Source organism: Sphaerisporangium rufum (assembly GCF_016863395.1).
In the GTDB taxonomy this organism is placed as follows: Bacteria; Actinomycetota; Actinomycetes; order Streptosporangiales; family Streptosporangiaceae; genus Sphaerisporangium; species Sphaerisporangium rufum.
Window position 1 is genome coordinate 57,672 of sequence record NZ_BOOU01000017.1, and the last position, 57,671, is coordinate 115,342.

A 57,671-nucleotide genomic window follows, 5' to 3' on the forward strand; every position below is an offset into this window, starting at 1 on the left:
TCGATTTTGCGGGTCCGCGAATGTCTACTGACGGTCTGCGCACAATTACCTCCGTCGGTACGGGTGGGCTGTTCACCCGAGTGTGTGCGGCCGTCACCGTGCTGGCAATATTCGGTCACCGATGTTTCCGCAACCGGTCATTAAGTCGAACGTACCGGTGAATTGCGGCATTTCCCGCGAAGGGCCGGAAATGGGCTGGCGGCCACCCGCCGGCGGATTGCTGGTCGTCCCCGACGGCCGCGCGGATCGGCGACGGTGGGGAGAACGTTCGTGCCAGGTCACCGGTGCGAACGGCGGCCGGCCGTGGACGGCCGGGGTCGCCGGCGCGGCGGCGGCCGGTGCGGCGGGGTCGTCGAGCCGAGAATTCGGGTGGCCCGGCCGGGATTTATGGTCCTGCGTGAAGGAATTTCCGGGATGCGGTCCATCGTAATACGGTCCGGAATCGTTCGCGCGTGACCGTGATACGTAATCCTGAAATATGAATGACTCTCAAATTGTGCGGGCCGAATAGCGGGTTCTCCGGGTCTCCGGCGGTGACGCGCGCCGCCGGACGTGGCGGGTGGCCGGCTCACCCGCCACCTGGAGCACCTCATCCGGGAATGGCGTCTCCGGGGAAGCCATGGCACGGGTGAACCTCGCAGCGCATCATTCCGGCTCGCACGCAGGGGTCCGCGGCCATGATCTCCGCGGCCTCTCCGGCCGGCACGGTCATGACGGCGACGCCGGCCACGGTGTCGGAGACGACCGGGCACAGGATCGCGATCACCCCGTCGGCGCGCAGCGACACCATGCGTCGCTGGTGTTCTAGTTCGATCGCGCCGGCGCCGTCCATGGTCCGCTCCGGCCCCCAGTGCAGGAGGGCCAGGCTGTAGGGCTTCGCCGTCGCGGCCAGCGCCTGAATCTGCTCGTCGGTCACGGTGGTGCTCACGATGCTCCTTACTTGTCGATGCGCTCGGCCAGCGAGACGATGATTCCTTCGGGTCCGCGGACGTAGGCCATCCGCCACATGCCTTCGTATTCACCGATGCCGCCCACCAGGCCGTAACCGCCGGCCGCGGCCTGGTCGACCGCGGCCTGCAGGTCGCGCACCTCGAAGGCGACGTTGCGCAGGCCCAGCTCGTTGGCCGGCGCGGCCGGCGAACCCGGGAGGGGGGCCGGCCGGGTGAAGCTCGATAGCTCCAGCATGGTGTCTCCGCCGGGCGCGCGCAGCATGACGATCTCGGTGCCGGCGCCGGTCATGCCGATCACCGTGTCCAGGAACTCGCCCTCGATGGCCATCTTCTGATCGGCCTCCAGACCGAGGGCGACGAAGAACGCCATCACGGCATCGAGGTCGGCGACGGTGATGCCGACGTGGTCGAAGCGCTTTATGAATGTCATCGGATCCCTTTCGGAGTTTCTTGAGGAGACCCTGAGGAGCGTAGCAAGCGGGGTTCCGTAAGGGAACCCCGCTTGCTAGATTGTCGTCATGCAGCGAACGCGGTTCGGGGAGATGGCCTGTTCCATCGCGCGCACCTTGGACGTGATCGGCGAGCCCTGGTCGCCGCTGATCCTGCGCGACGTGTGGGCCGGGGTGCGCCGCTTCGACCACATCCAGGCCGACCTGGGGATCTCCCGCAAGGTGCTCACCGAGCGGCTCAACCACCTGGTCGACCAGGGGGTGATCGAGCGGCTGCCCTACGACGCCCGCCCCCGCTACGAGTACCACCTCACCGCCAAGGGCGCCGAACTCGTCGAGATGCTCATGGTGATGGCCCGGTGGGGTGACCGCTGGCTCGCCGGCGAGGCCGGGCCGCCCGTGCTGTACCGGCACCATGCCTGCGGCCAGATCGCCCACCTCGACCTGCGCTGCGGCCACTGCGGAGAGCCGATGCACGCCGGCTCCGTCGACCTCCTCCCCGGCCCGGGTTCGGCCTGACGGCCGAGGTCGCGGCGCCGGTCGGCACCTCGTGATCTTCGACCGGGGCCCGTACACGCCGTCGTGCCGGCCGCCTGGTGGGCGACCGGCACGACGCGGGTCATGGCGCGGGCGGGGTCACCACCTGGTCATGTCGGGGAGCTGGTCGATGGAAATGGTCTTCGGATCGGCCATCGCGGTCCGCCACAGTCCGGCGACGTCCTTGCCGCTGCCGTTCCAGTCCCGGGACGCCCAGACCACGAAGTAGGGCCAGGGCGCGTCGGAGGCCGGGTTGAGCGGGGAGAACGTCTCGGCGACGCCGACCGTCCGGTTGTTCCCCACCGCCTTGGTGGTGTTGTAGTCGCTCCAGCTCTGGAAGTAGTCGGAGGTGACCAGGTCGGCGTAGGCGTCGCCCGGGTACCAGGAGCCCAGCGAGGTGCCCTGACCGCTGGCCATGCCGTTGAACACCCACAGCAGGTTGTGCGCGCCGGCCAGCTGGGCCCGCTGGTAGATCAGCCGCCAGAGCTGCTTGTAGGCGTCGGCGCCCTTCTTGGTCCACCACATGTAGTTGTTGTTCGCCTCGTGCAGCGGCCGGAACAGCACCGGAATGCCGGCGTCGCCCATCTTCTTCAGCTCGCGGACCACCAGGTCGATGTCCTGGTACAGCTTGGACGAGGGGTTGGACAGATCGGGCACGAAGTCGCAGGGCGCCGAGTAGTTCCCGCCGCGCGGGCAGTACCAGTGCCACTGGAAGGCGACGATGCCGTGGTGGGAGTTGTACCAGTCGATGACCTGCTGGGTGCCGATGGCGCCCCGGGTGTACTCCATGAAATCGAAGGCGACGATGGCGGGGTAGCGCCCGGTCAGTGACTTCACCCGGTCGGCGTCCGGCAGGTCGGTCTGGCCGCTGACGTAGCTGTGCGTCTTGAGGTAGCACAGCAGGTTGCGGGCCTTGGAGTTCGCGCCCGGGTCGGCCGATGTCTGCCCGCAGGCCGGACCGGTCGGCGTGGGGGAGGGGCTGGGCGCGATGCCGTACACCTCGAACTCGTACAGCGAGTACCCCCAGCTCGTGCCGCGGGCGGTGGCCGACACCCGGACGTAGCGCCCGCGGCCGGAGACGGCCAGCTCGTCGGTGCCGCCGTCGCCGGCGCCGGTACTGTACACCTGCGTCCAGGTGGCGGCGTCGTCGGAGACCTGGACCTGGTACCCCTTGCCGAAGGCCGCCTCCCAGCGCAGGGTCACCTGGCTGATCGGCCGGCTCACCCCGAGGTCCACCTGGATCCACTGCGGGTCGCTGTACACGCTGCTCCAACGGGTGGCGAGGTCGCCGTCCACCGCCAGGGCCGGCTCCAGCCCAATGCCCTCGGTGGAGGAGGCGGTGACCGGGCGGCGCAGCGCGAGGTTGCCGGGCGGCACCGTGTCGGTCGGGGTGACGGTCGGCGTCGGGGTCGGCGTGCCCGGGTCGCCGGTGGGCGTGGGCGAGGGCGTGCCCGCTGGATCGCCGCAGGGGGTGCCGTTCAGGGTGAACGACGCGGGGACGGCCGCCGGGGCGGCGGAATTCACGTTGAAGCCGAACGCGGTGGATCCACCCGCCGGGATGCCGGCGTTGTAGGAGACGTTGGTCGCCGTGACGGCGGCGCCGGACTGGGTGTAGGCGCCGCTCCACATGTCGGCGATCTTCTGGTCGCCGGGGAAGGTCCAGGCCAGCGTCCAGCCGTTGACGGGGGCGGTCCCGTTGTTGCCGATGGTCACGTTGACGGTGGCACCGCCGGCCCACTGGCTGGTGATCTGGTAGCCGACCCGGCAGGGCGCGGCGGCGGCGCCGGCGCCGGGCAGCGAGATGAGGGTGGCCGACAGCACGGCCACGGCCGCCGCCAGGGCGGCCAGGCCCGCCCGGACGGTTCTTCCACGGTGTCGCATAGATCGCTCCTGAAGCGTCGGGGGGTCACTTCGGTGCTCCCGCGGGACGTGCGTCCCTCGCGAACGGGAGCCCGCGGCCGCGGCGATGCCGCGCCGGGCCGCATGAGGTGCCGGCGACCGGGACGGCGCGCCTGGGATGTGCCGCCCCGGCCGGATCGGTCCGGCTCATTGGATCATTGGAGAAGAAGCATGGGCCCGATGGTGGAACTGAATCGGTTCACTTGTCAATGGTCGATCGGTGGAGGCGAGGTCGGTCGATGAATGCTTTCATGAAACGCTGTTCTACCTTATGAAACAGCGGGCGCCCACGTCTACGATCACGTCCAGCGGAGATCGGGGGTTGCGGTATCCGGCGGGATGAGGTCTTATCGCTTTACCGGTTCGGTTAGTCGGACGGTGGAACGGTGGCCGGGCCGCCGGCGGGCCGCTGCGGGAGGAGTATCGGCATGCGCAGCACGAAACGGGCGCCGCCCGGGGAGTCCTCGATCGTCAGGGTGCCGCCGTGCTGCTCGGCGATGTCCCGGGCGATGGCCAGCCCCAGGCCGGTACCGAGCTTGTCGCGCTCGCGGCCGGCGGCCAGCCGGGTGAAGCGCTGGAACACCACCTCGCGCTGCTCCGGCGCGATGCCCGCGCCGTCGTCGACCACCTCCAGACGTGCCAGGTCGTCCTGGCGGCACACCAGCACGGTGACCGTCGACAGTGCGTGCCGCTCGGCGTTGTCCAGCAGGTTGGTCAGCAATCGGACCAGCTGCAACCGGTCGCCGCTGACCACCACGCCCGGCTGCAGGTCGAGCGCCACCCGTTTGCCGCGGAACCGCCGGCCGACCTCGGTGCGCACCAGCTCGGCCAGGTTGATGTAGTCGCGGGACACCTTCTCGCCCGACTCCAGCCGGGTGAGCACCAGCAGATCGGTCACGATGGCCTGCAACCGGTCCAGGCTCAGCACCAGCGCCTCGGCCGTCATGGGCCAGTCGGTGTCCGCCGGATGCAGCAGCGCGTCCTCCAGCTGGGCCCGCATCGCGGTGATCGGGCTGCGCAGGTCGTGCGAGGCGTCGGAGGCGAACCGGCCCTGCCGCTGCACCGCCTCCTGCACCCGGTCCAGCATCTGGTTCATGCTTTCGGCCAGGTCGCGCAGCTCGTCGCGGTGCGGGGACAGCGGCACCCGCAGGCTCGGATCGGACGCGGTGATCTCGGCGAGCCTGCGGCACAGGTCGCGCACCGGGGCGAGGGTCCAGCGCACGATGCCGTACGCGCCGAGCGCGGTCGCGCCGACGAGTATCAGCGAGCCACCGCCCAGCAGCGCGGCCATGCCCGGGCTGACGTACCAGGGCACCGCCCGGTCGGCGCCGTAGATGAGCCAATTCCCGCCAGGCCGGTAGAAACGCATCGCGACCAGCAGCAGGCAGGAATCGGGAAAGGCCGGCAGCCGGCAGACGGTGCGCTCGGCGGTGCCCGCATCGTCCGGCGGCACCAGGTCGCCGACCGGGGGCCGGCCGGCCAGCCGCGGTGACGCGGAGACCACCCGCCGCCGCTCGTCCAGCACCTGCAGGAGCGGCGGCTCGGGGGTGGCGAGCACCGCGGGCAGCCGGTCCCGGGCGATCAGCCGGGCCAGCCGGAGCTCGGCCGCGGTGACGCGCTCGCGGACCGCGACGGTGGCGAGTTCGCGTTCGTGCACCAGGATGAGCGCGCTCACGCCCGCGCACGCCAGGGCCGTCATGGTGCCGATGACCCATGCCAGCCGGGCCCGCGCGGACCAGTCGCGCCAGAGCCTCACCGCGCCCCCCACTCCATTTCCCGATCACCCTAGATCCGCGTCGTCCCTGGTCAGCCTGGGAGAGCGGCAAGGTGGGGGAAACTATCGGCCAAGGACAGGGCGGCCACCGGGCATGGAGATCAGCGACCTGTACAAGCCGTGGATCACTGGTTAGCGTGAGTTGGCCGCCAGGTGGCACGGTGGGCCGGTGCGGACTTCATGTAATGGTTCAGGCGATCAAGGAGAGCGCATGGACATCAGCGGGCTGACCGGTTTCTACCAGATCGCCGCTGCCGACCCCGGCCGCCGGGCGCTGGTGGACACCGACGGCTCGGTCACCACCTACGGGGAGCTGCTGGCCCGGGTGAACCAGGTCTCGCACGGCCTGCGCGCCCGCGGCCTGTCTCGCGGCGACGTGGTCGCCGGCGTGCTGCCCAACGGTATCGACGCGGTGATCATGCTGCTGGCCACCGGGCAGATCGGCCTGTATCACGTGCCGGTCAACTGGCATCTGACCGCCGCGGAGATCGCCTACATCCTCGGCGACTGCGATGCGCGCGTGGTCGTGCACCGCGAGCCCGGCGGCGCCCCGGCCGCGACCGTCCGCGAGGCGTGCGAGGCGGCCGGGATCGGGCCGGAAGCTCTGTACGACGGGTACGCCGGCCTGGCCGCCGGTCAGCCCGCCACCGCCCCGCCGGACCGCTCGGCCGGCGCGGTCATGTGGTACACCTCCGGCACCACCGGATTCCCCAAGGGCGTGCAGCGGCGGCTCGGCGACGCCCCGCCCGAGCAGGTCGCCGCGATGGGCGTCCGGTTCGCCGCCGCGGTCTGCGACCTGCGGTCCGGGGACGACGTCCACCTGGTCACCTCGCCGATCTACCACTCGGCGCCCTGCGCGCACGTCCAGCTCGCGCTCAACCTCGGGCACACCCTGGTCATCGCGCCACGGTTCGACCCGGAGGTCATCCTGGACCTGGTGGCCCGGCACCAGGTGACCAACGCGCTGATGGTGCCCACGATGTTCCACCGGATGCTCCGCCTTCCCGAGAGCGTCCGGCGGCGGTACGACGTGTCCTCGCTGCGGCAGGTCGTGCACACCGGCGCCGCCTGCCCGGTGGCGGTGAAGCAGGCGATCATGGACTGGTGGGGGCCGGTGCTGTACGAGTACTACGGGTCCACCGAGGCGACCATCGCCTTCGCCGCCAAGCCGCTGGAGTGGCTCGCCCGGCCGGGCACGGTCGGCCGCCCGGCGCCCACCTTCGAGGTTCGCATTCTCGACGATGACGGCGCCGAGCTGCCGCCCGGCGAGCCCGGCCTGGTGTACGTCCGGTCGCCGCTCACCGCGTTCGAGTACCGCAAGGACCCGGCCAGGACGGCGGCCGGCATGCGCGGCGACTGGTACGCGCCCGGCGACATCGGCTACCTGGACGCCGAGGGTTACCTGTTCCTGTGCGACCGGCGGACCGACCTGATCGTCTCCGGCGGGGTGAACATCTACCCGGCGGAGGTCGAGGCGGCGCTGCTGGAGCACCCGGCGGTGGCCGACGTCGCGGTGATCGGCGAGCCGGACGAGGAGTGGGGGCACCGGGTGGTCGCCCTGGTGCAGCCCGCCGCCGGCCTGACCGGCGGCCCGGCGCTGACCACCGAGCTGCTGGCGCACTGCGCGCCGCGTATCGCCCGGTTCAAGCACCCCAGGGTCATCGTCTACCGGGACGAGCTGCCCCGCACCCCGACCGGCAAGCTCTCCCGGCGCACCGTCCGCGAGGACTACCTCCGCGACCGCACCGGCCTCCCCGGCCCAACCTGACGCACCGCGTCCCGGCCCGGCCTGGCGCCCTGCCGCTCGGCCCGGCCTGGCGCACAGCCTCCCCGACCTCGCCTGACGCGCCGGCGACCACCCGCGGCCCCGGCCGTTCGGGTGCGCCGGGGGCCTCGCGACTTCCGCCGGGTGAAGATCCTGCCCGCTGGGCCTTCCCGCCGGGCAGGCGGGCGGATCGGTCGCGCGGCGATCGCAGCCCGACCAACGGCAGGCCTGCCCGCGGTCAGCTGGGGAGCCATTCGGTGGCCGTGGTGACCTCGCGCAGCACCTCGGGCAGCGGGGTGACGCCGAGACCTGGACCGGTGGGCACGGTGAGGTGGCCGTCGCGGAGCACGAACGGCTCGGTGATGTCGGTGGCGTAGTAGCGGCCGGACGCCGACAGGTCGCCGGGCAGCGTGAAGCCGGGCAGCGCGGCCAGCGCCAGGTTGCCCGCCCGGCCCAGGCCGGTCTCCAGCATGCCGCCGCACCAGACGGCCACGCCGTGCGCCGCGCACAGGTCGTGGATGCGCCGCGCCTCCAGGTAGCCGCCGACCCGCCCCGGCTTGACGTTGATCACCGAGCAGGCGCCGAGCGTGATGGCCGCGGCGGCGTGCCGGGCCGACTCGATCGACTCGTCCAGGCACACCGGGGTGCGCAGCCGCCTGGCCAGCGCGGCGTGCTGCACCAGGTCGTCCTCGGCCAGCGGCTGCTCGATCAGCAGCAGCCCGAAGTCATCCAGCCGGGCCAGGTGCGCGGCGTCGGCGAGGGTGTAGGCGGCGTTGGCGTCCACCTGGAGCAGCAACTCGTCGCCGAACCGCTCGCGCACCGCGCGCACCGGCGCCACGTCCCAGCCGGGCTCGATCTTCAGCTTGACCCGGGCGTACCCCTGGTCCAGGTGACCCGCCACCGCGTCCAGCAGCTCGGGCACCGACCGCATGATGCCGAGCGCGACCCCGGCGGGCACCCGGTCGCGGCTCGCGCCGAGGAACGCCGCCAGCGACCGCCCGGCGGCGCGAAGCTCGGCGTCCAGCAGCGCGGTCTCCAGCGCCGCCTTGGCCATCCGGTGGCCGCGCACCGGCGCCATCGCCCGGCCGGCCGACTGCGCGTCGACGCCGGGCCGGGCGGCCAGCGCCGGCAGCAGGAAGCGCCGGATCACATCCGCCGCGCCGTCCACGTACTCGGCGGTGTAATGCGGATCGGCCATCGCGACGCACTCGGCGAACCCCTCGCCCTCCGGCGTGACCACCCGCACCAGCAGCACGTCCCGCCGGGTCTGGACGCCCGTCGAGGTGCGGAACGGGCTGACCAGCGGCAGCGCCAGCCGGCGCAGCTCCACCCCGGTGATCTTCACCGCGCGTCTCCGGCCCGGCCCGGCGGGGTGCGGTGGCGGCTCATGGCGCCACCGGGGCGGGGCGGCCGAGCTCGTCGCGGAACAGGCGCAGCATGTTCCCGCCGAGGATCTGGTGGATCTGCTTGTCGTCCAGCCCGCGGCGCACCAGCTCTTCGGTGACCAGCGGCAGGCCGCGCGGCCCGTCCAGGCCGGGCACGGTGGCCAGCACGTCGATGCCGCTGAGGCCGCTCGGCTCGCAGCACGGCGGGGTGAGATCCAGGAAGACCTCCCGGATGAAGTCCGGACCGAGGCCGACGTGCTCCGTGCCGGCCACCTCCGCCACGTGCACGATGTGATCGGCCAGCCGCGCCACGGTCTGGTCCGCCGGATCCTCGGCCAGGAACCCGGCCAGGAAGTTCACGCAGATCACCCCGCCACCGGCGGCCACCGCGCGCAGCTGGTCGTCGGTGAGGTTGCGGTGATGGTCGCGCAGCGCGCGGGCCGAGGAGTGCGTGGCGATGACCGGCCGGGTGGCGATCTCCAGCACGTGCGCCACCCCGGTGGCGCCGAGATGGGAGATGTCGAAGAGCATGCCGAGGCGCTCCATCTCCCGCAGCACCTCGACCCCGTGGCTGGTCAGCCGGCTGCCGGTGGCGTCCTGCCCGCTGCCGTCGGCCAGCGGCGTGCGGCCCCAGTGGGCGATCGAGCCGACCCGCACCCCCAGCCGGAACAGGGTGGGCAGCAGCTCGACGCTGGCGTCCAGCCCCGGCATGCTCTCCAGCGCCAGCACCAGCGCGATGCGCCCCTCGGCGAGCGCCGCGTCGATCTGCCGCCCGTCAAGGCACAGCCGCACCTCGTCGGCGTTGCCCTCGGCCAGCACGTGCGCGCACTCGATCATGCGCAGCGTCTGGCGCAGCGCGCCCTCCGGGCGGAACTCGTCGTCGATGAACACCGGCAGCACCTGCAGGTCGACGCCGCCCTCGCGCAGCTGGGGCAGCCATCGCTCGCGGAAGAACGACGCCCACGCCGCCGGTGGCCGGGCCGCGACGGCCATCAGCAGGTCGTTGTGCGCGTCGGCGACGACCGCCTCCCGGTGCAGGTCAGTGAACACGTGCGCTCCTCTCGCCCGCGCCCCGCCCCCGGGACGCCCGATCGACTTCGACCGTACAAGGCGGCCGGGCGGCCCGCGCCACCCCGGTCCGGACTGTGGAAAACCTGTCCGCCCGCGGCCACGCCGATCGTGGAGACACCGCGCCGCACGCCGCCGCACCTCGAGCACCGCACCGCGGCCTCCACCGCGAGCCCCGCCACCGCAGCCGACCGTGGAAAGCGCCGCACCGGAAGCCCGGCATCGCGAGCACCGCACCGCAGGCCCCGCGCCGGACGCACCGACCGGACGGGGCCGGGACGGAACACCCATCCCGGGAGGCGTCGCCCCGGAAGGCACGACACACCCGGGCAGGGCGACGCGAACCAGGTGCCGGTGGCCAGGTCAGCCGTAGGTGTACGCCTCCGGGCGCGGCCGCCGGGTGATCCGCCGGTAGGTCGCCACCGGCCCCGGCCAGTTGTTGGTCACCCGCCCTGAGGCGTTCTTGTACCAGCTCCGGCAGCCCGCCTCCCACACCGTGCGCGCCATCGCCCGGTCCAGCGCGGCCCGCCAGGCGTCCAGCGACTCCGGTCGCACCTCCATCGGGCCGCGGGCCGACAGCAGCGGCAGGCAGCCCATGATGTACCGCACCTGGGACTCGATCATCAGGACGATCGAGCTGTGGCCGAGATTGGTGTTCGGGCCGTACAGCATGAACAGGTTCGGGAAGTTCGGCACCGCCATGCCGAGATAGGCCTCTGCGCCGTCCTTCCAGACCTCGGCCAGCGGCCGGCCGCCGCGCCCGGTGACCTCCACCGGCGCCAGGAACTCGGTGGTGCGGAACCCGGTTGCGTAGACGATGGTGTCCGCCGCCCGCACCGTGCCGTCCGCCGTCTCGATGCCCTCGGGCACCACCCGGGCGATCGGCGTGGTGACCAGGTCGACGTTCGGCCTGGTCAGCGCGGGATAGAAGTCGCTGTCGATGACGATCCGCTTGCAGCCGATCGGGTAGCCGGGGGTGAGCCTGGCCCGCAGCGCCGGGTCGGGCACCTGGCGGCGCAGGTGCTCGCGGGCCCGCCTGGTGACCAGCGGCCGGCTCCACCCGTCGACGATCACCGGATAGATCAGGCCTTCCATGAACCGGAAGATCCGCTGCCGGTCGGCCGCGAGCAGGCCGGGCAGCCACCGGAAGGCCGGCCGCAGCACCGGGCCGTACGGCCCGTCCGGTTTGGGGATCACCCAGCTCGGCGTGCGCTGGTAGACGTCCAGGTGCCCGGCGGCGGCGGCCACCCGGGGGATGAGCTGCGCGGCCGAGGAACCGTTGCCGATCACCGCGACCCGGCGGCCCGCCAGGTCGTGCCCGTGGTCCCAGCGCGCCGAGTGGAACGCGGTGCCCGCGAAGTCCGGCATGCCGGGGATCTCCGGCAGGTGCGGCCGGTTCAACTGGCCGACACCGGTCACCACCACGTCGAAGGACTCCTGCTGCCCGCCGGCCGTGGTGACCCGCCAGCAGCCGCGCTCCTCGTCGAACGCGGCCGCGGTGACCTCGGTGTTCAGCCGCAGATGCCGGCGCAGGCGGTACTTGTCGGCGCAGTGCTCCAGGTAGGCGAGGATCTCCGGCTGGCGCGGGAAGCGCCGCGTCCAGCCGCGCGCCTGCTCGAAGGAGTAGGAGTACAGGTGCGACGGCACGTCGCACGCCGCGCCGGGATAGGTGTTGTCCCGCCAGGTGCCGCCGACGCCGCCGGCCTTCTCGAAGATGGTGAACGAGGTGATCCCGGCCGCGCGCAGCCGGATGCCCATGCACAGGCCGCCGAAGCCCGCACCGATGATCGCGACCGATGGCGCCATACCCCAGCCCTCCGGGTGTCAGGACCTACTTACCCTAGATCGTGGCGATAGTCTGCGCACGTGTCCCCACCACCGTTGTCCGCGATCATCGCGGAACTTGAATCGATGTATGACCCGGCTTGGGCCGAGCCGTGGGACGCGGTCGGTCTGACCTGCGGTGATCCCCGGCAGCCGGTCCGCCGGATCCTCTTCGCGGTCGACCCGGTGACGGCGGTGGCCGGCGAGGCGGTGGCCTGGGGCGCCGACCTGCTGGTCACCCACCATCCTCTCTACCTGAAGGGCACCACCTCGGTCGCCGCCGACACCGCCAAAGGCGCCCTGGTACACCAGCTGATCAAGCACGACGTCGGGCTCTACACCGCGCACACCAACGCCGACGTGGCCGACCCCGGCGTCTCCGACGCGCTGGCCCGCGCCGTGGGGCTGGCCGGGCCGCTCCGCCCGCTGCGACCCGCCGCCGACGCACCCGGCCGCGGCCTCGGCCGGCTGGGCGAGCTGGCCGAGCCGATGCCGCTGGCCGACTTCGCCGCCCAGGCCGTCCGCGGCCTGCCGCGCACCGCGTGGGGCCTGCGGGTCGCCGGTGACGCCGACCGCCTGGTGCGCACCGTGGCGGTCAGCGGCGGCGCCGGCGACTCGCTGCTCGGCACCGCCGCCGCGGCCGGCGCCGACGTGTTCCTCACCGCCGACCTGCGCCACCACCCCGCGGGCGAGTTCCTGGAGTCCGGCGCGTTCGCCGGCGGTCCGGCGCTGATCGACGCGGCGCACTGGGCCACCGAATGGCCGTGGCTGGCCCCGGCCGCCGCGCTGCTCACGTCCCGGCTGGCCGCGCGGGGGATTAATGTTGAGACGCGTGTCTCGGAGACGGTCACGGACGCCTGGACGACAACAGCACAGTGCGAGGAAAAGTGAAAGCTGCCCCGGAAGCCCAGAAGCGCCTTCTCGAGCTCGCCGAGATCGACGCCGTTCTCGACCGGCTGGCGCACCGCCGCCGCACGCTGCCCGAGCTGGCGGAGATCGAGGAGGGCTCGGCCAGGCTCGCCCGCGTCTCCACCGAGCTGATCTCCGCGCAGACCGAGGCCGGTGACCTGGCCCGTGACCAGGCCAAGGCCGAGTCCGACGTCGACGCGGTGCGCACGCGCGCCGAGCGCGACCAGAAGCGGCTGGACTCCGGCCAGGTGTCCTCGCCCAAGGATCTGGCCAACCTCCAGTCCGAGATCGTGTCGCTGCACCGCCGCCAGGGTGACCTGGAGGACGTGGTGCTGGAGATCATGGAGCGCCGCGAGGCGGCGGACGCCGAGGTGAGCCGGCTGGCCGGCGAGCGCGCCGAGCTCGGCTCGGCCCTGGCCACCCTGGAGGAGAAGCGGGACGCCGCGTTCGGCACCATCGACGCCGAGGCGGCCGACGTCAAGGGGCGCCGCGGCGGGGTCGCCGGTGACATCCCGCCCGACCTGCTCGCCCTGTACGAGAAGCTGCGCGCCCAGCAGGGGGTCGGCGCCGCCATGCTGCAGGGCGGCCGGTGCCAGGGCTGTAAGGTCTCGCTGTCCATCGCCGACTTGAACGCCATCCGGGCCGCCGCCCCCGACGAGGTGGTGCGCTGCGAGGAGTGCCGCCGCATCCTGGTGCGCACCCCCGAGTCCGGTCTGTGAGCCTTCCGATGAGCCTGGTGGTCGAGGCCGACGGCGGGTCCCGGGGCAACCCCGGGCCCGCCGGGTACGGCGCCGTGGTCAAGGACGCCGACGGCCAGGTGCTGGCCGAGGCGGCCGACGCGCTCGGCGTGACGACCAACAACGTGGCCGAGTACCAGGGGCTCATCGCCGGGCTGCGGTCGGCGCTCGCCATCGGCGGCGACGGCGCCACCGTCGAGGTGCGGATGGACTCCAAGCTGGTCATCGAACAGATGGCCGGCCGCTGGAAGATCAAGAACGAGGGCCTGCGGCCGCTGGCCCGCCAGGCCGACGAGTTGGCCCGCCGGCTGCGGGTGCGCTGGACGTGGGTGCCGCGCGAGCGCAACCGCGACGCCGACCGGCTGGCGAACGCGGCGATGGACGCCGCCGCCCGCGGCGAGAAGTGGCAGCCCGCCGGCCTGCCCGAGCCCTCGCCGCCGCCGGCCGCCGCCGCGCCCGAGCCCGCGCTCGCCCGCGAGCCGTCGGCTTCGCCGCAGGACCGGTCCGGCGGCTGGATGGGCCCGGCCACCACGGCCACCACCCTGCTGCTGCTCCGGCACGGCGAGACCCCGCTGTCGGTGGAGCGCCGGTTCTCCGGCACCGGCGACCCGGAGCTGACGCCCAAGGGCGTCGCGCAGGCCGAGGCCGCCGCCGCCCGGCTGGCCCGCCCGCCGTACCGGATCGACGTGATCGTCAGCTCGCCGCTGCGCCGCGCGCTGGCCACCGCCGAGGCGGTCGCCGGCCGCGCCGGGCTGAAGGTCGCGGTGGACGAGGATCTGCGCGAGGTGGCGTTCGGCGAGTGGGAGGGGCACACCTTCACCGAGATCCAGCGCCGCTGGCCCGGCGAGCTGGCCGCCTGGCTGGCCGACCCCTCGGTGGCCCCGCCGGGCGGTGAGAGCTTCGAGCAGGCCGCGTCGCGGATCGAGCAGGCACGGGAGCGCCTGCTGCTCGACCACCGCGGCAAGACGGTGCTGGCCGTCTCGCACGTCACCCCGATCAAGCTGTTCCTGCGCTTCGCGCTGCTCGCCCCGGCCGCGTCGCTGTACCGGATGCACCTGGACATCGGGTCGCTGTGCGCGATCGACTACTTCCCGGACGGCCCGGAGCTGGTCCGGGCGTTCAACGACACCGCCCACCTCCGCTGAGGACTCCAGGTCGTCCTGGCTGACGGGGCGGCCGGACGGCGGCCGGTGATCGGCTAAACTGGCAGCTGAGCGGACGAGTCGGCCGGGCGACCGCGTCGGGGTTCTTCGTGAGCCTCGCCGAGGAAGGTCCGGGCTCCACAGGGCAGGGTGGTCGGTAACACCGACCCGGGGTGACCCGCGGGACAGTGCCACAGAGAACAGACCGCCATCCCGTAAGGGGTGGTAAGGGTGAAACGGTGGTGTAAGAGACCACCAGCGCCCACGGTGACGTGGGCGGCTCGGTAAACCCCACCCGGAGCAAGGTCAAGAAGGATCCCTCCCCGGAGGGGTCCGCGCGCGGCGTTCGAGGGCGGCCCGCCCGAGTCGCGCGGGTAGACCGCTGGAGACCGCCGGCAACGGCGGCCGTAGATGGATGGTCGCCCCTTCACGCCAGTGAAGGACAGAACCCGGCCTACAGGCCGACTCGTCCGCCTTTCCCGCGCCTGACCTGCTGCGGAACCCTTATTCAGGAAGATCGAATCCTTAAGGGGGGGCATCGGGGGCACATTACGCGGACCCGAGGGCCGAGCAGTCGTGATCATCCGTGGTTGGGGCTGGTGACACGTTCATCAGTGGCACCCGCGCTGACCGCAGACCGGGAACAGAGAGGGGCCTCGCTCGTCGGCAGCGCGGCCCCGTGAACAATTCGATGATTGTCGGATTCCCCGGCGGCGTGTCGTCAGGACGTCGCCGGCCCGGTCGCTAACTGCCTGGTCTGCTGTGCGGCCCATTGGGCGGCTGCCGCGGCGACCGGGATATTCGGGTCCACCAGCCACGCGGCCTCGATGCCGTAGCAGAAAGCGATGATCTCCATTGCTTTGAGCTGCGGGTCGATGTCCTCCCGCATCTCGCCGCGCTCCTGTGCGGACCGCAGGGTTGCCGTCACGCGGTCGATCGTTGTTCGATAGCCATCGACCAGCCGTTGGTGGAGTTCGGTGTCGGGGCTGACGTTTTCGCCGAGGACGACGGTGTTCATGCCGAGCAGACTGGCCACTTTGCTGTCGTGCTGGTTGGGCCAGCTGGCCATGTGCTTGGCGATGATGTCGACGATCTTGATGCCGGGGTCGGGCCCCTCGCCCCACAGCCACTGCTCGGAGAAGGCCAGGTGCCGATCCATGACGGCGTTGAGCAGCGCCTCCTTGCTGTTGAAGTGATAGAGCAGCCCGGTCTGTGACACGCCGGCCTCGGCCGCGATGTCGGCGAGGCTCGTGCCGCGCGCTCCGTTGCGTGCGATGAATCGTACGGCGACGTCGACGATGCGATCCCGTGTCTCGAGGCCCTTCGCTGAGGTTTTGGGCTTCTGGGCAGGGGACACGGTTGATCTCCTCACGATGGTCGGGGTGGGTCATAGGCAAGCATAGACAAACCGACTGAGCACTCGGTAACCTCTGCGAAACCGACTGAGTACTCAGTCTTAACTTTGACGAGAGGCGCGATCGAATGACTGCATCTTCCCGGCGGGGAATCCCGGCCGTCCGCGGGGGAGACGCTCCGCCGCGGCCGCACAAGCAGGTTCAGGCATTCCTGGACAACTCCGGATCATCGCCCGACCCGTGGGTCGCCGACATCGCGGCCGTGCGGGCGGACGCACGTGCGAAGGTGCTGGCCGTGACCGGTGAGACTGCGCAGGTTGCCTCCGTCGAGCCGGTCGACGCGGACGGCGTACCGGCCCGGCTCTACCGGCCCAAGGGCCGGGAACAGGAGGTGCTGGTCTGGGCACACGGTGGCGGCTGGATTCACGGAGACCTCGACACCGCCGAGGGCGTCGCAAAGGAACTCGCGAACCGGGCCGGGTGCGGGGTGCTGTCCATCGACTATCGGCTCGCGCCCGAGCATCCGTTTCCAGCCGGCCTTGACGACACCTGGACAGCCGTCGCATGGGCACGCCGCAACTTCGGCAGCGTGGCTGTCGGTGGTGACAGTTCGGGCGGCAACCTCGCCGCGGCTGTCGCGCTCAAAGCACGTGACGAAGGTGTTCGACTGGCCGCCCAGCTCCTCGTCTATCCGGTACTCGACAGCTTCGAGAACACCGACTACAAGGTCGCATTCCGGCGGCGGTACGAGACCTTCGCGGGCCAGCCGGGTTTTGGCCCCAATACCTACCGTCGGCTCCAGCACATCTGGGCGACGTACGTTCCCGACCCGGCACACCGCACGGCGTCGTATGCATCCCCCCTGCACGCTGAATCCGTGCGCGGTGTCGCGCCCGCGACGATCATCACGGCCGAGCACGACTTCCTCCGTGGCGAGGCCGAGGACTATGCCCGGCGTCTGCGGGCGGCCGGCGTGCCGGTCGAGCTGATCGAGTACGCGGGGCAGATCCATGGCTTCTTCGAGATGTTCGCCGTGATGACCGACGCGCACCACGCCGCCGGCAAGGCAGGCGATGCGGTACGCCGCGCATTCCAGTCAACCCGCACCATTGAGCCCTAAGGACTTCCCGTGCGATCGCTGATCCATTACCGCCGGAACCTCCGGGCGACCGGGGTCGCCGCGGTGGCTGCCCTGCTGCTGGCCGCCTGCGCACCCGGCGGCACCTCCGAAGCCGGCCCGGTACCGTCCAAGCCGGCCTCCACCAGTATCGGAAGCGAACCGGTCCCCCTGAAGCTGCTCGTCACCAGCGGCGTCGACGTCCCCTTCTACACCGCACTCGGCAAGCTGTTCCACGCCAAGCACGGCAACGTGACCGTCAAGGTCGAGAACCAGGACTACGCCACCTTGACCACGACCATCGCGCGCACTCTCGCCGGGGACAACGTGCCCGACCTCGTCCGCGTGCCGCAGCTCGGCAACCTGACCAAGGACCACCTGCTGCTCAGCCTCGACCCGTATGTGGAGGCCTATGGGTGGAACGCGTGGCCGCAGTCGCAGTTCGCCTCCACCCGTGTCGGCCCGGACGGCACACAGCGGGGGACCGGCTCGTTGTACGCCGCGGGTGCCGGGTTCGGCCTGACCGGGGTGTACTACAACAAGGCGCTCGCGCAGCGGATCGGGATGACGCGGCCACCGGCGACCGTCGCCGAGTTCGAGCAGCTGCTCGCCAAGGCGAAGGACGCCGGACTCCAGCCGATCATGACCAACGGCAAGGACGGCGGCAGCGTCTATCCGCTGCAGAATCTGATGATCTCCTACGCCGGTGACGCGCAAGCCGTCCAGGACTGGAACTACACCAAGCCCGGCGCGAGCATTGACAACGCGGCGACAGTCAAGGGCGCCACGACATTGCAACGTTGGGGACGGGCGGGATACCTGCCGGCCGACGCGAACGACATCGACCAGACCCGGGCGCCGGCCGAGTTCATCAAGGGCAACGGCGTGTTCTTCCCGAGCGGCAACTGGCAGGCCCCGAACCTCGACAAGACCGCACCCGGTCAGTTCGGCTTCTTCCTGTTCCCGCCCGACGTCGCCGGTGGGCCGTCGTACGCGATGACCGCCGCCGCCAACCTGGGGATTCCAGCGAAGTCACAGAACGCGGACGTGGCGGCGGCGTTCCTGGACTTCGTGCAGACGGACCAGCAGGCGCGGCAGGAGACGGTCACCCTTGGCGGGCTGGTACCGGCGGGACCGACCGACGCGCCGGCTCCGACCACGCCCGAGGGGTCGGCGGTCGCCGCCACCGTCAACGCGTTCCAGAAGTTGCTGAAGAGCAACGGGCTGGTCGGCTTCATGGCTGATGCGACGGCTTCGATCCACGTCAACAGCCTCGTCCCGCAAACGCAGCTGCTGCTGGCCGGCAAGACGACGCCCGAGGCGTTCGCGGCCAAGGTGCAGTCCGACTACGAACGCGATCTAGGGCGATGATCGCGGCGAGCCGACCCAGGGGTGAGGCGGCGCCGTCCGTCCCCGCCCTGGAGGCGATGCGGCAGGCTGCGACTGTGACCGACTCGTCGAGCGTTCCTGCGGCACGCCGGCGGCGGAGTTGGAGCGCGCTGCTCTGGGTTGTGCCGGCGTTCGGCATGTACGGCGTTTTCGTGCTGTTCCCGATGCTCCAGTCCGTGCAGTACTCGTTCTACGACTGGGACGGCATCGGCCCGGCGACGCCTGCCGGACTGGACAACTGGAAAGCGATCTTCACCCAGCCGGAGCTATTGCAAGCGGTGGTGCACGCGTTCGTCCTCGTCGTGTTCTACACGGTCCTGCCGGTCGGGCTCGGTCTGGTCGCCGCGTCGTTCATCCGCGAACTGAGGCCCGGCGCGTTCAGCACCACCGCCCGGGTCGTACTGTTCGTCCCGCAGGTGCTTCCGCTGGTCGCGGCCGGTATCGCGTGGACGTGGATGTACTCCTCGGACGGCCTGGTCAATCAGGTCCTGCGCGCGGTCGGCCTCGATCAGTACACGCGGGCCTGGCTCGGCGACCTCGCTTTCGCCCTGCCCGCGGTCGGTGTGATCGGGGTCTGGGTCATGCTCGGCTTCTGCACGGTGCTGCTGCTCGCGGGCATCGGCAAGATCGACCCGGCGCTGTACGAGGCGGCCCGGCTCGAGGGGGCCGGGCGGGTCGGCGAGTTCTTCGCCGTGACGCTGCCCGGGTTGCGGCGCGAACTCGTCGTGTGCACGACGTTCACGATCATCGCCGCGCTGGCGAGCTTCGACGTGGTCCAGGTCGCGACGCAAGGCGGTCCCGGCTACCAGACGATGGTGCCCGGCGTGCAGATCTACCGGTTGACGTTCCTGCAGCAGCACGTCGGCCAGGCCTCGGCGCTCGCGGTGTTCCTGGCCGTCGTCGTGCTGGTGGTCATCTGGCCGATCCAGCGTCTCGGGAGGGAGAAATGACCACATCGGGCCTCGCCCATCGAGTAACGCGCACCTGGATCCTTCTCGCGCTGATGCTGTTCGCCGTGGTACCGCTGCTGAGCATGTTCACCACGGCACTGGCACCGCCGGGCAGCACGCCGCAAGGCCTCAGTTGGCCCAGCGACCCGCACTGGCACAACTTCGTCGATGCGTGGAGCGCGGCGAACTTCGTCGCGCTGTTCCGCTCTAGCACCCTCATCGTGCTCGGCGTCGTACCGGCCACGGTCGCGATGGCCACCGCCGCGGGCTACGCCCTCGCCCAGCTGAACGTGCCCTTCGGTAAGGCTATCTACGGTCTTCTCCTCGTCGGACTCACCCTGCCGTTCGAGGCGCTGATCACACCGTTGTACTACGACCTGCGCAGCATGGGATTGCTCGGGACGCGTCTGGCGATCATCCTGCCGCTCATCGGACTGCTCACGCCATTCGGCGTCTTCTGGATGCGCGCACACTTCCTCGGCACCGAGCCCGCGCTCGCCGAAGCCGCGAAAGTCGACGGCGCCAACACCTGGCAGACGTTCCGCCGCATCCACCTGCCGCTGGCCACCCCGGCGTGGTCCGCACTATCCGTGCTCTTCTTCCTCTCCAGCTGGAACCAGTATCTGCTGCCCCTCGTCCTTGTCGACGACCCGACGAAGCGCACCGTGGCCGGCGGGCTGGGCGCCTTCCAGGGGCAGTACGGCACCGACATCGTGCTGCTCTGCGCCGGATCCCTGCTGATCATCCTGCCTTCGCTGGTGATCTTCTTGATCTTCCAGCGCAACTTCGTCAAGGCGCTGATGCAAGGAGCCGTCAAGTGACCACCCGAGGCTCGCACCTGGAGGTTCCATCGCATCTGGTCGACTGACTGCTTCAACGACCCGAGGCCAAGCCGCCGCGGCCTTCGACGAGTTCGGGCCGCTGGGCATCCTCCGCGTCCGGACAGGGCCTCGGCGAGGCGGTGGGAGTCGCCGCTGGTCCCCACCCTGGGCGTGGTCGACCGGTCGACCTTCTCCTCGATCTTCGCCAGGAACGCGTCGATCACCTTGAGACGCGGCGCGCTCGCGTGCGGGTTGCTACTCGCCGCGCGGATCGCGACATACCGCTGCACCGTCTTGGGGTCGCACCCAGCCAACTGCGCCGCCGACCAGGCGCACCCGGGCAAGTCGTAAGCCTCGTAAATCTTTATGAGCTCCACGCCAGACTTCGTCTCTCACGGTGACCCACTTGGCGAGGTCAAGCGGTCGGAGGTCACGGTGGGGGCACATCGCGGCCGCCGTGGGCCGCATGAGCGGTGGGCCGGGTGGGCGGCGGGGTCAGCAGGCGGTGTCGGTGGCCGGTAGCTCGCCGGTGGTGAGGTAGCGGGTGACCGTGGCGTTGAGGCAGGCGTTCCCGTAGTGGGGGAACGGGGCGTGGGTGTGGGCGTCGATCGTGACCAGGCGTGACCCGGGGATGCGCGCGGCCACCGCCCTGCTCACCGACGGTGGCACCGCCACGTCCCGCAGCGCCGCGACGACCAGCGCGGCCGGCGCGCGATAGCCGGTGAGCCGTACCGGTTCGTCCTTGGCCGGCGGCCAGAACGCGCAGGGGTTGATGTTGGCGTTGCCCGGGCCGAACAGCGGGTGGTGGTCCCGCTCGGTGGCGATGTCGCGCAGGTAGACCCGCGGGTCGCGCGGCCAGGGGGCGTCGGCGCAGCGGTAGGCGGTGTTGGTGGCCGTGTAGTGGCCGGCGGGTACGCCGGGCACGCCCTCGGGCCGCTGCGGGCGGATGGGGAACGGCAGGGACGGCTCGCGTCCGGCCGCGACGGCGGCGAAGGCCGCGGCGACGACGCCGAAGGCACGCTCGTCGTAGATCCCGGCCACCAGCAGGGCGCCCAGCTCGCCGCCGGTCCAGGCGTGATCGCCGATGACGACGGGCGCCCGGGTGGCCCGGTCGAGGATGCCGGTGAGCGTGGCGCGCACCTGTGCGGTGGTCTCTCCCAGACCGTATTCGGAGTGCCGCCCGGCGGCCCAGGCGGCGAGGGCTGTCGTCCCCTCCTCGAACGCGGGGGTGCGGCCCATCTCGTAGGGCCGCCAGATCGTGTTGGCGTTCACCGGGCTGTCCAGGACGAACCGGTCCACGCGGTGCGGGAACAGCTTGCCGTAGACGGTGCCGAGCAGTCCCGCGTACGAGCCGCCCAGGTAGGAGATCTTCTCCTCGCCGAGGGCCGCGCGGATGAGGTCCATGTCGCGGGCGGCGTTCGCGGTGGTGGCGTGCGGCAGCGCCCAGCCGGCGGCCCGCACGCAGTCGTCGGCGTATCGCCGGGCCTCGGCGGCTTCGGCGGTGAAGCGTCCGGGGGTCGCGGGGCGTACCCAGAACCCGCCGGGCTCCTCCTCGGGCTGCCCGCAGCCGATGGGCGTGCTGCGCTCGACGAATCTCATGTCGAATCCGACCAGGTCATACCGGGCGCGCACCTCGGCGGCCAGCGCCGGGGCGAGGCTCACGGGCAGCGGGACGCCCGGCCCGCCGGGGCCGCCGCCGGTGGTGAGCAGAACGCCCCGGCGCCGCGCCGGGTCGGTGGCGGGCAGCCGGGAGATGACGACGGAGATGGTGCGTCCGCGCGGGCGGCGGTGGTCGAGGGGGACGGTGACCCGTGCGCATCGCAGCTCCGGCGTGCTCACCCCGGCGCACGCCTCCCACCGCAGTCCTTTGCCCCCGGTGGGGGTGCCCGGTGCTGCGGCCGCGGGGGCGGCCAGGGTTGCGGCGGCGCCGGTCCCCCCGGACGGCGTCACGGCGAGGGCGAGTGCCGCCGACAGGGCGAGGAGGGCTTTCCGTACGGACATGGGTCTCCCTGCCGTGAAGGGGGGGCGCGAGCGGCCGGGTGGCGGCCGGGCCCCGACGATCACCTGGCGCGCGGATCGTGTCAAGTCCGGAGCGCCGATCCGATCATGCCGGCCTGGTCAGCCGGATGGCTGTCCATGATCGTTTGCATGGTGTTTCATGGTGCCCCGGTGCGCGGGGCACGTCCAGCGAAGCGCCGGATGAGCCGCCCTTCACGCGATCCTGTTTCTGCGGTGGCCCGTTCAGGAAGACCCGCACCCGCGGGTGGTCGTGGCACTTGCCGCCGGGTACACCCTCGCTAAGGCATCGAACGCCCTCGTGTCGAGATGAGGCCCGCTGGTCATGCGCCTGGAGCACGCACCGGAGGTACGCGACCACTGGTGGCCGAGAATCGGCTGGCGTCCCGGCCGACTGGTCTACACCTGGCATCTCACTTTCGAGAACGCGCCCGGGCTTCATCGGCATGTCGCCCGCTATCAGCGACAGGTAGTGGACGTGGGCGGCCTGGACCCGGTTCCACTTCGATGGCTGCACCTCACCGTCCAGGCGGTCGGCTGGGTCGACGAGATCTCTTCGGGCCAGGTCGATGCGATCACCGACGCGGTGGGCGACCGGCTGCGGGATATCGCACCGGTGCGGGTAGCCTTCCAACGGGCGATCCTCTTTCACGAGTCGATAGTGCTCCTGCCCGAACCGGCCGACCCTCTGCACGAGGTGAGATCGGCGATTCGCGACGGTATCGCCCACGTCCTCGGCGAAGCTCCGGACGCCGCCGAGCAGGCCAGAGGATTTTGGCCGCATGTCAGCATCGCCTACGTCAACACCGCCGGACCGGCCGCCCCGTACGCCGGCGCCCTGGACGCGATCGATCCCGCGCCGGCCGAGGTCACCGTCGGCGATGTCGCTTTGATCGTGCAGGAACGGCTCCTCGACCCGGAACGGGTCTACCGGTGGACCACCAGGGCCCGGTGCGTCCTCGGCGGTCGCTCCCGGGACCATGACGGTTGATGACCGCCCGATTCGGGGAGCCGGCCCAGAGCGCAGGACGGATCGAGTCCTTGTGGACGGGCCGGCAACGACACCGCCGGCGCGGATCAGGGGGAGGGGGCAGCAGACGGAATCCATGCCGTAGCGCCTATCGGCCTGGAACGCGCACTTGTCCTTTGCTGCGGCTCGGGAAGTGAGCGCCGTCCGCGTGCCTCACTCGGCTTCGCGTATCCGCTTCGCGATCGCCGCGGCTTCCGGGACGCCCATGGGGGAGAGGAATTTCAGGGCGGCCTGCCAGTGGGTCGAGGCCTCATCGCCCCTGCCGAGCGCGCACAGCACGCGCGCAAGAATGTCGTGCGATTTGCCCTGCAGATACGGGTCCCGCACGGTGCGAGCCACATCCAGAGCGGCAGACTGGTGTTTCAGCGCCGTTCGTGCGTCTCCGCTTTCCAACAAGGTCGTGGCGAGGTCCATCGTGATCTCGCACTCGGCGTGCTGGTCCCCGGTCTCTCTTATCTGGTCAAGGGCGGAACGGTGATGGTCCAGCGCCTCGTCGTACCGCTCTTCTCGCCTTCGAATCCTTCCGATGCCGTTCGTGGCGTTGGCCATGAAACGAGGGTTCCCCAGCTCGGCGTTCAGCCGGACGGACTGCTGGTAGGCGTCGTCGGCGGCGACCGCATCATCCAGAGCTTCGTACACCTCCCCAAGGACTGTGAGCGTGTAGGCCTCGTCATTGCGTTTTCCCGTCCGGCGTTCGAAGTCCAGGCAGCTCCGCACGCAGCGAAGCGCGTCCAACGGGTGTCCCATCCTGAGATGAGCGATTCCCAGGGTGAAGGTCACCGTCATCTCACCGTGGTCGTCGTCGAACGCACGGAACAGCTTGCCGGCCTCCGTGCAGTTGTGTATCGCTTCGCCGAAACCTCCGGTCCACAGGAGGGCGTATCCGAGGCGACCCAGAGAGTAGGCTTCCTGTCGCCGATCTCCGATGATCCGGCTGAGGCCCAGGGCCTGCCGGTGATGGTCGAGGCAGTCGTCGATATTCCCCGCGAGCAGGTTCGCCGCGCCGAGAGCGTTCAGCAGCCGTCCTTCGCCATGCCGATCACCGGTCCGGCGCACGGCGGAAAGGGCGGTCTGCAGGACCGTCTGCCAGTCGTCGATGCGGTCGCGTAGGTAGAAGAAGTAGTCCAGCGTGTAGGCGAGCTGCCAGGCGTGATCGGGCCATCCATGGCCGGCCGCGTGGTCGACGGCGGCGATGAGCGCCGGGTACTCGACGTCGAGCCAGGCCGTAGCGGAGTCGTAGTCGTGAAAGACCGGGATGCCAGGTGGGGGCGCGGAGACGTAGGCGATTCCGCTGTGATCCGGGTATACCTGTTCCATCGCCGCTCTGGCCGTATGCAGGTACCAGTCGAACAGCCGGGTCAGCGCGTCCCGGCGCGACTCGGCGGTCTCATCCGATTCCGCGCAGTCGCCGGCGAACAGATTTATCAGGTCGTGCATGACGAAGCGCCCGCCGGCGGTCCGCTGGACGAGGTGGGCACCGATGAGCGTGTCGAGGAGCGCGCGGACCTCTTCGGCGGGCGCGCCGGTCAGGGCGGCGGCCTCCTCGATTCCGATGTCCGGGCCGGGATGCAGTCCCAGCAGCCGGAACGTTCGCTGAGTGGGCGCGGGAAGGCTCTTGTAGGAGGTCGCGAAGGCGGCCCGCACCCCGATATGCGGATCTTCACTGATCTCCAGCATCGTCAGCCGGTTCTCCTGGCGAAGCCTGGCCACGAAAGCCGAGATGGGCAGCGTCGGCACGCTGCCGAGATGGGCGGCGGCCAGGCGCAGCGCGAGCGGAAGGTGGCCGCAGAGGCCGATGAGTTCGAACACATCAGGGACCTCGTCACGGAGTCGCGCCTCACCCAGGATCGCCACGAGCAATGCCGTCGCCTCCCGGGGAGAGAGCATGCCGAGCGTCACCGTGTGGACGTCATGTGTGACCGATAGCGCGCGCAGGGAGTCGCGGCTGGTGATGACCACCTTGCACAGCGCCGAGCCGGGGAGTAACGGGCGTAACTGGTCCGCGCCGGCGGCGTTGTCGAGCAGGACGAGAACCCGCTTGTCCGCCAAGAGTGACCGGTACATGGATTCTCGTGCGTCCGGCTCCTGGGGTATCTGATCCGATGCCACGCCGAGCGATCTCAGGAGGCGGTCCAGCGCCTGTGCCGTGGTGACCGGCTGTCCCGGTCCGTGACCGTGGAGATTCACATACAGTTGTCCGTCCGGAAAACGGTCCGCCATCCGATGCCCCCACCGGGTGGCGAGCGCCGTCTTGCCGACGCCGGGAGGACCGGTGATGGCGATGATCGCCACGGCCGGCGGGCCGTCCAGGGGTGCGGCCAGCAACAGATCCAGTTCCCGCAGGCCATCCCGACGGCCGACGAATCGCGTGACGTCGGCCGGTAACTGTCTTGGCACGGCCGTCGCCTGAGACGAGGGGGAAAGGGAGACAGGCGGCGTCGATTCGGCCGGGATCTCGTCGATGCCGGAATCTCCGCTGAGCATCGATTGGTGGAGCCGGACCAGTTCCTCTCCGGGGTCCAGGCCGAGTTCCTCGCGGAAATGGGTCCGGGTGATCCTGAATATTTCCAGCGCCTCCGCCGTGCGGCCGACCCGGTTCAAGGCGCGCATCAGCCGCCCCTGGAAACCCTCGTTCAATGGGTGCTGGGCCGCCCACATGCGAAGTTCTCCGACCAGTTCCGCGTGGCGGCCGAGAATGAGATCCGCGTCGATGCGGTTCAGCAGGGTGGCGATGCGTGATTCTTCGAGGGCCGCCCCCTCGGTGGCCTGGAACTCCGGCTGGGTGCCGTCGAGCGCCGCACCGCGCCACAGCGCCAGTGCCGTGCCCAGCCGCTCGGAGGCCGTCGCGGCGTCACCCGCGGCGAGCGCCGATCTCCCCGCGGCGGTCTCGGTGAGGAAGACGTCGAGATCGGAGTCGCCGGGACCGAGCCGAAGAGAGTATCCGGTGGGGGTGCCCACCAGCGCGTTCCCGTCGTCGAGCAGGCGCCGGATCGCCCACAGATAGTTGTGCAGCAGCCGCCGGCTCGTCGCCGGAGCCTTTCCCGGCCACAGGGCCGCGAGCAGCCGATCGTGGGAGACCGTCCGGCCGGCCTGGAGGACGAGAAGCGCGAGAAGCGTCCGCTGCTTAGGGCCCACGACGCTCAACGCCTGTTCATCGCGCCAGACCCCCACCGGACCGAGGATGCGGAACCGTGCCCTGGCCTTTCTCACGGTCATCGAGGAATGGAGAGAAGAGCGGCGGACCAGCGCTCGCCGGCTGTTTCATTCCTCTGCATACGCCACCCGTCTCCGTGAAGGCACAAACGCGACCAGGCGACCAGGTTAGGACAATCCGTAAGACAAGATCAACAGCGCTCTCCGCGATGCTAGCCGTGATCATTCCTGGCCGGGTTTTCCCATGTCACGCCTGGTCGCCAATGTCCCTTTCTCAATGGAGGCACCGGTGGGGTTTCCCTTACCGAACCGCCCTTTCGCGCCGCCCGCCCGGCGCGGAGCGAACAAACGCATCGTGCCCACGGTGGTGACCGTGTCGGCCGTCGCCGTCGCACTGCTGGTTCCAGGCGGGGCACTGCCGGCACGGGCGGAGCCCACCCCCGCGCCGGCCTCCTCGGAGCCGGTTCAGACGCCGTTCCCCCGTCCGGAGGATCCCGACGCGCCGCTGCGCGCGGCCGTCGTGGAGGCCAAGAAGCAGGGCAGACCGGTCGAGGTCGTCAGCGCGTTCACCGAGGCCTCGCGGACCTGGGCCTATCCAGACGGCCGTCTGACGACGGAGTCGTACTCCGGACCCGCGCAGGTCAAGCGGCAGGACGGCTCGTGGGCGTGGATCGACACCACGCTGGCCGAGAAGGACGGCGTCCTCAAACCCAAGGTCGCCAAGGCGGACCTGGCATTCTCCCTCGGCGGAGACGGCGTCCCGTTCGCCGTGATGAAACGGGACGCGGGTCAGAGCCTGCGCCTGTCGTGGGAGGGGAAACTGCCCCGCCCTGTCGTGGCGGGCAACGTCGCCACCTACCCGGGAGCGGCCGGCCCCGGCGCCGACCTGGTGGTCACGGCGTTGCCGGCCGGTTTCCGGCATGACGTCGTGCTGCGCCAGCGGCCCACCGGACCACTGGAGATCCGCATCCCGGTGGAGTCACCCGACCTGACCCTCGGCAAATCGAAGCAGGGCGGTCTCGAACTCCTCGACGGCAAGGACAAGGTGGTCGCCCAGGCGCCGCCTCCGGTGATGTGGGACAGCACCGGTGTCGCCGGCGAGAAAGCAGCGGGGCAGAGCACGGACGTGGCCGTACCGCGGAGCGCGCCGATCGCGACGTCCGTGGTCGAGCGCAACGGCAGACGGACTCTGGTCCTCAAACCGGACGCCGGCTGGCTGGCCGACCCGGCCACGACCTTCCCGGTGGTCGTGGATCCCACCTCCACCCTGACCGTCAAGACCGACACCCTGCTGTCGAACGGCGCGGACTGCAACACCTACGACCAGCCGGGTGCCACGCTGCTGAAGATCGGCGCCGCCTACTACACCTGCCGGGGTGTGGACGCGATGAACTACTGGCGTTCCTACCTCAAGTTCGACGTCGGCAGCCTGGCCGGCAAGCCCATCGTCTCCTCCACCATGCAGCTGTGGCGCACCGAATCGCCCGGCTGCCACCTGCGCGGCACCGGCAAGATCTACGCCACCCGGCTCAGTGCCGGTTGGACAGCGGGCCAGATGACCTGGTCCAACAAGCCGGCGGGCGGTACCGACTTCGTCAGCACCCCCTGCCCGACGACGGGAGTTCTGACGCCCGGCGTGATGACCTGGCCCATCACCGGCTGGGTCAAGGCCTGGACCGGCGGCCAACCCAACTACGGGGTCGAGCTCAGCGGACCTTCCGAGAGTGTCGGGCGCACCGAGCAGTACTCCGCATCATTCCATTCAGCCGAGATGACCGGCACCGGCGCGACCCCGCCCAAGCTGATCACCCAGTACATACTTCCCCCCGGCATTCCCACGGTCACCGCCGAGTCGGTCGACTCCATGGACGGGGACCACGCGATCATCCGGAAGAGTTCGGCCAAGGTCGGTTACAGCGCCACTTCGGTCGACGGCCGGAACATCGACTACTACGCGAGCGTCGTGGACTCGACCGCTCCGCTCCCTACCTGGACCACCGGTGGCGGCGAGTCCGGCAAATGGAGCTTCACCGAGGGGACCGAAGGTGAGGACTCCAGCGGCAACGGCAACCCGCTGGGCTTCGTCAGCGGCCGGTACTCGATCATCGACGGCAAGGACGGCAAGGCCCTGTCCCTCAACGGGGCCGTCGGCGTGCCCTCGTTCGCCAACACGCAGCGGCCGGTCCTGCGCACCGACAAGAGCTTCTCGGTGGCCGGCTGGGTCCGGCTGGACTCCGGGAACGAATCGGCCGCACTGATGAGCCAGGACGGCGCCAACACCAGCGCCTTCGTGGTGGGATACGACGCCACCAGCCGCAAGTGGACCATGCTCATGCGGCACACCGACACGGCCACAGCCGGCGCGACGACGATCAAATCGTCGTCGGCGGCGCAGATCGGCGTCTGGACCCACCTGACTGGCGTGTACGACGCCGGGACCAAGAAGCTCCGCCTGTACGTCAACGGCGTCCAGGCCGCCGAGGGCGATCACACCGTCACCCCCTGGCGGAGCGGCGGGATCTTCTCGCTCGGCTACGGCAATCAGGGCGGCTATGCCTACCCATGGGTCAAGGCCGGCTACGACGAGATCCGCGCCTACAACCGGGCGTTGAGCCCCACCGAGATCCAGTGGATGCTCAACCTCACCCCGCCCACCAACGCCGACCTGCCCTCCGGACAGCCCACATCCATCACCTACGACGTCGGCAACGTCGACAGCTTCAAGATCTCCATCCGGGCCTGCATCCACGGGGCCACCCCCCTCACGTGCAGCGAGAGCCCCTACTACCGCATCACGACGGACGCTCCCTACCTGCCCACCGACACCGAGACGGGAATGGCGGACCCGACCCAGCCCATCCTGTCCGGCATGGTCAACCGCCCCTCCGGCGGGCCCGTCACGGCCAAGTTCTACCTCTACGACAGCACCGGCGCCCCCGTCGGCGCCGTTCCGCTCGGTGAGCGCACAGTCGGTGGCGGCGATCGCGCCTCCTTCCAGCTGCCGGCGAACATCGTTCGGTTAGGCGCGGCGTACACCTGGCAGATGATCGGGTGTGCGGAAGGGCAGGTGGCCGCCGATGAGGTGTGCACATCCAAGACCGCACCGGTACTTTTCACCACGCCCGGCACATCGTCTGAGCCCCAGGAAGACGTGCGGCAACTGAACCTGCGCAGAGACAACTTCATCATCAAGACCGCCCAGGTCGATCCGACCGCATGCGACGGCGGTCCATGCGCGGTGGCCGATACGAACATCGTGCGGATCGGCGGTACTCAGGCCGAGAAGACCGCATCGGTCATCGGGTTCAGGACGGATGAGCTCCCCAACGGCGCGGGCGTTTCGGAAGCGATTCTCAGGCTGGGCACCCCCGTCTGCCCGGCAGGGGCCTGCCCGGCCGGTGCCGTGATCACAGCCACCCCGCTGAAGGACCCGGTCACCGCCGAGTCGAAGGGGTCAGAGCTCGCCGGCAATGCCGACCCGAGCGCGACGCCGTACTCGTTGCCGTTGACCGGCCCGCAGGCCGACATCGCGGGCAGCGAATACCAGTGGCTTCTACTCACCGGCAATGTCGATGATGTGATCACATTCGGTGACCCGACGGCGGCCGAACAACCGTCGCTGGATGTCACCTATCTGCCGGCCGGGCCGCCCGGCAAGGTGCTCAATCTGGTCACCCGGGCCGGAGATGCCGGTGCGATCGCCAGCTGGGGAATACCGGAGGACAACGGTGGCGTGGCACTGCTGGACGGGTACGACGTCGAAGTCGCCGGCAGCGGTGGTGACATCGTCAAGACTCTCGAAACGACAGAACCGTACGCGACGATCAGCGGCCTCACGAACGATGAACAACACACCGTCAAGGTGAGAGCCAGGACCGCATTCGGCATCGGCGAATGGGAATCGGCCACGGTGACGCCGAAGAAGGTGCCGCCGGCGCCGGCGGCGGATCCGGCCTGCGTCCCGTTCCTGGACGGTGTGCCGCCTTCGGCTGCGAGGACCGGCGCGGCGACGGAGTCCGGCGCCCAAGCGTACGTCGACCGGGTCCTGCAGTACTACCAGGCCCAGGACGCCGTGCTGGACGGTGAATCGGCCACGGTCTGGGACGTCCCTGGCGTGACACCGGATGCGCCGAGTACGGCGAAACTGTCGCTCCTGAACGCATCGCTGGTGAACAGGCGCGAGGGCATGGCACAGGTCGGTGAGTCTCGTACCGACGTCACCGCGGACTTGCCGGCCCCGGTGGTCGAGGCCGCAGCCGACGGAACGGTCCGGGTGGTCGCCGAAGTGAAGCGGTCCTGGAAACTGCATGGTGGGCTGTCAGGTGATGAGAGTGGCGCGGCCGCGGCTCATGCCCGATCTGATCAGAGTGTTGTCGAGCCGGGCGAGTCGACGATATCCATCCATGTGTTCGACCGCTGCGGCTACATGACCCATATCCAGGTCGCCAATCCTGCGTATCAGGACGAGACGGATGTGCACGACCCGGGGCCCAGGGGGTGCGGGACCAGAGTCGCGTTCTCTACGCAGGCGGAGATGGGGACGGCCCGAGCGTGCAGTGCCAACAACCTTTCTCAGGTTAAAGTGGGCTTCGATAAACTGAATGCATTGGGAAAGACCTGGTGGGTCCACTCGGAAGTTTCTTCGGTGCACGCCACGAAGGTTGAAAGGTGGGATGACCTGGATTGGGACAAATACTGGCGGGTGGACTATTTCGCCAATTATCTACGCCTTTTTACGACGGATGCGAAAATGAGGGTCAGCGCATACGGTAAATACCTCCGCGGTCACGTGAAGTTCAACATCGAGGCCAGTTCGTGCTTCGAGAACAGTGCGGTGGACACTGAAGTCGGGATCGGTCTCAGCATCGGCCCGAAGGAGATCGGCGGTGAGGGCAGTGTCGCCATAAAGGGCCGAGTTGGCGAAAAATGTCAGAAATTCAAGCTGGCAAAGGTGACCGATCCGGCTCTGGACAAGATTCACGATGTGGAACCCTTTCTCTACGCCAAATGCCTGCAGAATGCGCTCTCGTTCTGCACGCTTCCTCGTTTCACGCACTTCGCTGCGGCGTCTCTGGTGCTGACATACAAGAAGAACGGAACCTGGTACAAGGATCACAAGGTCAAGCAGTATCTGCAGTGTGAGGTCGATCGCCGCAAGTCGAGTCCGGTGGATCTCCGTGTTCACCCTGATTGTTGGGCCAAGTCGGATCTAGACGTACTGGGGCCGCCGCTGTAACGGCCGGTGTAGTGCGTGGGGGCGGGCGGCCCGCCGGCCGTCCCCACTTCCAGGCAGAGTGGCTGCGAGGTGGACTGGCGCATGGTGAATCTGAAAGTTTCACCATGTCCGGGCGTCCTGGGCTGCACGTGGCCGCCGGCCGACCAGGGAATCGCACGTCCTGCGGGAGATGGGGATCAGGAGTGGCGAGGGCCAGGTTGACATAGTTTGAGGGTCAAACTTAATGTCCCCATGTCAAACGGCGGGCGGCATCGGCGGCGGTCCCGCCGGCACGCTGATTCCTGAAGCGAGGAACGCATGGCGGACATACTTCCCACACCACGGCACCGGTGGTGGAAGGCGCTGATCACCGGGTTCGTGGCCACGGTGCTGGCCGCTGTCGGCCTGCTGCCCGCGACGGGGGCGCAGGCGGCGGCGGGGTGCCGGGTGGCGTACACGGTGGGCAGCCAGTGGCAGGGCGGCTTCAACGCCAACGTCGAGGTGACCAACCTCGGTGACCCGGTCAACGGCTGGAAGCTGGTGTGGGCGTTCCCCGCCGGCCAGCAGGTGACCAGCGGGTGGAACGCCACCGTCACCTCGTCCGGCGGCCAGGTCACCGCCGCCAATCTCGGCTACAACGCCACGATCGCGACGAACGGCAAGGTGTCGTTCGGCTTCAACGGTTCGTGGACCGGGACCAACCCGGCCCCGGCGTCGTTCGCGCTCAACGGGGTGACCTGCGATGGCGGCACCGGCACGCCGACGCCCACCCCGACCCCCACGCCGACGCGCACCCCGACTCCGACGCCCACTCCCACGCCGAGCGTGACGCCCACGCCGGCGCCGGGGAACGCGATGGCGCAGGTCGCCGCGATGCAGCCCGGCTGGAACCTCGGCAACACCTTCGACGCCACCGGCAGCGACGAGACGTCCTGGGGTAACCCGCGGGTCACCCAGGCGTTCCTCGACAACCTCAAGGCCCAGGGCTTCAAGAGCATCCGCATCCCGGTCACCTGGGGGCAGCACCACGGGGCCGGCCCGAGCTACACCATCGACCCGGCATGGCTGAGCCGCGTCCGCGAGGTGGTCGACTGGGCGCTGGCGGACGGGTTCTACGTGATGATCAACATTCATCACGACTCCTGGCAGTGGATCAACACCATGCCCACCGACCGCACCAACGTGCTGAACCGGTACAACGCGCTGTGGACGCAGCTCGCCGCGGCGTTCCGGAACGCCCCGGCCAAGCTCGTCCTGGAGAGCGTCAACGAGCCGCAGTTCACCGGGAGCTCGGGTGACGCGCAGAACGCGCAGCTGCTGGACGAGCTCAACACCTCCTTCCAGCGGATCGTCCGGCAGTCCGGCGGCGGCAACGCCACCCGCCTGCTGGTGCTGCCGACGCTGCACACCTCGGCCGACCAGCCCCGGGTGGACGAGCTGACCGCCACCCTGAGCAAGCTCAACGACCCGAACATCGCGGCGACCGTGCACTACTACGGCTACTGGCCGTTCAGCGTGAACGTCGCCGGCGGCACCCGGTTCGACGCCACCGTCCAGCAGGATCTGGTCGCCGCGTTCGACCGGGTGTACAACGCCTTCGTCGCCCGCGGCATCCCGGTCATCCTGGGCGAGTACGGCCTGCTCGGGTTCGACCGGCACACCGGGACGATCGAGCAGGGCGAGAAGCTCAAGTTCTTCGAGTTCCTCGGCTACTACGCGCGCGCCAAGCGGATCACCACCATGCTGTGGGACAACGGCCAGCACTTCGACCGCACCACCTACCAGTGGCACGACCCGGAGCTGTGGGCGCAGATCAGGTCCAGCTGGACCACCCGCTCGGGCACGGCCTCCTCCGACCAGGTCTACCTGGCCAAGGCCAGCGCGATCAGCGCCGAGACGCTCACGCTGAACCTGAACGGCACCTCCTTCCAGGCGCTCCGCCAGGGCGGCACGAACCTGGTCAACGGCACCGACTACACCGTCTCGGGCGACCAGCTCACCCTGACCGCGGCCGCGCTCACCCGGCTGGCCGGGTCGCGGGCGTACGGGGTGAACGCGACGCTGCAGGCGGTGTTCTCGCAGGGTGTCCCGTGGCGGATCGACATCATCAGCTACGACCGGCCGGTGCTGTCGAACGCCACCGGGACGACCGCGTCGTTCGCCGTCCCCACCCGGTTCCGCGGTGACCAGCTCGCCACCATGGAGGCGAAGTACGCCGACGGCAGCAATGCCGGCCCGCACAACTGGACCTCGTTCAAGGAGTTCGACGTCGCCTTCGCGCCGGACTACCCGGGCAGCGCCATCAAGTTGAAGCCGGAGTTCTTCGCCGAGGTCAACGACGGCTCCCGGGTGACGCTCACCTTCCACTTCTGGAGCGGCGCGACCGTCACCTACTACGTCACCAGGTCGGGCGGCTCGGTCACCGGCACCACCTCCTGACCGACCGTCCGGCGGGCCAGACGCCCGCCCGACCATGGCCCTGCGGAGGGGCCGGGCCTCGCACCCGGCCCCTTTCGCCGTTCGGCTCACCGTCGTCCGGCGCCTCGGCCAGGCCCTGCGGGTGGCGTTCTCCCGTCACCGGTGATCGCGGTGATCGATCTGGGCGATCCGTGACGGTACTCAATGCGACACGGAGCTTTTTCGCCCGACAAGACTATTTATTGTCGGCGGTTCGTATCATTAATTTTGTTCCGTAATTAATGGCCGTGAAACGCGTAAGGTTGGTACAGGGGGCGAGGTGACGAACGAGGGGACCGTGGAATGGGCGAGCCGGCTGGACCGTGGAAGTTAGGTCATCGTATCGCGATGGTCGTATTGCTCATCTTTCCGGTCATAGCGGCCACCGCGGTCGGCTCGGTGATGGTGAACATCGGCGGCGTGCCGCCGGACGCGCTCGGCTGGCTGCAGGTCTGCCTGGGGGCGACGCTGCTCGCCGTCGCCGCCGTCATGCTGACCTTCATCCCCTACCTGGTGAAACTCACCTGGCGCGGGGCCAGGACGCCGGACGATCGGAAAGTGCTCGATCAGCTGGAATCGATCCGGCGGAACCTGAAGAATCCCAGGAGGCTGCTCGCCGCGCTGGTCGCGCTGGCGGTGCTGGGCGGTGTGGCGTGGACGCTGCCGGGTGATCAAGGTCTGGAGCCGGGGACCATCTACATCATGAGCGCCCAGGACGAGAGCGGCCGATCCGGCGCGCGGCGCATCCTGGTCGAGCAATGGAACGAGCAGCACCCGGAGAATCCGGTGGAGTTCATCCCGGCCAACGGGGAACCCGACACCCAGCACACCCGGATGGCCGAGGACGCGAAGCCCGGCGGCACCAACAAGGCCGACATCTATCTGGTCGACATCGTCTACATGCCGGAATTCATTCACAAGCGGTACATCCGGCCGCTGGACGACTCGCTGCGGCAGAACGCGAACCAGGATGGCGATTTCCTGCGCAATGTCCTTCGGACCTGCCACGACATGTACGGCGGAGGGCCCGGACTGTGGTGCCTGCCGCTCAACGCCGACGCCGGCCTGCTGTACTACCGGCCCGGCGCGTCACCGCATCCGCGGGATTGGCCGGCGTACTACCGTTCGTCGGTCAACGCCGCGCATCTGGTCGACTCGGAGAGCCTGACGATCGCCGGGCTGGAGGCGATCTGGGCGCGGAACGGGGAGATCGTCAACGCCGACGGCGCCGCGGTGGTCTCGCCGGACGGCGCGGTGGATTTCGGCGAGGCAGGGTGGGCCGGCCTGCGGGACCTGGTAGCCGCCTACCAGGGCAAGCGCGTGGACAAAGACGTGCTGGATGCGGAGAGCCGCGGCATCAGCGAGTTCAAGAGCGGCAGGACGCCCTACATGCGGAACTGGCCGGTGGCCTATGACGCGCTGCGCGGTGACGGCGCCCGGCCGTTCGAGGTCGAGACGCTCCCGCACGCCAGCGTACTGGGCGGGCAGAACCTGGCGATCGCGAACTCGACCGACAAGCCGCGGGCCGCCCAGGCGCTCATCGAGTTCCTCACCAGCCCGTCCAGCCAGCTGATCCTTTTCCAGATCGGCGGCTTCGCGCCGACCCGGAGCAACGCCTACACCTACGCTGACCGCCCGTACCGCTACAAGCTGCGGGAAGCGGTGAGCAGCGCGCGGTACCGGCCGGTCGTGCTGGACTATCCGAGGTTCAGCAAGGCGTTCCGCAAGGGCGTCCTGCAGGCCGTCCGGAACGGCGGGAAGATCGACGACGACTTCCGGCGGGACCTGGCCGGCAGCCTCGGCTCACCCGCCGGGTAGCGGCCGGGGCCGTGAGCGGCCGCACCGCACCCTTCAACCGGCCGGTGCGACTGGCTCACCACCGCGGTCAGGGCTGGAAGCGGTAGCCCATGCCGGGTTCGGTGATGAGATGGGCCGGGCGCGCCGGGTCGCGTTCCAGCTTGCGGCGCAGCTGGGCCAGGTACTGGCGCAGGTAGTGGGTCTCCTTCACGTACGCCGGCCCCCACACCTCGGTGAGCATCCGGCGCTGGCTGATCAGCCGGCCGGGGTTGCGGACCAGCAGCTCCAGCAGGTGCCACTCGGTGGGGGTCAGCCGTACGCCGCCGGAGACGGTGCGGGCCGAAAGGTCCACCACATGGTCGCCGACGGTGACCCGGGCGGGCTCGTCGCCGCCGGCGCCGGCCCGGCGGCTCACCGCGCGGATCCGGGCCAGCAGCTCGTCCATGGCGAACGGCTTGGTGACGTAGTCGTCGGCGCCGGCGTCCAGCGCGTCCACCTTGTCCTGGCCGCCGGTCCGGCCGGACAGCACGATGATCGGCACGGTGGTCCAGCCGCGCAGCCCGTGCACCACGTCGACGCCGTCGATGTCGGGCAGGCCGAGATCGAGCAGCACCAGGTCGGGATGGCGATCGGCCGCCTCGCGCAGCGCCGCGGCCCCGTCGGCGGCGGTGACCACCTCGTGGTGGCGGGCGGCGAGGTTGATCCGCAGCGCGCGCAGGATCTGCGGCTCGTCGTCGACGATGAGGATGCGCATCACGGCTCCGCGGGAGGCTCGCCGGGCGGGCGGACCGGCAGGGACAGGATCATGGTCAGGCCGCCGCCGGGGGTCTCCTCGGGCTGGAGAGTGGCGCCCATGGCCTCGGCCAGGCCGCGGGAGAGCGCCAGGCCGAGGCCGACCCCGTGGTGGTTGTCACGGTCGCCGAGGCGCTGGAACGGCAGGAACACCCGCTCGTGGTCGCGCGGCGGGATCCCCGGGCCGCGGTCGACGACGCGCAGCTCCACCCGCTCGCCGTGCCGGCTCGCGGTGACCCGGACCCGTGCCTCCGGCGGGCTGTGGCGCACGGCGTTGGTCATCAGGTTGACCAGGACGCGTTCGAGCAGCGCCGGATCGGTGACGATCTCGGGGAGGTCGGCCGGCACGTCCCCGTCGACCCGGCCGGCCGCCGGGCCGAGGTCGTCCAGCGCCCGGGGCAGCAGTTCCTCCAGGGCGACCGGCTGCAGGGCCAGTCCCAGGGCACCGGCCTGCAGGCGGCTCATGTCGAGCAGGTTGGCGATGAGCCGGTCGAGCCGGTCCAGGGACTCGCCCGCGGTCGCGAGCAGTTCCGCCCGGTCGGACGCCGACCAGTCGACCTCGGTGCTGCGCAGGCTGTCCACCGCGGCCTTGGCCGAGGCCAGCGGGGTGCGCAGGTCGTGGCTGACCGCGGCGAGCAGCGCCGTCCGCATCCGGTCGGCCTCGGCCAGCGGCCCGGCCCGCTCGGCCTCCCGGCGCAGCCGCTCCTGCCGCAGCGCGACGGCGATCTCGGTGGCGACCGCGGTGAGCACGCGGCGGTCGGCCGCCGCCAGCAGCCGGCCCCGCGCGGCCAGTACCAGGTCGTCGCCGATGCCGACCTCGGTGTCGGCCGCCGAGGGGCAGGTGCAGGGAGCGTCGCCCGAGGTGGCCACGATGCGCCAGGCCCGGGGGGCGGACGGGACGTCCGGCAGGTGTACGGCCTCCGGGCGCCGTTCCAGCAGGGTGAGCGATGTCAGGGCGAACGACTCGCGGACCCGGGCCAGCAGCGACGGCACCGCGGCCTCGCCGCGCAGCACGTGGCCGGCCAGGGTGGACAGCAGCTCGGCCTCCGCGCCGGCCCGGGCCGCCTCCCGGGCGCGCACCGCCGCGAGGTGGACGATCGCGCTCACCGCCATCGCGACGAGCAGGAACACGGCCAGGGCCAGCAGGTTCTCCGGGTCGGCGATCGTCAGGGTGTGCAGCGGCGGGGCGAAGAAGTAGTTCAGCAGCAGCGACCCGCCGACCGCCGCGGTGACCGCCGGCCACATCCCGCCGACCAGCGCGACGCCGACCACCATCAGCAGGATCAGCAGGATCTCGCTCGGCAGCGACAGCACGTCGCGGAACGGGACCAGCGCGGCGGCGAGCGCGGGCACTCCGGCCACCGCGGCGGCCCAGCCCGCCAGCCGCCGGCTGCGGGTCAGCGCGGCCTGGGCTCGCGGCGTCCGGCGGCGCCCGCGGCGGGCCTCCTCGTGGGTGACCATGTGGACGTCGATGGTGCCGGACATCGCGGTGGCCTCCACGCCGACACCCGGCGCGAAGATCTGGGCGAGCCGGCCGCGCCGGGAGGCGCCGAGGACGAGCTGGGTGGCGTTGGCGGCGCGGGCGAAGTCGAGCAGTGCCCGCGGGACGTCGTCCCCGACGACCTGGTGGTAGGTGCCGCCAAGGTCCTCCACCAGGGCGCGCTGCCGGGCCAGGCCGGCCGGGTCGGCGCCGGTGAGCCCGTCGGACCTGGTGACGTGGACGGCCAGCAGGTCGGCGCCCTTGGTACGGTCGGCGATCCGCGCCGCCCGGCGGATGAGCGTGTCGCCCTCGGGGCCGCCGGTGAGCGCGACCACGACCCGCTCGCGCGCCTCCCACGTCTCGGCGATCCCGTGGTCGGCGCGGTAGCGGGCCAGCTGCTCGTCCACCCGGCCGGCCACCCACAGCAGCACGAGCTCGCGCAGCGCGGTGAGGTTGCCCTCGCGGAAGTAGTTCGACAGGGCCGCGTCGATCCGTTCGGGGGGATAGACGTTGCCGTGCGCCATACGGCGGCGCAGCGCCTCGGGCGACATGTCGACCAGCTCAACCTGGTCGGCCCGCCGGACGACCTCGTCCGGCACGGTCTCCCGCTGCGGGACCCCGGTGATCTGCTCGACGACGTCGTTGACCGACTCCAGGTGCTGGACGTTGACCGTGGTGATCACGTCGATGCCGGCGTCCAGGATCTCTTCGATGTCCTGCCAGCGCTTGGGGTTCTTGGAACCGGGCACGTTGGTGTGCGCCAGCTCGTCGATCAGCGCGATCTTCGGCGCGCGGGCGATGACGGCCCCGGTGTCCAGCTCGGTGAAGGCGGCGCCCCGGTAGGTGATCGTGGCCCGGGGGACGACCTCCAGCCCGGCCAGCAGCTCGGCGGTACGGGCGCGGCCGTGCGTTTCCACCAGGCCGACGACCACGTCCCGGCCGCGCTGCACGGCCCGCCGTCCCTCGCCGAGCATCGCGTACGTCTTGCCCACCCCGGGCGCGGCCCCGAGGTAGACGCGCAGCCGGCCGCGTGGCACGCCCTCACCGCTCCCGGTCGAGCGCGAGGTTGAGTTCCAGCACGTTCACCGCGGGTTCCCCCATGAACCCCAGGCTACGGGGGATCGTGTGGGCGTCGATGAGCGCGGTGACCCTGGTCAGGGGCAGGCGGCGTTCGGCGGCGACCCGGCCGGCCTGGAGGCGGGCGTAGGCGGGGGAGATGTGCGGGTCGAGGCCGGAGCCACTGGCGGTCACCGCGTCGGCGGGCACCTGGACGCCGGTGACGTCGCCGCGGACCGCCACGGTGCGCCCGGCCGCGTAGTCCTCGCCCGGCCGGCCGCACTCGACCCGCACGCCCTGGTAGGCGGCGATGAACGGCCGCGCGGGGCACGCCTGGTTGACGCTGACCGCGCGGGCGGGGGGTCCGGCGGCGGGGAACACCTTCAGCACCGCGCCGACGCCGTCGGGGGTGCAGTACGGCCGGGCGCCGGACACGCCCTCCAGCGCGCCGATCGCCATGGACCGGGAACACACCTGGGTGAGCAGGGACCGCCGGCCCTCGTCCGGCTCGCCCCGGCCGTTCCGGGCACCCGGCACGGGCAGCACGTCCACGATGTCCTCCGGGCCGAGGTTGCTCGCCGCGGTGGCGGTGGGGTCGTAGCCGTCGCCGGCGGCCGACGGGCGGGACTGGAAGTACTTCCTGACCGGCTCGCCGGCGGCGTCGGTGAAGGACTGGCCGACGATCGCGCTGCCCACGACCTTGCCGTCCCGTTCGATCGGCGAGCCGCCGGCGGTGTGGCCGAACAGCAGCCGGGCCACGCCGGTGACGGCGAGCGGGTAGACGACGCCGGTGACCACCGTGAGCAGCAGCAGCGCGCGCAGCGCGGCGAGGTGCGGGCGGAGCCGGCCGGGTACGCGGTCCATTTATGACATCCCCGGTAGGAACTGAATGAGCAGGTCGATGAGCTTGATGCCGATGAACGGCACGATCATGCCGCCCAGGCCGTAGAGGTAGAGGTTGCGGCCGAGCAGCCGGGCGGCGCTCGACGGCCGGTACCGCACCCCGCGCAGGGCGAGCGGGATCAGCGCCACGATGATGATCGCGTTGAACACGACCGCCGACAGGATCGCCGACTGCGGGCTGGCCAGCCGCATGATGTTGAGCCTGTCCAGCCCCGGGTACACCGCGGCGAACATCGCCGGGATGATCGCGAAATACTTTGCGACGTCGTTGGCGATCGAGAAGGTGGTGAGCGCGCCGCGGGTGATGAGCAGCTGCTTGCCGATCTCCACGATCTCGATGAGCTTGGTGGGGTTGGATTCGAGATCGACCATGTTTCCCGCCTCCTTGGCGGCGCTGGTCCCGGTGTTCATCGCGACCCCGACGTCGGACTGGGCGAGCGCGGGGGCGTCGTTGGTGCCGTCCCCGGTCATCGCGACCAGCCGGCCGCCCGCCTGCTCCTGCCTGATCAGCGCCAGCTTGTCCTCCGGGGTGGCCTCGGCCAGGTAGTCGTCCACCCCGGCCTCCTCGGCGATGGCCCGGGCGGTCAGCGGGTTGTCGCCGGTGATCATGACGGTGCGGATGCCCATCCGGCGCATCTCGTCGAACCGCTCCCGCATGCCCTCCTTGACCACGTCCTTGAGATGGATCACTCCGAGGACCCGGCCCCGCTCGGCCACCACCAGCGGGGTGCCGCCGCTCGCGGAGATGCCGTCGACCAGGTGGCCCACCTCATCGGTGGGGTGGCCGCCGCCGTCGCGCACCCACTTCATGACGGCGGTGGCCGCGCCCTTGCGTACCTCCCGCCCGTCCACGTTCACTCCGGACATGCGGGTTTGCGCGGTGAACGGCACCCACTCGGCGTGGGCCAGCTCACCAGGGGCGCGTTCACGCAGGCCGTACCGTTCCTTGGCGTAGATCACGATCGAGCGGCCCTCGGGGGTCTCGTCGGCCAGGCTCGACAGCTGTGCCGCCCCGGCGAGCTCCTCCTCGGTGACCCCGGCCACCGGGACGAACGCGCCCGCCTGCCGGTTGCCCAGCGTGATGGTGCCGGTCTTGTCCAGCAGCAGGGTGGAGACGTCGCCCGCCGCCTCCACCGCCCGCCCGCTCATCGCCAGGACGTTGCGCTGGACGAGCCGGTCCATGCCGGCGATACCGATGGCCGACAGCAGCGCGCCGATGGTGGTCGGGATGAGGCAGACGATGAGCGAGATCAGCACGACCCCGGTCACGCCGTCGGCGGTGAGCGCCAGGGAGTCCGGCACCCCCGGGTTGGCCGACTTGGCGTAGATCGCCAACGGCTGCATAGTGGCCGTAGCGATCAGGAAGATGATCGTCAGGGCGGCCAGCAGGATGTTCAGCGCGATCTCGTTCGGCGTCTTCTGCCGGTCGGCGCCCTCGACCAACGCGATCATCCGGTCCACGAAGCTGTCGCCGGGCCGCTGGGTGACCTCGACGATGATCCGGTCGGACAGGACCCGGGTGCCGCCGGTGACGGCGGATCGGTCACCACCGGACTCGCGGATCACCGGCGCCGACTCGCCGGTGATGGCCGACTCGTCCACGCTGGCTATCCCGTCGATCACGTCCCCGTCCGCCGGGACGACCTCGCCGGCCTCGACGATGACGTGGTCGCCCTGCCGGAGTTCGGCCGCGCCGACGACGTCCCACCGGGTGCGATCGGCGCTGTCGCGGAGTCTGCGGGCCGTGGTGTCCCGCCGGGCGGCCCGCAGCGTGGCGGCCTGGGCCTTGCCCCGGCCCTCGGCCACGGCCTCGGCCAGGTTCGCGAAGACCACGGTCAGCCAGAGCCACAGCACGATGGCCCAGGCGAACCACGACGGGTCGAGGACCGCCAGGACGGTGGTGAACGCCGCACCCACCTCGACGATGAACATGACCGGGTTGCGCCACATTTTGGCGGGGTTGAGCTTTCGCAGCGCGTCGGGCAGCGCGCGGAGCAGCTGCCCCGGGTCGACGAGGCCGCCGCCGGCCGGGATGTTCGCCCTGCCGCCGGAGGAACGACCCGGCGCCTTCGGTACGGAGGTAGGCATCAGCGAAGTCCTTCCGCGAGCGGTCCGAGCGCCAGTGCCGGCAGGAAGGTGAGGGCGCCCAGGACGAGGGTCACGCCGACGACCAGGCCGACGAACTGTGGCCGGTGGGTGGGCAGCGTGCCCGCCGAGACCGGCACCGGGGCCTGGCGGGCCAGCGATCCGGCCAGGGCCAGCACGAGCACGATCGGTAGGAACCGGCCGAAGGCCATGCACAACCCGAGCGAGGTGTTGTAGAAGGCCGTGTTCGCGCCCAGTCCCGCGAAGGCCGAGCCGTTGTTGGCGGCCGCGCTGGTGTAGGCGTAGAGGATCTCCGACAGGCCGTGCGGGCCGGTGTTCAGCATCGCCGAGCGGCCCGTTCCGGTGGCCATCGCCGTCGCCGTGCCGGCCAGCACGAGCGCCGGGGTGACCAGGAAGTACAGCGAGGCTAGCTTGATCTCGCGCGTACCGATCCGTTTGCCCAGGTACTCGGGGGTGCGTCCCACCATCAGGCCCGCCACGAACACCGTGATCACGGCGAGGATCAGCATGCCGTACAGCCCCGCGCCCACGCCGCCGGGAGCCACCTCGCCGAGCAGCATGTTGAAGATCAGCATGCCGCCGCCGAGCGCGGTGTAGGAGTCGTGGGCGGAGTCCACCGCCCCGGTGGAGGTCAGCGTGGTCGCGCTGGCGAACATACCGGAGTTCGACACGCCGAAGCGCGTCTCGCGGCCCTCCATCGCCTGCCCGACGGCCTGCGGCACGGTGCCGCCGGCACCTAGCTCGGCCCACTGGGTCACCCCGATCGCGAGTACCGCGAGGATCGCCATCACGCTCAGGATGGCGTACCCCTGCCGGGTGTCGCCCACCATCCGGCCGAACGTGCGCGGCAGGCTCGCCGGGATCAGCAGCAGCAGGAAGATCTCGATCCAGTTAGTCCATGACGTCGGATTCTCGAACGGGTGGGCGGAGTTGACGTTGAAGACGCCGCCCCCGTTGGTCCCGAGCTCCTTGATGGCCTCCTGGCCGGCCGCGGCCGCCGGGGTGAAGGTCTGCTGCCCGCCGGTCAGCGTGGTCCAGGTGAAGTGGCCGTCGAACGTCTGGATCACGCCGCCGGCCACCAGCAGCAACGCCGCCACGAAGGCGATCGGCAGCAGGATCCGGATGGTGCCGCGCACCAGATCCACCCAGAAGTTGCCCAGCGTTTCGCTCCGCTCGCGGGCGAAGCCGCGCACCAGCGCGACGGCCACGGCCAGGCCGGCGGCCGCGGACAGGAAGTTCTGCACCGCCAGGCCGGCCGTCTGCACCAGGTGGCCCATGGCCGACTCGCCGGCGTACGCCTGCCAGTTGGTGTTGGTGACGAAGCTGACGGCGGTGTTCCAGGCGAGGGCCGGCTCGACCGGCCCCATGCCCAGGCTCAGGAACAGGTGGCTCTGCAGCCGCTGCAGGCCGTACAGCAGGAGGATCGACAGGATCGAGAAGGCCAGCACGCTCCGGGCGTAGCCGCTCCAGCGCTGCTCGCCGTCGGGCTTGACGCCGATCAGCCGGTATATGCCGAGTTCCAGGCGGGAGTGCCGGGTGCCGGCGTAGACGCGGTACATGTAGCCGCCGAGCGGCCGGTGGCACAGGGCCAGTGCGAGTAGCAGGGACGCGATGAACAGCGCTCCGGCCGCGGCCGGGGACATCAGAACCGCTCCGGGAAGAGCAGGGCCACGACCATGAAGACCAGCAGGCCGGCCAGCACGACCAGGCCCGTGGCATTGACGGCGTTCACAGCCGGTCCACCGCCTCGACGACGAATCCGAGGATCACGAAGATCGCGATCGTCAGACCGGCGAAGATGACGTCAGCCATCCGCACTCCTCAGTCACGTGATAGGTATGCCGCCCGCGGAGCGGGTGGTGTCAGTACCAGCACATCGTGGAATTTCGTGGTTTATAGAGCTCTTGACGAATTACATACGGGTGGCGGTCGATCTTTGACGGCACCGCTACGTGCCGGGCGGCCGGCCGCTTTCCGGCGGGAACCGGCACGGGGTAGCGCCCTTGCCCGTCCCGCTGAGCGCCGGCCGTGGCCCGGCCGCGCGGAGCCCGGACCGTCGCCGCCGGCCCCGGCTGCCGGTCCGCACCGGCCCGGCCGGCCCCTATCGGCCTGGGGGTGCCGCGACGGCCGGCTCGACGACGGCGATAGAGATGAATTCCCGGTGCATAAGCGATTCGCTGGGAAACATGCTGGAAAGGCGGAATCGGCCGACTGTCGGAAATCTGGGTCAGGCAGGTGCTGTGTTTCTTTCCGAAGGTGTGTCGTCTGTTTTCCCTATCGCTACCGCGGTGTCGCGTCACGGCAGCGATCAGCGGGTATTCCCTGTTCGCCGTGCTCCCACGCGGCGCGGCGAAAGTCCGGTTCATTGAAATTCAAGCGATATGGGAGTGCCGAGTGATTCCTCGGGAGAAAAGGTCGCCTGCCCGTAGGCCGGCCTGGACATTGTCCGTCGCGACCGTGGTCGCCGGCGGCTTCGTCGCGCTGTCCTCGCCGCTCGCCGCGCACGCGGACACCGGTGCGCAGGCCGCGCCGGTGCGGGCGGCGGCGAAGGCGGCCGCACCGGCCGCCGGCGTCACCGCGGCCCGGACCGGAGGCCGGACCGTCGCGGGCGGCGGTGGCGGTGATGACGACGCCGTCACCGTGCCGAAGAAGTGCTGCAAGAACTGCCCGCCCGGCCCGCCCGGCCCGCCCGGCCCGCCCGGACGCACCGGAGGGATCGACACCGCGTTCGTCCTCACCGACAAGTTCGTCGGCAACGTGCAGGGGGACGGCACCACGCTGATCCGGGACCCGCGGACCACGCCACGCTGGAACAACCTCTCCACGCTCACCGGATACCCCGGCAACGTGACGGACGTCAGCCTCGCGGTCAGCCTCACCGGGTTGCTGCACGTGACCGTGCGCAGTTCCACCGGATTCGTCCGGCAGAGCACCTGCACGGTCATCCCGGTGCCCGGCGGCGGGATCACCCCGGCCTGGCCGGGCAATTGCACCGCCTTCGTCGATCTGACGCCGCCCCTCTGACCGCGGCCCTGCCGACCGCGGCCGCGAGCCGCACCACCGCCGCGCCACGTACGGTGATCGCGGCCGGCCGCGGGCCCGCCCGGCGGAGGTGTCCCGCCGGGCGGGCCGGGGCCTTCCCGAACCCCCCGCCCCGGGGACCGCACGGCCCCGGAGGCGGCCGATCGAATGGATTCGCTGATGGCATTCAACGAGCGGGTACCGACCCGCAGCACGGGTACGCGCCGGACCGCGGCACTGGCCCTGGGACCGGTGCTGGCCATGGCGGCCGGCCTGGTCACCGGGCCCGCGACGCCGGCGGCCGCCGGCGCGGCGGGGTGCGCGGTTCGCCCGCCGCACCCGGCGGGCGAACCGCCGGCCAGGCAACGGCCCGCCGGCGACGACGACGGCCGGTCCGGTCACCGGTGCCCGGCGGGCCCGGCCGGCCCGGCCGGGCCGAGTGGTGCGGTCGACACGGCCTTCGCCGCGACGACGACCACGCCGGAGGCCAAGTACGTGGGCGTGGCGCAGGGCGACGGCGGCGCGCTGGTCCGCGACCCGACGTCGGTCGCGCCCAATCCGCACTGGCACGATCTTTCCCTGCTGCCCGGCTACCCGGGCGGGGCGGTGGGGATCAGCCTGTCGCCCACCCCGCTGAACGGCACCGCCCGGCTCGCCGTCACCGTGCGCAGCGTGACCGGCCAGGTGGCGCAGACCCACTGCACGCTGGCGCCGAACGTGGTGTGGCCCGGCAACTGCACGGCCTTCACCGACCTGACCCCACCGCTCTGACCCTGCCGCTCTGACCCTGCCGCGCCGCGCCCGCCACGCCGACCGTGCCGCGCAGACCGGGTAAGCGCAGACCGGGTAAGCGCAGACCGGGACGGTGGACGGTGCCACCGTCCGCCGCCCCCGGTCAGGCGCTGAGGGCGACGTCCGCGGGGACCAGCAGGAACACCTTGTGCCCGACGCGGTCCATCCCACCGCGCCGGCCGAAGACCAGCCCGGCGGCGAAGTCGACCAGCGGCTCGGCGTCGGCGTCCGACATGCCGGACAGGTCCATCAACACCGGCTGGCCCTTGCGGAAGAAGTGACCTACGTGGAGCATCTCGTCATAGTCCTGCGGGCGCAGGGTCCGCACCGCGGCCAGGTCAGGGACCCGAGGGATCCCGGTGAAATCGTCGTCATCAGGACCGTCGGTCCCCCGAGGCATTGCCACGCCGCCGACGTTAACACTCAGAGATCGATAGCTGGGTACTTACCTCGCAAAACCCCTCGAAGCATGGCAATGACTATGCGTCCCGTCATTCTGCTGCACTAGTCCCATCGCTCCCAGCCGCCCCACCGGTCATGGCGCACCGGCCGGCGGGGCAGCCGGAACGCGGCCCGGCCGGCCGGCGGGACCGGCCGCGCGCCGTCACCGGCCGGCGGCCACCGGGGTGAAGCCGTCCGGCTCCAGCACGTGCACCTGCGCCGCGCCGATGTCGAAGTACAGCCCCACCAGCTCCAGCCGGCCGGCATCCTCCAGCGCGGCGACCGCCGGGTGGGTGCGCAGATTGTCCAGCTGCTGGGCGACATTGGCCCGGCACAGCCGGTTCAGCGCGCCGTCGTCGCCCGGCTCGCCGGGCACCTCGTCGGCCAGCAGGTAGCGGGCCAGCGTGCGGTCCCCGTGCCGCAGCCAGCGCCGCAGGCCCGGCATGCCCTCGGTGCGCTCACCGGCGCTCAGCAGCGCGGCCATCGCCCCGCAGCCGGAGTGCCCGCACACCGTGATGCTGCGGACGGCGAGCACGGTGGTGGCGTACTCGATCGCGGCGAGCACCGAGTCGTCCGGCGGTGCGGTCCCGTGCCGGGGCACCAGGTTGCCGATGTTGCGGACGGTGAACAGGTCGCCGGGCCCGCTCGCGGTGATCAGGTTGGGCACCAGGCGCGAGTCGGCGCAGGTGATGAACAGGTGCGACGGGTCCTGCGCGGTGGCCATCCGGGTCAGGAACGGCCGCACCAGCGGGGCGGTGCTGCGGTGGAAGTCGGCGGTCCCGGCGAGCAGGTCCGGCACCGCGTTGCGCCGGGACCGGTCGGTGACCGGCGCGTCGCCGGCCGCCGGCAGGGCGCCGCCGGTGCGCCGGCCGCCGCGCCGGTAGGCCCTCGGCAGCCACCAGCGCTCCGGCGGCCGCGGCAGGCTGCGCACCGCCGACAGCCGGGTGCCCCGGGCGGCCGAGGCGTACCACTCGTCGTGCACCTCGTCGATGACGACGGTGCCGCCGGTGCGCTCATGCTCCAGCCGCCAGTGGTACAGCGCCTCGAACGCGGCGTTGTCGATGAAGTCGAGGTTGAGCTCCAGGTCGACCGCCGCGCCCGGCGGGACCCGGCGCAGGGTCTCCATCAGCCGGGGCACCCCGACGAACGTCATCGACCCGGCGACCACGACATGCCAGCGGCCGTCCGGCTCCGCGCCGGCGTGCACCGACACCCGGGTCAGCCGGCGCAGCGCCGACAGCGCGGCCAGGCCGAGGCCGACCAGCACCCCCTCGGCCAGCCCGATCACCACCACCGACCCCATGGTCAGGACGTACACCGGCAGCTCGCCATGCCCGTGCAGGCCGCGCAGCGTGCCGAGGTTGACCATGCGGACGCCGATGAAGACCAGCAGGGCGGCCAGCGCCTCCATGGGGATGAGCGTGACCGTCCAGCTGAAGCCCACCATGAACAGCAGCACCCAGCCGCCGTGCATCATGGTCGACCACCGGCTGCGGGCCCCGGCCCGCACGTTGGTGGTGGTGCGGACGATCACGCCGGCCACCGGCAGTCCGCCGAGGGCGCCGGACACCATGTTGGTGACCCCCTGCCCGACGAGCTCGCGGTCCAGGTCGGCGCGCGGACCGTCGTGCATGCGGTCGGCGGCCACCGAGCACAGCAGCGACTCGACCCCGGCCAGCAGCGCGACCAGCAGCACCGCCGCGGCGACACCGTGCCAGTCGCCCTCGGGCAGCAGTGGCGTGGCCCACCGGCCGAAACCCTCGGCGAGGTCGGCGTGCGTGATGTCCCAGCCGAGCGAGCCGGCGGTCAGCGCCGCTATCAGCAGGGCGGCCAGCGGGCCGGGGACGCTGTTCAGCCGCGGCAGGCGCGGCCACAGCACCAGCACCGCGATGGTGAGCACCCCGACGGCCACCGCGTGGCTGTGGTTGTTCATGATCTGCTGGGGCAGTTCCAGCAGGTTCTCCACCGCCGACCGCTGGGGCCGCCCGCCGAGCACCACGTGCAGCTGGGCCAGCGCGATCACCACTCCGACGCCGGCGAGCATGCCGTGGATGACGGCCGGCGACACCGCCAGCGCGGCGCGCGCCACCTTGAGCACGCCCAGCGCGATCTGCAGCGCCCCGGCCATCAGCGTGATCGCGCAGGTCGCCCGCCAGCCGTACCGCTGGACCAGGTCGGCAACCACCAGGGCCAGACCGGCCGCCGGTCCGCTCACCTGCACCGCCGAACCGCCGGCCGCGCCGCCGATCACTCCGCCCACGACCGCGGCGACGAGTCCGGCGACCAGCGGCGCGCCCGAGGTGACGGCGATACCGAGCGACAGGGGCACGGCGACGAGGAAGACCACGAGGGATGCGGGCAGGTCGTGCCGGAGCACCGAGATGATGCGCTTAGTGCCGGCGCGGTCACGTTCCGTGTCGGTCGTCATGGAGCGACCTTACGATGCGGGGCCCGCCGTCCGTGGTGTTCGGCGGCGCGTTTTACCCGCCACGGGCGAAGCCGGAGAGATCAGCGGTAGGAGTCGGGATAGTCCGGATCGGCCGAGCGGTGGTGCCCGCCGCGGGACGGCGTGGGCGCCTGGTCGGAGCCGACGCCGTTGCCGTAGAGCTCGCTGTAGGTGGGCCAGCCGCCGGTCGTCCGCTCGCGCGGCGCCGGCCAGGAACCGGGAGCCGGCTCACGCTCGGGGTATCCGGCCTGGCCGGCGGGGGAGGGGCCGGTGGCCGGGGCCGCGTCGCCGTCGTCGATCGTCGCCCAGCCGGGGGTCACCTCGTAGGAGGTGGCCGACGGTGCCGGGTAGGACGGGTCGTCGGGGCGCGCCACGGGCTCGCCATAGGTCGGCAGCTGGTAGCCGGATGTCGGCCACGGACCGGTGTTCTGGGCCGGGCCGGGCGGTTCGTCCAGGATGTCGTAGGAACCGGTGGCCTGGTAGGAGGCGGGGTAGCCGGGCCGGGTGGGGAAATCGCCGGTCGGCGGACCGCCGTCCGGTACGTCCCGGTGACCGCCCGCCGCGGCGGCCCGCGCGGGGCCGGTCGCCCGCGACGCCGGCCGGGACGCGTCGTGCGGCCGGCCGGAGTCCAGCGGACCTGTCGTGCGCGGGGCCTCGGCCGGCCCGGTGCCGGCCGGGCGGCGTCCGGAGCCGCGGGCCGGGGGGGCGCCGGCCCGTCCGGCGGGGCCCGGGACCGGGCCGGTGTTCAGCGGGTCGGCGATCGGGCCGGACGGGCGGCCGGTGACGCCGCGGCCGGCGTCGGCGCGCGCACCCTCCGGACGCGCCGCTCCGGGAACGGTGTCCGCGCCGCGCCCGGCGCGCCTGCCCTCGCCCCGGCGGGTGTCGGACCCGCGGCCGGGGGCCGGCCGGCCGGGTTCGGCGGTCTCGGCGCGGCGCCGCGACCTGGGCCGGCCGGCGCCGGCCGTGCGGTCGGGCTCGGCGACCTCGGGACGGGCCGGGCGGCGGCCGCGCGCGGGCGGCTGGACCGTGCCGGGCGTCTCGGCGGCCGGCGGCCGGGGCACCGGCGCGGAGAACGTCACGGTGCGCTCGTCGGCCGCGGCGGCGGCGGAGGTGGTGCCGGGGACCGGCTCCACCAGGTCGGCCAGGCCGCCGGGACGGACGGGCAGCGGCGCCTGCACGGTGGCGGCGTCGGGGTCGGCGGCGGGCCGGTCCGGCTCCTGGCCGGCACCGGTGGCGAGGTCGGGCCGGCTCACTCCCATGCGCGCGGCGATGGTGCCGCCGAACGCGCCGTCGTCGGCGCGCACCCGGGTCCAGTAGTCGTCGTCGTAGTCGTCGGCGTCGCCCCACTCGTCGACGCCGCGCCGTCCGCGGGAGGAGGACCCCTGCTTGGCGCGGGGGCCGGAACGGCCACCCGGCTTGGCGCCGGGCCGGGCGGCGGGACGGTTTCCGCCGGGCCGCAGCCGGGCGGTCACCCGCTCCGGCTCCTGGAAGGCGTCGAATCCCTCGGGGAAGCTGCGGAAGAACGTCTCCTCGGCGGGACGGCCACGCTTGGCGGACGGGGCATCGGCTTGCTCGGCCATCTTGCGTAGCCGCTCCGGAGCCAGGTTGCTCTCGCGCCGGCTCATCGACCGCATGCCGATGACCACCACCGCAAGCACCAGCAGCACGACGGCGACGAGGCCGATAATGACCGCGGTCATGGCACCACCTTCATGGCCAAGGCCCTGGAATGGCACTGGTGAACCCGCGCGGCCGTCGACGCGGGTCCCCGTCGACCACCTGCGCTCCGGAATTGCATCTGATTCTGTCCGACCACTATGACCGTTGTCACACCCTACGAGAAGATCCGGTATTCATGACTACCTGAGGTGCCGGCGCCGTCACTCGATGTGCGTCGCCGACAGGCGCCCCCGGGCGATGGTGTGCTGCGCGATGTCGTCCAGCGTCTGCCGCAGCCGCTCGCCCCGCTTCGGGTCCAGCTTCTTGTCGAGCGCGTACACGCTGAAACGATAGGTCTCGTCCCGCCGGCACGGCGCGGAGTAACCCGGCCGGCCGGTCGAGGTCACCCCCTGCTGCGCGCCGCGCGGGACGCTGTTCTGGGCGAGCTCGGTGGTGAGCGGGTCGATGTTGAACAGCACCCAGTGCACCTCCGCCGCTCCCTGCTCGTCGTTGGCGTCGACCACCAGCGCGATCGACCTGGTCTCCTTCTGCGGCACCCCCGACCAGCGCAGCGGCGGGTTGCCGACCTTGCCGGCGCAGCTGTAGTCCGCCGGCAGGGGCGTCTGGTCACGGAAGCTCGGACTGGTGACGCTGAGCTGGTCGAGTGACCGTTCGGTGGGTGAACCCCCACCCACGATGCCACAGCCCGCCAGCGTGGCGGCCGCCGCCACGGCGGCCGCGGGCACCCGGAGGGCGCACCGCATCCGGCCACCGCACCCGTCGCGCCCGGCCGTCCTCCGCTGCCCCATGCTCGCTGATGCTACGCGGGTCTGGGGGGTGCGCCGACCTCATCACCCGAACGGGTCGGCTCCGGACGGCCGCCGACCGGCCTGGACCGGCCAGGTTACCGATTGGTAATCACTTTGGACACCGGCCGGTCTCGCGCGGACACCGGGCCGGCCGCCCGGCTCCGCGAACCCCCCGTGCCGGGCGTCGCCGCCCCGCACCGGGAGCGCCCGGAAGAACTAGGCTGATGTGGTGCCTGTACCCCTGCGCGTCCCCGCCCACCGGGTGTCGCCCCGCGCGATAGCGCTGTGGCTGCTGCGAGCGCTGGCCGGGTTCGTCCTGCTGGTCGGCGGCGCGGCCCTGCTGGCGTCGTGGATCGACGACGCGCGCTGGTCGTGGCTGCCGTCGTGGGCGGTGTCGAACATCTGGTGGCTTCCGGTGGTGGTCGCGGCGGTGGAGCTGCCGTTCCTGGTCGTCGAGCCGCTCTGGCGCTACGCGGTGCACCGGTGGGAGCTGGCCGGTGACGTCGTCTACGCGCGCTCGGGCTGGTTCAGCAGGCAGTGGGTCTTCGTGCCCGTCAGCCGCATCCAGACCGTCGACAAGGAGCAGGGCTGGTTCGAGCGCGTTCTCGGCCTGGCCACCGTGGAGATCAGGACCGCCTCGTACGCGGGCTCTTCGTCGATCCAGGGCCTGGACGCCGGGGTCGCCGACCACCTCGCGCACGACCTGGCACACCGGGCACACCAGCTGCGGGACGACGCGACGTGAACCCCGGCGATCCCGGCCCGATGGACGGCGCCGCCCCCGCCGGCCGGCCGCCGGAGGGGCAGGAGGCGCCACCGGCACACCACCGGCGACCGCCCGGCCCGCCGCCTGAGCCGTCCGGCCCGTATCCGCCCGGCGCGGCCCCCGGTGGTCCGCCCGTGCCCGGCGGCCTGCCGGAGCCGGCCCGCGTTCCGGGGTACGGCGCCGGCGCCCCGGCCGGCCGGCTGAGCCCGCTGATCCTGCTGATCAGACCGGTTCGCACCCTGCCCTCGCTGTTCCTGCCGCTGGCCGGCCTGCTGTTCGCCAGCGGCTTCTCGCCGGTCTCGCTCGGCTGGGCGGCGTTCGGCGTCCTGATCTCGGTGGGATTCGCGGCGATCCGCTGGGCCACCTTCACCTTCCGGGTCACCGGCGACCGGCTGGAGCTCACCCGGTCGCTGGTGAGCCGTTCGGTGCGCACGATCCCGCTCGACCGCGTCCGCGGCGTGGACGTGACCACGCCGCCGCTGCACCGCCTGCTCGGCCTGGCCGTCGTCCGGGTGGACACCGGGGCGAGCGGCGGCAAGGGCCAGGAAGGCGAGCTGGACGGCCTCCCGCTGGCCGAGGCCGAGCGGCTGCGGCAGATCCTGCTGCGCCGCAGCCGGGCGGCGCGTGGCGAACCGGTCGCCGGTGGCGGGCCGGTCGCCGGTGGCGGGCCGGAGACGGCCGCGCCGGACTCGGGCGCGGCGGCCGGCCGGCCGGCGCCGGCGAGCGCCGCCGGCCAGGACCGCGTCCACGTGCGGGTCCCCCGGCGGTGGCTGCGGTACGGACCGCTGTCAGGTGCGTACCTGCTCACCCCGTTCGCCCTGGTCGGCGGCGCGGTCGGGCTGGTCTTCCAGGTCGGTCAGGAGTTCGGCGTCGGCGAGCGCGCCGCGATCTCCGCCGGCGACTGGCTGTGGCACCGGCCGCTGCTGCTGGCCGGGTTCGCCGTGCTGCTGGTGCTGGCCATGCCGGTGGTGGGCGGCATCATGTACGCCCTGTTCAACTGGGACTTCACCCTGCGCGGACACGAGACGTCGCTGGTCGCCGAGCGCGGACTGGTCACCCGGCGCAGCGTCGCGCTGGAACACGCGCGGATCCGCGGCTACGAGATCGCCGAAGGCCTGCTGGAGCGGCGGGCGGACGTGGGGCGGCTGTGGGCGATCGTCACCGGGCTGGGCGACTCCCGCACCCGCGGCCAGCTGCTGCCCGTGGTGCCCCGGACGTTCGCCGCCCGGACCGCGGCCGAGGTGCTCGGGCCGTTCGGCGCGGAGCTGCGGGCCCACCCGCCCGCCGCCCGGCGCCGCCGGCTGTTCCGCGCCGTGGCGCCGGGCGCCGTACTGGCCGTGGCCGCCGCCGTGCCCGGCTGGTACTGGATCACCCTGATCGGGCTGGCGCTGGCGGCGGCCGGCGTGCCGCTCGGGCTGGACCGCTACCGCTCGCTCGGCCATGGCTGGGACGGGACGCGGCTGTCGGTGCGGTCCGGGTCGCTGCCCCGGTCGCAGGCGGTCGTCGAGCGGCGGGCGCTGGTGGGCTGGACCATCAAGCAGACCTGGTTCCAGCGGCGGGCCCGGGTGCTGACCGTGATCGCCGGGGTGGGCGCGGGCAGCGGCGGCTACCCGGCGGTCGACACCGGGGAGGAGCAGGGGGTGGGGTTCGCCGCCGAGGTCACCCCCGAGTGGCTGGCCCCGTTCCTCGCCTCCCCGCCCGGCCCGGCCGACTCCTGACCGCGCCGGCCGTTTTCCTCACCGGGTCGCCGGTCCGCTGTCCTGCCGATTCCTGGTGGCGCCGGCCGGCCTTCTCGCCAGGAGGGCGCCGACCGCGGGGGGACGCGATGGGACCGCCTGGCGCGGGCGGCCACCCGGGCCGGGCGGTCCGGCATGCTCGATCGGCTCCCTGCCGCGGAACTCAGTCCTGGCGGCGGGCGCCGAACATGATCTCGTCCCAGGTGGGCACCGAGGCGCGCCGGCCGCGGCCCTTGCGGGCCGGCCGGGCGGGCTTGGGCGCCGGCGCCGCCGGAGCCGCGGGCTCGGCGGGCTTGACGTCCTTCTCCGCCTGCTCGGCCTTCCCCGCGTCGGCGGCCGGTCGGTCGCCCGCGTCGCCGCTGGTACGGGCGGCCGGGACCGCGACCGCCGCCTCCTCCGCCTCCTGCTTGCGAGCGGCGGCGGCCGACTTGCGGGCCGGGCCGGGCCGGGCGGCGGCGGGAGCCGGACGGGCCCGCGCGGGACGCGCGGCGGGCGTACCGCGGGGCGCGGCGGGCGGGACCGCCGGCGCCGGATCCGGCGCCGGTTCGGCGGCGGCGGCCGGCCGGTCGTCGGCCGGTTCGGCCGGACGCGCGGGCCCGCCGGCCCGGTCACCGGAGGTGCCGGAAGACTCCTCCTGGCGGACGTCCGGAGAGATCTCGCGGGCGGCGGTCCCGCTCGCGGGCGTGGCGTCGCGGAGCGCGGCGGCAGGCGCCTGCGGGGCACCCGCCGGGGTGCCGGCCCGGTCCGGGACGTCGCCGTGCCCGGCGCCGGCGGGAGTGCCGGAAGAGGCGGCGGCCGGTGCCGGGCGCGGGTCCGCGGCCGGCGCCGCCGGGACGTCCTTGGCGTGCGGTGGCGGCGCCTCCGGTCGCCCGGGCGAGGTGACCCGCTCCGCGCCGGCCGGTTCGGGCCGGGTGGCAGAGCCGGCGTCCTCCGGCCCGCCGGCCGGCGCGGTCGCCGGACCGGCGGCGGGCGCCGCGAGATCACCGGAGTCCGGCCGGCCGGCCGGTTCGGCGATCGGCTCGCCCGCCGGCTCGGCGGTCATGGCGTCCGGGGCGGGCCTGGCGACCGATCGGTCGTCTGGAATGTCGGAGACGTCGGTGGTGGCGAAGCCTTCGGGGCGCACGCCGTGCTCGCCGGCGACCGGGGGCATGGAATCGGCGGGACGGGCGGCGGCGGGGCCGGCTCCGGCGTCGCCCGCCGGCGCGGTGGCCGGGGCGGTCCCGGTGGCCGGCGCGTCGGCGGGTTCGGCCGGACGCTCGGCGCCGGCCGTGGCGGTGGGGTCGGCCGGACGTCCGGGAGCGGCCGGGGTGGCGACGTCGCCCGCGGCGGCCGGGGTGCGGCCGATCGGCGGGACGCCGGGGTGGCCGGCGGTGTCCGGCCGGGTGGCCGTTTCCTGGGGTTCCTGGCGTTCCTGCCGTTCCAGGCCCGCGGCGGCCGGGGGCGGGAACGCCGGCCGGCCCGGCTCGGCGGCCGGCAGCGCGGACTCCGACGGCGCCGACTCCCGCAGTGCGGACTCCCGCAGTGCGGCCGCGACAGCGGGCCGGACGGAACCGTCCGGTCCGAAAGCCCCCGGTTCGGAGGTCTCCGGTTCGTATCCGGCCGGTGCGGGGCCGTCCGTGGCGGGAGCGTCCGGTGCGGGGCCGTTCGTCACCGAGCCGTGCGGGGTGAAGGCGGCCGGCCGGGCGGGGCCGTCCGGTGCGTGCGCCGCGGGCGGCGCCGGCGGGTCCGCCACGTGGGCGGCAGGGGCGGGCTCGTGCGACGCATGGGCGGCGGGCCGGCCGGGCTCCGGGTGGTCGGCGGGCCAGGCGGGCTCGGCGGCGGGCCGGTGGGCCGGCTCGCCGGGCGGCGGGGCGGCGCGCAGCGGCGTCGGCCGCACGGCGTGGCCGGACGCCGGGAGGTCGTGGCGGTCGCCGGCGTCATCGGTCGCGGCGTGGCGGTGAGGGCCGGCCGCGGACCGCTCGCGCGCGTCCGGTCCGGCGTCGTGGTCCCGGCCGGTCGCGGACCGGTCGTGCCCGCCGGCCTCCCGGAGGCCCTCGCGCCCCGGGACGGTGGAGGGCGCGGCCTCCGGCGCGGACACCTCGGGCGCGGACTCCTCCCGCGCGGGGGCGTCGTGCACGTCCGGGCCGGCTGCGGCCTGCGCCTCGGGCCATGGCCGCGGCCCGGGCGAGGCGGCGGCGGGCCGGGGTGCGGCCGCCCCGCCGATGTCCATCCGGACCGGGGCCGGTCGCGGCGCCAGCCGGGGCACGAACGGGGTGACGGTGGCCTCGTCGGCCGGCTCGACGTAGTCGGTCGCCGACAGGCGCAGCGCCTCTTCGTCGTAGGGGGTGACGTGCCGGCGGCGCGGGTCGAAGAGCCACTCGGCGTTGCGCGTGTGACCGTTCCACACGAAGCCGAGCTTGACGCGCCACAGGCCGTCGTCACGCTTGCAGGAGTCCCAGTCGATCTCGTCGGCCGGGACGCCGCGGCGGCTGAGCCGCTCGGTCACCAGCTCGCCGAGTGTCGGCCCGGGGGTGGACTCGCCGGGCACGCGGACGGCGACCCGCTGCGCCTGCTGCGCGGTGTACTCGCGCTCCTGCAGGACGGGTCCCTCGAACCAGCGGACCCGCTCCACCGGGATGCCCGCGGTGGCGGCGATCTCCTCCGCGGTCTCTCCCGCACGGATGCGGGCCTGGATCTCCTTGGGGCGCAACGGACTCTCCACTTCGATCTCGTACTGGCCGAGACGGGAGAAGTTGCCGCGGACCGCCGCCCGGAGCCGTTCGTCGACGGGAAGCGTGAACCGCGTCCCCCGGCCGGCCGTGGCCAGCACGAGGTATGTTCCGTCCTCGCTCACCGCGACGAGTCGGAGCTCCTGCATGCGGGTCCCTTCGTCGTCGTGCTCTATCTTCCCCCGGACCCTTGAGTCTCTCGCGTGAGGGGGTTACCTGCCAGCACCGTACCCGGCATGTCCGAACATCGCCTTCCTGGCAGGCACGGGAACGGTGAGGGCGGCTATATATGTGGCTTTCACCCTATCTATCGGCTGGTTGATATGCACCAGACGGGGGAGCGGTCCGGTTCGGATTCTCGCGAATCGTGGTGTCCCGTGCCTCGTACTTCGGCCAAGAGGCGGCGGAAAATGGGGCACCGCGCGCCCGCCGCCGCACCGCTTCCCGCCCGCTTCCCGCCCGCGCGGCGCTCACCGGCGGGAATCGGAAAAGATGTTCGTCGCCGCCGTTCCCGGATAGAGGACCGGGCGGTGGCGCCCGGGCATTCGCGCGTGCCGCGGCCCGGGCGGCGAACGCCCGGCAGGGAAGGGCGGGACGTCCGGGCGGGGCGCCCGGCACCGTCACGGGAGGCGAACGAAGGGGTGGGCGGATGGGAAAGGAACGGCTGGACCTGAGCACGCCGCAGATCGCCGGCAGTGCGCTGGCGGCGGCGAGCGCCGCGGTCGCCGCGTCGTTCCTCGGGGTCCACGGGACGGTCATCGGCGCCGCGCTCGCCAGCGTGGGCACCACGGTCGGCGGCACCGTCTACACCCACTACATCAAGCGCACCCGCGACCGGTTCCGGGCGGCGCAGGGCCTCATCACCGAGCAGAGCGAGCGCCAGGAGCTGGAGCTGGACGCCGAGCCGGTGACGCCGCCCGGCGAGCGGGGCCTGGCCGCGGCCGCGCACGCCACGGTCCGCGACAGCGGGCCCGCCGAGCTGCCGCACGGGGTGGACGACGCGGTCGGGACGGGCGCCGGCGCCGGCGAGCGCCCGGCGCTGCGCCGTGGCGGGCGGCCGCGCTGGGTGACGATGGCGGTGGCCACCGGGCTCACCTTCGCGCTGAGCATGGGCGGAATCCTGACGTTCGAGCTGCTCAGCGGCAAGCCGCTGAACGCCACGGTGCAGGGCCGCGGCGGCTCGGGCACCAGCTGGGGCGGCACCGTGGACGAGGGGC

The 57,671-nt window shown here is 71.9% G+C and carries 40 protein-coding genes and 1 other RNA gene (2 of these 41 cut by a window edge); 19 read left to right on the top strand and 22 right to left on the bottom strand.

Annotated features, from left to right (window positions below; genetic code table 11):
* The 3 genes from Sru01_RS06690 to Sru01_RS06700 all read right to left on the bottom strand — a co-directional run.
* Window positions 1-43, bottom strand: partial view of a hypothetical protein gene (locus Sru01_RS06690; RefSeq protein ID WP_239137027.1) — the 5' portion only. Its footprint begins 857 nt before the window's first position; 43 of the gene's 900 nt are visible here — the first part of the coding sequence; it begins with the start codon at window positions 41-43; its stop codon lies off the left edge, out of view.
* A gap of 546 nt (window positions 44-589) precedes the next feature.
* Window positions 590-928: a hypothetical protein gene (locus tag Sru01_RS06695; RefSeq protein ID WP_203982986.1), complete on the bottom strand. Its 339-nt coding sequence runs from the start codon at window positions 926-928 to the stop codon at window positions 590-592.
* A gap of 8 nt (window positions 929-936) precedes the next feature.
* Entirely contained in the window at window positions 937-1,380 is a 444-nt protein-coding gene (locus Sru01_RS06700) for a VOC family protein (RefSeq protein WP_203982987.1), read from the bottom strand.
* 88 nt (window positions 1,381-1,468) lie between these two features.
* Between Sru01_RS06700 and Sru01_RS06705 the strand changes: the two genes are divergently transcribed.
* A complete protein-coding gene (locus Sru01_RS06705) occupies window positions 1,469-1,918 on the top strand; it encodes a winged helix-turn-helix transcriptional regulator (protein ID WP_203982988.1) in 450 nt (149 codons plus the stop codon).
* A gap of 117 nt (window positions 1,919-2,035) precedes the next feature.
* Here the strand turns inward: Sru01_RS06705 and Sru01_RS06710 are convergent, their stop codons facing one another.
* Both Sru01_RS06710 and Sru01_RS06715 read right to left on the bottom strand, forming a co-directional pair.
* Window positions 2,036-3,817, bottom strand: a complete 1,782-nt coding sequence (locus Sru01_RS06710; protein ID WP_203982989.1) for a glycosyl hydrolase — start codon at window positions 3,815-3,817, stop codon at window positions 2,036-2,038.
* A gap of 385 nt (window positions 3,818-4,202) precedes the next feature.
* Complete coding sequence (locus Sru01_RS06715) at window positions 4,203-5,591, bottom strand: HAMP domain-containing sensor histidine kinase (protein WP_239137029.1); 1,389 nt, start codon at window positions 5,589-5,591, stop codon at window positions 4,203-4,205.
* Window positions 5,592-5,820: 229 nt separating this feature from the next.
* Between Sru01_RS06715 and Sru01_RS06720 the strand changes: the two genes are divergently transcribed.
* Window positions 5,821-7,377 (top strand): AMP-binding protein, encoded by a 1,557-nt coding sequence (locus Sru01_RS06720; protein WP_203982990.1) that lies wholly within the window; start codon window positions 5,821-5,823, stop codon window positions 7,375-7,377.
* Window positions 7,378-7,612: 235 nt separating this feature from the next.
* Here the strand turns inward: Sru01_RS06720 and menC are convergent, their stop codons facing one another.
* The 3 genes from menC to Sru01_RS06735 form a co-directional block, all read right to left on the bottom strand.
* The gene (gene menC / locus Sru01_RS06725; protein WP_203982991.1) at window positions 7,613-8,719 is read right to left on the bottom strand and encodes an o-succinylbenzoate synthase; all 1,107 of its coding nucleotides are present in this window, start codon (window positions 8,717-8,719) and stop codon (window positions 7,613-7,615) included.
* 40 nt (window positions 8,720-8,759) lie between these two features.
* Window positions 8,760-9,809, bottom strand: coding sequence for a dipeptidase (locus tag Sru01_RS06730; protein WP_203982992.1), 1,050 nt, complete (start codon window positions 9,807-9,809; stop codon window positions 8,760-8,762).
* 381 nt (window positions 9,810-10,190) lie between these two features.
* Complete coding sequence (locus tag Sru01_RS06735; RefSeq protein WP_203982993.1) at window positions 10,191-11,633, bottom strand: flavin-containing monooxygenase; 1,443 nt, start codon at window positions 11,631-11,633, stop codon at window positions 10,191-10,193.
* Between the two features lie 60 nt (window positions 11,634-11,693).
* Here Sru01_RS06735 and Sru01_RS06740 point away from each other — a divergent pair, with 60 nt between their 5' ends.
* From Sru01_RS06740 to rnpB, 4 genes are all read left to right on the top strand, one after another.
* Window positions 11,694-12,542, top strand: coding sequence for a Nif3-like dinuclear metal center hexameric protein (locus Sru01_RS06740; protein ID WP_203982994.1), 849 nt, complete (start codon window positions 11,694-11,696; stop codon window positions 12,540-12,542).
* A complete protein-coding gene (locus tag Sru01_RS06745) occupies window positions 12,539-13,279 on the top strand; it encodes a zinc ribbon domain-containing protein (protein ID WP_203982995.1) in 741 nt (246 codons plus the stop codon). The genes Sru01_RS06740 and Sru01_RS06745 overlap by 4 nt, the downstream gene beginning before the upstream one ends.
* Before the next feature lie 8 nt (window positions 13,280-13,287).
* On the top strand, window positions 13,288-14,442 hold the full coding sequence (locus Sru01_RS06750) for a bifunctional RNase H/acid phosphatase (RefSeq protein WP_203983038.1): 1,155 nt from the start codon (window positions 13,288-13,290) through the stop codon (window positions 14,440-14,442).
* 74 nt (window positions 14,443-14,516) lie between these two features.
* Window positions 14,517-14,912: RNase P RNA component class A (gene rnpB / locus Sru01_RS06755), an RNA gene on the top strand.
* 248 nt (window positions 14,913-15,160) lie between these two features.
* On the opposite strand, the gene Sru01_RS06760 is transcribed toward rnpB, so the two are convergent.
* On the bottom strand, window positions 15,161-15,796 hold the full coding sequence (locus Sru01_RS06760) for a TetR/AcrR family transcriptional regulator (protein WP_203982996.1): 636 nt from the start codon (window positions 15,794-15,796) through the stop codon (window positions 15,161-15,163).
* Between the two features lie 293 nt (window positions 15,797-16,089).
* Here Sru01_RS06760 and Sru01_RS06765 point away from each other — a divergent pair, with 293 nt between their 5' ends.
* From Sru01_RS06765 to Sru01_RS06780, 4 genes are all read left to right on the top strand, one after another.
* A complete protein-coding gene (locus Sru01_RS06765; RefSeq protein WP_203982997.1) occupies window positions 16,090-16,914 on the top strand; it encodes an alpha/beta hydrolase in 825 nt (274 codons plus the stop codon).
* A gap of 9 nt (window positions 16,915-16,923) precedes the next feature.
* Complete coding sequence (locus tag Sru01_RS06770) at window positions 16,924-18,282, top strand: ABC transporter substrate-binding protein (protein ID WP_203982998.1); 1,359 nt, start codon at window positions 16,924-16,926, stop codon at window positions 18,280-18,282.
* A gap of 74 nt (window positions 18,283-18,356) precedes the next feature.
* Complete coding sequence (locus Sru01_RS06775) at window positions 18,357-19,250, top strand: carbohydrate ABC transporter permease (protein WP_203982999.1); 894 nt, start codon at window positions 18,357-18,359, stop codon at window positions 19,248-19,250.
* Entirely contained in the window at window positions 19,247-20,071 is an 825-nt protein-coding gene (locus Sru01_RS06780) for a carbohydrate ABC transporter permease (RefSeq protein ID WP_239137032.1), read from the top strand. Before Sru01_RS06775 ends, Sru01_RS06780 begins: the two co-directional genes overlap by 4 nt.
* 495 nt (window positions 20,072-20,566) lie before the next feature.
* Here the strand turns inward: Sru01_RS06780 and Sru01_RS06785 are convergent, their stop codons facing one another.
* Complete coding sequence (locus Sru01_RS06785) at window positions 20,567-22,072, bottom strand: alpha/beta fold hydrolase (RefSeq protein ID WP_203983000.1); 1,506 nt, start codon at window positions 22,070-22,072, stop codon at window positions 20,567-20,569.
* Between the two features lie 340 nt (window positions 22,073-22,412).
* Between Sru01_RS06785 and Sru01_RS06790 the strand changes: the two genes are divergently transcribed.
* A complete protein-coding gene (locus Sru01_RS06790; RefSeq protein WP_203983001.1) occupies window positions 22,413-23,078 on the top strand; it encodes a 2'-5' RNA ligase family protein in 666 nt (221 codons plus the stop codon).
* 192 nt (window positions 23,079-23,270) lie between these two features.
* On the opposite strand, the gene Sru01_RS06795 is transcribed toward Sru01_RS06790, so the two are convergent.
* Entirely contained in the window at window positions 23,271-26,333 is a 3,063-nt protein-coding gene (locus tag Sru01_RS06795; RefSeq protein WP_203983002.1) for an AfsR/SARP family transcriptional regulator, read from the bottom strand.
* Window positions 26,334-26,514: 181 nt separating this feature from the next.
* Between Sru01_RS06795 and Sru01_RS06800 the strand changes: the two genes are divergently transcribed.
* The 3 genes from Sru01_RS06800 (at window position 26,515) to Sru01_RS06810 (ending at window position 35,760) form a co-directional block, all read left to right on the top strand.
* Window positions 26,515-31,506, top strand: a complete 4,992-nt coding sequence (locus Sru01_RS06800; RefSeq protein WP_203983003.1) for a LamG-like jellyroll fold domain-containing protein — start codon at window positions 26,515-26,517, stop codon at window positions 31,504-31,506.
* Between the two features lie 297 nt (window positions 31,507-31,803).
* The gene (locus Sru01_RS06805; protein ID WP_203983004.1) at window positions 31,804-33,924 is read left to right on the top strand and encodes a cellulase family glycosylhydrolase; all 2,121 of its coding nucleotides are present in this window, start codon (window positions 31,804-31,806) and stop codon (window positions 33,922-33,924) included.
* Window positions 33,925-34,290: 366 nt separating this feature from the next.
* Entirely contained in the window at window positions 34,291-35,760 is a 1,470-nt protein-coding gene (locus Sru01_RS06810) for an extracellular solute-binding protein (RefSeq protein WP_203983005.1), read from the top strand.
* Window positions 35,761-35,827: 67 nt separating this feature from the next.
* Here Sru01_RS06810 and Sru01_RS06815 read toward each other — a convergent pair whose 3' ends face one another.
* The 6 genes from Sru01_RS06815 to kdpF are packed head-to-tail and all read right to left on the bottom strand — an operon-like array spanning window position 35,828 to window position 43,808.
* Window positions 35,828-36,493 (bottom strand): response regulator, encoded by a 666-nt coding sequence (locus Sru01_RS06815; RefSeq protein ID WP_275412140.1) that lies wholly within the window; start codon window positions 36,491-36,493, stop codon window positions 35,828-35,830.
* A complete protein-coding gene (locus Sru01_RS06820; RefSeq protein ID WP_203983007.1) occupies window positions 36,493-39,048 on the bottom strand; it encodes a DUF4118 domain-containing protein in 2,556 nt (851 codons plus the stop codon). Before Sru01_RS06820 ends, Sru01_RS06815 begins: the two co-directional genes overlap by 1 nt.
* Before the next feature lie 4 nt (window positions 39,049-39,052).
* Complete coding sequence (locus Sru01_RS06825; protein ID WP_203983008.1) at window positions 39,053-39,931, bottom strand: potassium-transporting ATPase subunit C; 879 nt, start codon at window positions 39,929-39,931, stop codon at window positions 39,053-39,055.
* Window positions 39,932-42,058 (bottom strand): potassium-transporting ATPase subunit KdpB, encoded by a 2,127-nt coding sequence (gene kdpB, locus Sru01_RS06830; RefSeq protein ID WP_203983009.1) that lies wholly within the window; start codon window positions 42,056-42,058, stop codon window positions 39,932-39,934.
* The gene (gene kdpA / locus Sru01_RS06835; protein ID WP_203983010.1) at window positions 42,058-43,719 is read right to left on the bottom strand and encodes a potassium-transporting ATPase subunit KdpA; all 1,662 of its coding nucleotides are present in this window, start codon (window positions 43,717-43,719) and stop codon (window positions 42,058-42,060) included. The genes kdpB and kdpA overlap by 1 nt, the downstream gene beginning before the upstream one ends.
* Complete coding sequence (kdpF, locus tag Sru01_RS06840) at window positions 43,719-43,808, bottom strand: K(+)-transporting ATPase subunit F (protein ID WP_203983011.1); 90 nt, start codon at window positions 43,806-43,808, stop codon at window positions 43,719-43,721. Before kdpF ends, kdpA begins: the two co-directional genes overlap by 1 nt.
* Window positions 43,809-44,518: 710 nt before the next feature.
* Here kdpF and Sru01_RS06845 point away from each other — a divergent pair.
* Together Sru01_RS06845 and Sru01_RS06850 are read left to right on the top strand one after the other, a co-directional pair.
* Window positions 44,519-45,100, top strand: a complete 582-nt coding sequence (locus tag Sru01_RS06845; RefSeq protein WP_203983012.1) for a hypothetical protein — start codon at window positions 44,519-44,521, stop codon at window positions 45,098-45,100.
* 177 nt (window positions 45,101-45,277) lie between these two features.
* Window positions 45,278-45,868 (top strand): hypothetical protein, encoded by a 591-nt coding sequence (locus Sru01_RS06850; protein WP_203983013.1) that lies wholly within the window; start codon window positions 45,278-45,280, stop codon window positions 45,866-45,868.
* Between the two features lie 124 nt (window positions 45,869-45,992).
* Here Sru01_RS06850 and Sru01_RS06855 read toward each other — a convergent pair whose 3' ends face one another.
* The 4 genes from Sru01_RS06855 to Sru01_RS06870 all read right to left on the bottom strand — a co-directional run bounded on the left by Sru01_RS06855 (window position 45,993) and on the right by Sru01_RS06870 (window position 51,244).
* Window positions 45,993-46,289 (bottom strand): cell division protein SepF, encoded by a 297-nt coding sequence (locus Sru01_RS06855; protein ID WP_239137050.1) that lies wholly within the window; start codon window positions 46,287-46,289, stop codon window positions 45,993-45,995.
* Window positions 46,290-46,493: 204 nt separating this feature from the next.
* Entirely contained in the window at window positions 46,494-48,758 is a 2,265-nt protein-coding gene (locus Sru01_RS06860) for a SulP family inorganic anion transporter (RefSeq protein ID WP_203983015.1), read from the bottom strand.
* 80 nt (window positions 48,759-48,838) lie between these two features.
* Window positions 48,839-50,476, bottom strand: coding sequence for a hypothetical protein (locus Sru01_RS06865; RefSeq protein WP_203983016.1), 1,638 nt, complete (start codon window positions 50,474-50,476; stop codon window positions 48,839-48,841).
* A gap of 180 nt (window positions 50,477-50,656) precedes the next feature.
* Window positions 50,657-51,244 (bottom strand): YbhB/YbcL family Raf kinase inhibitor-like protein, encoded by a 588-nt coding sequence (locus tag Sru01_RS06870; protein WP_203983017.1) that lies wholly within the window; start codon window positions 51,242-51,244, stop codon window positions 50,657-50,659.
* A gap of 229 nt (window positions 51,245-51,473) precedes the next feature.
* Here Sru01_RS06870 and Sru01_RS06875 point away from each other — a divergent pair, with 229 nt between their 5' ends.
* Together Sru01_RS06875 and Sru01_RS06880 are read left to right on the top strand one after the other, a co-directional pair.
* The gene (locus tag Sru01_RS06875; RefSeq protein ID WP_239137033.1) at window positions 51,474-51,989 is read left to right on the top strand and encodes a PH domain-containing protein; all 516 of its coding nucleotides are present in this window, start codon (window positions 51,474-51,476) and stop codon (window positions 51,987-51,989) included.
* A gap of 155 nt (window positions 51,990-52,144) precedes the next feature.
* Entirely contained in the window at window positions 52,145-53,728 is a 1,584-nt protein-coding gene (locus tag Sru01_RS06880) for a PH domain-containing protein (RefSeq protein WP_239137035.1), read from the top strand.
* A gap of 181 nt (window positions 53,729-53,909) precedes the next feature.
* Here Sru01_RS06880 and sepH read toward each other — a convergent pair whose 3' ends face one another.
* Complete coding sequence (gene sepH, locus Sru01_RS36140) at window positions 53,910-56,603, bottom strand: septation protein SepH (protein ID WP_275412141.1); 2,694 nt, start codon at window positions 56,601-56,603, stop codon at window positions 53,910-53,912.
* Window positions 56,604-57,103: 500 nt separating this feature from the next.
* On the opposite strand from sepH, the gene Sru01_RS06890 reads away from it, so the two are divergent.
* On the top strand, window positions 57,104-57,671 hold the 5' portion of the coding sequence (locus Sru01_RS06890; RefSeq protein WP_203983018.1) for a hypothetical protein. It continues 281 nt past the right edge of the window; only the first 568 of its 849 coding nucleotides appear in the window; the start codon lies at window positions 57,104-57,106; the stop codon falls past the right edge of the window.

What these genes read in the sequence shown, in the direction of transcription:
- Sru01_RS06700 (WP_203982987.1), bottom strand. Translation starts at nt 1,380, where the DNA reads ATGACATTCATAAAGCGCTTCGACCACGTCGGCATCACCGTCGCCGAC.
- Sru01_RS06705 (WP_203982988.1), top strand. Translation starts at nt 1,469, where the DNA reads ATGCAGCGAACGCGGTTCGGGGAGATGGCCTGTTCCATCGCGCGCACC.
- Sru01_RS06710 (WP_203982989.1), bottom strand. Translation starts at nt 3,817, where the DNA reads ATGCGACACCGTGGAAGAACCGTCCGGGCGGGCCTGGCCGCCCTGGCG.
- Sru01_RS06720 (WP_203982990.1), top strand. Translation starts at nt 5,821, where the DNA reads ATGGACATCAGCGGGCTGACCGGTTTCTACCAGATCGCCGCTGCCGAC.
- Sru01_RS06735 (WP_203982993.1), bottom strand. Translation starts at nt 11,633, where the DNA reads ATGGCGCCATCGGTCGCGATCATCGGTGCGGGCTTCGGCGGCCTGTGC.
- Sru01_RS06750 (WP_203983038.1), top strand. Translation starts at nt 13,288, where the DNA reads ATGAGCCTGGTGGTCGAGGCCGACGGCGGGTCCCGGGGCAACCCCGGG.
- Sru01_RS06780 (WP_239137032.1), top strand. Translation starts at nt 19,247, where the DNA reads ATGACCACATCGGGCCTCGCCCATCGAGTAACGCGCACCTGGATCCTT.
- Sru01_RS06785 (WP_203983000.1), bottom strand. Translation starts at nt 22,072, where the DNA reads ATGTCCGTACGGAAAGCCCTCCTCGCCCTGTCGGCGGCACTCGCCCTC.
- Sru01_RS06790 (WP_203983001.1), top strand. Translation starts at nt 22,413, where the DNA reads ATGCGCCTGGAGCACGCACCGGAGGTACGCGACCACTGGTGGCCGAGA.
- Sru01_RS06795 (WP_203983002.1), bottom strand. Translation starts at nt 26,333, where the DNA reads ATGACCGTGAGAAAGGCCAGGGCACGGTTCCGCATCCTCGGTCCGGTG.
- Sru01_RS06800 (WP_203983003.1), top strand. Translation starts at nt 26,515, where the DNA reads ATGTCACGCCTGGTCGCCAATGTCCCTTTCTCAATGGAGGCACCGGTG.
- Sru01_RS06805 (WP_203983004.1), top strand. Translation starts at nt 31,804, where the DNA reads ATGGCGGACATACTTCCCACACCACGGCACCGGTGGTGGAAGGCGCTG.
- Sru01_RS06810 (WP_203983005.1), top strand. Translation starts at nt 34,291, where the DNA reads ATGGTCGTATTGCTCATCTTTCCGGTCATAGCGGCCACCGCGGTCGGC.
- Sru01_RS06815 (WP_275412140.1), bottom strand. Translation starts at nt 36,493, where the DNA reads ATGCGCATCCTCATCGTCGACGACGAGCCGCAGATCCTGCGCGCGCTG.
- Sru01_RS06825 (WP_203983008.1), bottom strand. Translation starts at nt 39,931, where the DNA reads ATGGACCGCGTACCCGGCCGGCTCCGCCCGCACCTCGCCGCGCTGCGC.
- kdpB (WP_203983009.1), bottom strand. Translation starts at nt 42,058, where the DNA reads ATGCCTACCTCCGTACCGAAGGCGCCGGGTCGTTCCTCCGGCGGCAGG.
- kdpA (WP_203983010.1), bottom strand. Translation starts at nt 43,719, where the DNA reads ATGTCCCCGGCCGCGGCCGGAGCGCTGTTCATCGCGTCCCTGCTACTC.
- Sru01_RS06850 (WP_203983013.1), top strand. Translation starts at nt 45,278, where the DNA reads ATGGCATTCAACGAGCGGGTACCGACCCGCAGCACGGGTACGCGCCGG.
- Sru01_RS06855 (WP_239137050.1), bottom strand. Translation starts at nt 46,289, where the DNA reads ATGCCTCGGGGGACCGACGGTCCTGATGACGACGATTTCACCGGGATC.
- Sru01_RS06860 (WP_203983015.1), bottom strand. Translation starts at nt 48,758, where the DNA reads ATGACGACCGACACGGAACGTGACCGCGCCGGCACTAAGCGCATCATC.
- Sru01_RS06865 (WP_203983016.1), bottom strand. Translation starts at nt 50,476, where the DNA reads ATGACCGCGGTCATTATCGGCCTCGTCGCCGTCGTGCTGCTGGTGCTT.
- Sru01_RS06870 (WP_203983017.1), bottom strand. Translation starts at nt 51,244, where the DNA reads ATGGGGCAGCGGAGGACGGCCGGGCGCGACGGGTGCGGTGGCCGGATG.
- sepH (WP_275412141.1), bottom strand. Translation starts at nt 56,603, where the DNA reads ATGCAGGAGCTCCGACTCGTCGCGGTGAGCGAGGACGGAACATACCTC.